This is a genomic window from Micromonospora sp. NPDC049801 (assembly GCF_040656575.1).
Lineage (GTDB): Bacteria > Actinomycetota > Actinomycetes > Mycobacteriales > Micromonosporaceae > Micromonospora.
The window spans coordinates 679,158-733,742 of the sequence record NZ_JBFAMS010000001.1; the positions used below are offsets into that span (position 1 = coordinate 679,158).

Annotated in this window: 48 protein-coding genes and 1 pseudogene (1 of these 49 cut by a window edge); 21 read left to right on the top strand and 28 right to left on the bottom strand. The window is 70.9% G+C overall.

Annotated features, from left to right (window positions below):
• From prcA to arc, 7 genes are all read right to left on the bottom strand, one after another.
• On the bottom strand, positions 1 to 414 hold the start of the coding sequence (gene prcA, locus AB0I89_RS03240; protein WP_355053023.1) for a proteasome subunit alpha. Its footprint begins 417 nt before the window's first position; the window shows 414 of its 831 coding nt (coding positions 1–414); it begins with the start codon at positions 412 to 414; its stop codon lies off the left edge, out of view.
• Positions 415 to 474: 60 nt separating this feature from the next.
• Positions 475 to 1,314: a proteasome subunit beta gene (gene prcB, locus AB0I89_RS03245; RefSeq protein WP_357119261.1), complete on the bottom strand. Its 840-nt coding sequence runs from the start codon at positions 1,312 to 1,314 to the stop codon at positions 475 to 477.
• Positions 1,233 to 1,754 carry an endonuclease VII domain-containing protein gene (locus AB0I89_RS03250; protein WP_357119264.1) on the bottom strand — a complete coding sequence of 174 codons (522 nt, stop codon included), beginning with the start codon at positions 1,752 to 1,754 and terminating at the stop codon, positions 1,233 to 1,235. The genes prcB and AB0I89_RS03250 overlap by 82 nt, the downstream gene beginning before the upstream one ends.
• Before the next feature lie 181 nt (positions 1,755 to 1,935).
• Positions 1,936 to 2,151, bottom strand: a complete 216-nt coding sequence (locus tag AB0I89_RS03255; protein WP_088948111.1) for a ubiquitin-like protein Pup — start codon at positions 2,149 to 2,151, stop codon at positions 1,936 to 1,938.
• 105 nt (positions 2,152 to 2,256) lie between these two features.
• Positions 2,257 to 3,774 (bottom strand): depupylase/deamidase Dop, encoded by a 1,518-nt coding sequence (gene dop, locus AB0I89_RS03260; protein WP_357119267.1) that lies wholly within the window; start codon positions 3,772 to 3,774, stop codon positions 2,257 to 2,259.
• Positions 3,775 to 3,899: 125 nt separating this feature from the next.
• Entirely contained in the window at positions 3,900 to 5,867 is a 1,968-nt protein-coding gene (locus tag AB0I89_RS03265) for a hypothetical protein (RefSeq protein WP_357119270.1), read from the bottom strand.
• Positions 5,868 to 5,997: 130 nt separating this feature from the next.
• Entirely contained in the window at positions 5,998 to 7,782 is a 1,785-nt protein-coding gene (gene arc, locus AB0I89_RS03270) for a proteasome ATPase (RefSeq protein ID WP_357119273.1), read from the bottom strand.
• Between the two features lie 179 nt (positions 7,783 to 7,961).
• On the opposite strand from arc, the gene AB0I89_RS03275 reads away from it, so the two are divergent.
• Positions 7,962 to 8,255 (top strand): ferredoxin, encoded by a 294-nt coding sequence (locus AB0I89_RS03275; protein ID WP_357119276.1) that lies wholly within the window; start codon positions 7,962 to 7,964, stop codon positions 8,253 to 8,255.
• Between the two features lie 47 nt (positions 8,256 to 8,302).
• Here the strand turns inward: AB0I89_RS03275 and AB0I89_RS03280 are convergent, their stop codons facing one another.
• The 3 genes from AB0I89_RS03280 to AB0I89_RS03290 are packed head-to-tail and all read right to left on the bottom strand — an operon-like array spanning position 8,303 to position 11,056.
• The gene (locus AB0I89_RS03280; RefSeq protein WP_007459901.1) at positions 8,303 to 8,875 is read right to left on the bottom strand and encodes a hypothetical protein; all 573 of its coding nucleotides are present in this window, start codon (positions 8,873 to 8,875) and stop codon (positions 8,303 to 8,305) included.
• A 28-nt stretch (positions 8,876 to 8,903) separates the two neighbouring features.
• A complete protein-coding gene (locus AB0I89_RS03285) occupies positions 8,904 to 9,857 on the bottom strand; it encodes a tRNA (adenine-N1)-methyltransferase (RefSeq protein WP_357119489.1) in 954 nt (317 codons plus the stop codon).
• 44 nt (positions 9,858 to 9,901) lie between these two features.
• Positions 9,902 to 11,056 carry a site-2 protease family protein gene (locus AB0I89_RS03290; RefSeq protein WP_357119280.1) on the bottom strand — a complete coding sequence of 385 codons (1,155 nt, stop codon included), beginning with the start codon at positions 11,054 to 11,056 and terminating at the stop codon, positions 9,902 to 9,904.
• 77 nt (positions 11,057 to 11,133) lie between these two features.
• On the opposite strand from AB0I89_RS03290, the gene AB0I89_RS03295 reads away from it, so the two are divergent.
• The 4 genes from AB0I89_RS03295 (at position 11,134) to AB0I89_RS03310 (ending at position 16,638) form a co-directional block, all read left to right on the top strand.
• Positions 11,134 to 12,048 carry a RecB family exonuclease gene (locus tag AB0I89_RS03295; protein WP_357119283.1) on the top strand — a complete coding sequence of 305 codons (915 nt, stop codon included), beginning with the start codon at positions 11,134 to 11,136 and terminating at the stop codon, positions 12,046 to 12,048.
• Between the two features lie 250 nt (positions 12,049 to 12,298).
• Positions 12,299 to 12,985, top strand: a complete 687-nt coding sequence (locus AB0I89_RS03300) for a response regulator transcription factor (RefSeq protein ID WP_355053013.1) — start codon at positions 12,299 to 12,301, stop codon at positions 12,983 to 12,985.
• Positions 12,986 to 13,315: 330 nt separating this feature from the next.
• Positions 13,316 to 14,083 carry an ABC transporter ATP-binding protein gene (locus AB0I89_RS03305; RefSeq protein WP_357119286.1) on the top strand — a complete coding sequence of 256 codons (768 nt, stop codon included), beginning with the start codon at positions 13,316 to 13,318 and terminating at the stop codon, positions 14,081 to 14,083.
• On the top strand, positions 14,083 to 16,638 hold the full coding sequence (locus AB0I89_RS03310) for an FtsX-like permease family protein (RefSeq protein ID WP_357119289.1): 2,556 nt from the start codon (positions 14,083 to 14,085) through the stop codon (positions 16,636 to 16,638). Before AB0I89_RS03305 ends, AB0I89_RS03310 begins: the two co-directional genes overlap by 1 nt.
• Positions 16,639 to 16,707: 69 nt before the next feature.
• On the opposite strand, the gene AB0I89_RS03315 is transcribed toward AB0I89_RS03310, so the two are convergent.
• Together AB0I89_RS03315 and AB0I89_RS03320 are read right to left on the bottom strand one after the other, a co-directional pair.
• Positions 16,708 to 17,358, bottom strand: a complete 651-nt coding sequence (locus tag AB0I89_RS03315; protein ID WP_357119492.1) for an HAD family phosphatase — start codon at positions 17,356 to 17,358, stop codon at positions 16,708 to 16,710.
• A 122-nt stretch (positions 17,359 to 17,480) separates the two neighbouring features.
• The gene (locus AB0I89_RS03320) at positions 17,481 to 18,224 is read right to left on the bottom strand and encodes a neutral zinc metallopeptidase (protein ID WP_357119291.1); all 744 of its coding nucleotides are present in this window, start codon (positions 18,222 to 18,224) and stop codon (positions 17,481 to 17,483) included.
• 340 nt (positions 18,225 to 18,564) lie between these two features.
• Here AB0I89_RS03320 and AB0I89_RS03325 point away from each other — a divergent pair, with 340 nt between their 5' ends.
• From AB0I89_RS03325 to AB0I89_RS03335, 3 genes are all read left to right on the top strand, one after another.
• Positions 18,565 to 18,930 (top strand): hypothetical protein, encoded by a 366-nt coding sequence (locus tag AB0I89_RS03325; RefSeq protein WP_357119293.1) that lies wholly within the window; start codon positions 18,565 to 18,567, stop codon positions 18,928 to 18,930.
• A gap of 200 nt (positions 18,931 to 19,130) precedes the next feature.
• On the top strand, positions 19,131 to 19,523 hold the full coding sequence (locus AB0I89_RS03330; RefSeq protein WP_357119296.1) for a YciI family protein: 393 nt from the start codon (positions 19,131 to 19,133) through the stop codon (positions 19,521 to 19,523).
• A 4-nt stretch (positions 19,524 to 19,527) separates the two neighbouring features.
• Positions 19,528 to 20,781, top strand: a complete 1,254-nt coding sequence (locus AB0I89_RS03335) for a sigma-70 family RNA polymerase sigma factor (RefSeq protein WP_357119299.1) — start codon at positions 19,528 to 19,530, stop codon at positions 20,779 to 20,781.
• Positions 20,782 to 20,852: 71 nt separating this feature from the next.
• Here the strand turns inward: AB0I89_RS03335 and AB0I89_RS03340 are convergent, their stop codons facing one another.
• Positions 20,853 to 21,953: an ionic transporter y4hA gene (locus AB0I89_RS03340; RefSeq protein WP_355053005.1), complete on the bottom strand. Its 1,101-nt coding sequence runs from the start codon at positions 21,951 to 21,953 to the stop codon at positions 20,853 to 20,855.
• Positions 21,954 to 22,041: 88 nt separating this feature from the next.
• On the opposite strand from AB0I89_RS03340, the gene AB0I89_RS03345 reads away from it, so the two are divergent.
• Positions 22,042 to 22,404 carry a metalloregulator ArsR/SmtB family transcription factor gene (locus AB0I89_RS03345; protein ID WP_357119302.1) on the top strand — a complete coding sequence of 121 codons (363 nt, stop codon included), beginning with the start codon at positions 22,042 to 22,044 and terminating at the stop codon, positions 22,402 to 22,404.
• Positions 22,401 to 22,901 carry an SRPBCC family protein gene (locus AB0I89_RS03350; RefSeq protein ID WP_357119305.1) on the top strand — a complete coding sequence of 167 codons (501 nt, stop codon included), beginning with the start codon at positions 22,401 to 22,403 and terminating at the stop codon, positions 22,899 to 22,901. The genes AB0I89_RS03345 and AB0I89_RS03350 overlap by 4 nt, the downstream gene beginning before the upstream one ends.
• Here AB0I89_RS03350 and mug read toward each other — a convergent pair.
• Entirely contained in the window at positions 22,874 to 23,467 is a 594-nt protein-coding gene (gene mug / locus AB0I89_RS03355) for a G/U mismatch-specific DNA glycosylase (RefSeq protein WP_357119308.1), read from the bottom strand. The genes AB0I89_RS03350 and mug overlap by 28 nt on opposite strands.
• Before the next feature lie 104 nt (positions 23,468 to 23,571).
• Here mug and AB0I89_RS03360 point away from each other — a divergent pair, with 104 nt between their 5' ends.
• The 3 genes and pseudogenes from AB0I89_RS03360 to AB0I89_RS03370 all read left to right on the top strand — a co-directional run bounded on the left by AB0I89_RS03360 (position 23,572) and on the right by AB0I89_RS03370 (position 28,863).
• The gene (locus AB0I89_RS03360; RefSeq protein ID WP_357119311.1) at positions 23,572 to 24,315 is read left to right on the top strand and encodes a methyltransferase domain-containing protein; all 744 of its coding nucleotides are present in this window, start codon (positions 23,572 to 23,574) and stop codon (positions 24,313 to 24,315) included.
• Between the two features lie 393 nt (positions 24,316 to 24,708).
• Positions 24,709 to 25,425, top strand: a pseudogene (locus tag AB0I89_RS03365) (ThuA domain-containing protein); the annotation flags it as partial.
• Between the two features lie 606 nt (positions 25,426 to 26,031).
• Positions 26,032 to 28,863 carry a PQQ-dependent sugar dehydrogenase gene (locus AB0I89_RS03370; RefSeq protein WP_357119314.1) on the top strand — a complete coding sequence of 944 codons (2,832 nt, stop codon included), beginning with the start codon at positions 26,032 to 26,034 and terminating at the stop codon, positions 28,861 to 28,863.
• A gap of 255 nt (positions 28,864 to 29,118) precedes the next feature.
• Here AB0I89_RS03370 and AB0I89_RS03375 read toward each other — a convergent pair whose 3' ends face one another.
• A complete protein-coding gene (locus AB0I89_RS03375; protein ID WP_357119317.1) occupies positions 29,119 to 29,703 on the bottom strand; it encodes a hypothetical protein in 585 nt (194 codons plus the stop codon).
• A 69-nt stretch (positions 29,704 to 29,772) separates the two neighbouring features.
• Positions 29,773 to 30,201, bottom strand: coding sequence for a VOC family protein (locus AB0I89_RS03380; RefSeq protein WP_357119320.1), 429 nt, complete (start codon positions 30,199 to 30,201; stop codon positions 29,773 to 29,775).
• A gap of 104 nt (positions 30,202 to 30,305) precedes the next feature.
• Here AB0I89_RS03380 and AB0I89_RS03385 point away from each other — a divergent pair, with 104 nt between their 5' ends.
• On the top strand, positions 30,306 to 31,214 hold the full coding sequence (locus AB0I89_RS03385) for an NAD-dependent epimerase/dehydratase family protein (RefSeq protein ID WP_357119323.1): 909 nt from the start codon (positions 30,306 to 30,308) through the stop codon (positions 31,212 to 31,214).
• On the opposite strand, the gene AB0I89_RS03390 is transcribed toward AB0I89_RS03385, so the two are convergent.
• Positions 31,211 to 31,651: a GNAT family N-acetyltransferase gene (locus AB0I89_RS03390; RefSeq protein ID WP_357119326.1), complete on the bottom strand. Its 441-nt coding sequence runs from the start codon at positions 31,649 to 31,651 to the stop codon at positions 31,211 to 31,213. The genes AB0I89_RS03385 and AB0I89_RS03390 overlap by 4 nt on opposite strands.
• A 226-nt stretch (positions 31,652 to 31,877) precedes the next feature.
• On the opposite strand from AB0I89_RS03390, the gene AB0I89_RS03395 reads away from it, so the two are divergent.
• Positions 31,878 to 35,225: a GH92 family glycosyl hydrolase gene (locus AB0I89_RS03395; RefSeq protein ID WP_357119329.1), complete on the top strand. Its 3,348-nt coding sequence runs from the start codon at positions 31,878 to 31,880 to the stop codon at positions 35,223 to 35,225.
• 82 nt (positions 35,226 to 35,307) lie between these two features.
• On the opposite strand, the gene AB0I89_RS03400 is transcribed toward AB0I89_RS03395, so the two are convergent.
• Together AB0I89_RS03400 and AB0I89_RS03405 are read right to left on the bottom strand one after the other, a co-directional pair.
• Positions 35,308 to 35,748: a VOC family protein gene (locus AB0I89_RS03400; RefSeq protein ID WP_357119332.1), complete on the bottom strand. Its 441-nt coding sequence runs from the start codon at positions 35,746 to 35,748 to the stop codon at positions 35,308 to 35,310.
• A gap of 13 nt (positions 35,749 to 35,761) precedes the next feature.
• Complete coding sequence (locus tag AB0I89_RS03405) at positions 35,762 to 36,649, bottom strand: LysR substrate-binding domain-containing protein (RefSeq protein ID WP_357119335.1); 888 nt, start codon at positions 36,647 to 36,649, stop codon at positions 35,762 to 35,764.
• Between the two features lie 126 nt (positions 36,650 to 36,775).
• Here AB0I89_RS03405 and AB0I89_RS03410 point away from each other — a divergent pair, with 126 nt between their 5' ends.
• The 3 genes from AB0I89_RS03410 to AB0I89_RS03420 all read left to right on the top strand — a co-directional run bounded on the left by AB0I89_RS03410 (position 36,776) and on the right by AB0I89_RS03420 (position 39,091).
• On the top strand, positions 36,776 to 37,495 hold the full coding sequence (locus AB0I89_RS03410) for an SDR family oxidoreductase (protein ID WP_357119338.1): 720 nt from the start codon (positions 36,776 to 36,778) through the stop codon (positions 37,493 to 37,495).
• A gap of 47 nt (positions 37,496 to 37,542) precedes the next feature.
• Positions 37,543 to 38,151, top strand: coding sequence for a peptidoglycan-binding domain-containing protein (locus AB0I89_RS03415; protein ID WP_357119341.1), 609 nt, complete (start codon positions 37,543 to 37,545; stop codon positions 38,149 to 38,151).
• 403 nt (positions 38,152 to 38,554) lie between these two features.
• A complete protein-coding gene (locus tag AB0I89_RS03420; RefSeq protein ID WP_357119344.1) occupies positions 38,555 to 39,091 on the top strand; it encodes a GNAT family N-acetyltransferase in 537 nt (178 codons plus the stop codon).
• A 16-nt stretch (positions 39,092 to 39,107) separates the two neighbouring features.
• Here AB0I89_RS03420 and AB0I89_RS03425 read toward each other — a convergent pair whose 3' ends face one another.
• The 5 genes from AB0I89_RS03425 to metH form a co-directional block, all read right to left on the bottom strand.
• Positions 39,108 to 39,569 carry a hypothetical protein gene (locus AB0I89_RS03425; RefSeq protein ID WP_357119347.1) on the bottom strand — a complete coding sequence of 154 codons (462 nt, stop codon included), beginning with the start codon at positions 39,567 to 39,569 and terminating at the stop codon, positions 39,108 to 39,110.
• 72 nt (positions 39,570 to 39,641) lie between these two features.
• Entirely contained in the window at positions 39,642 to 42,137 is a 2,496-nt protein-coding gene (fxsT, locus tag AB0I89_RS03430) for an FxSxx-COOH system tetratricopeptide repeat protein (protein WP_357119350.1), read from the bottom strand.
• Positions 42,134 to 42,544 carry a hypothetical protein gene (locus AB0I89_RS03435; RefSeq protein ID WP_357119353.1) on the bottom strand — a complete coding sequence of 137 codons (411 nt, stop codon included), beginning with the start codon at positions 42,542 to 42,544 and terminating at the stop codon, positions 42,134 to 42,136. Before AB0I89_RS03435 ends, fxsT begins: the two co-directional genes overlap by 4 nt.
• 127 nt (positions 42,545 to 42,671) lie before the next feature.
• Entirely contained in the window at positions 42,672 to 43,100 is a 429-nt protein-coding gene (locus AB0I89_RS03440) for a hypothetical protein (RefSeq protein ID WP_357119356.1), read from the bottom strand.
• Between the two features lie 63 nt (positions 43,101 to 43,163).
• Positions 43,164 to 46,679 carry a methionine synthase gene (gene metH / locus AB0I89_RS03445; protein WP_357119359.1) on the bottom strand — a complete coding sequence of 1,172 codons (3,516 nt, stop codon included), beginning with the start codon at positions 46,677 to 46,679 and terminating at the stop codon, positions 43,164 to 43,166.
• 262 nt (positions 46,680 to 46,941) lie between these two features.
• On the opposite strand from metH, the gene AB0I89_RS03450 reads away from it, so the two are divergent.
• The 3 genes from AB0I89_RS03450 to AB0I89_RS03460 all read left to right on the top strand — a co-directional run bounded on the left by AB0I89_RS03450 (position 46,942) and on the right by AB0I89_RS03460 (position 50,264).
• Positions 46,942 to 47,811: a PAC2 family protein gene (locus AB0I89_RS03450; RefSeq protein WP_269678735.1), complete on the top strand. Its 870-nt coding sequence runs from the start codon at positions 46,942 to 46,944 to the stop codon at positions 47,809 to 47,811.
• A gap of 161 nt (positions 47,812 to 47,972) precedes the next feature.
• The gene (locus AB0I89_RS03455) at positions 47,973 to 48,764 is read left to right on the top strand and encodes a GntR family transcriptional regulator (protein WP_357119362.1); all 792 of its coding nucleotides are present in this window, start codon (positions 47,973 to 47,975) and stop codon (positions 48,762 to 48,764) included.
• 381 nt (positions 48,765 to 49,145) lie between these two features.
• Complete coding sequence (locus AB0I89_RS03460) at positions 49,146 to 50,264, top strand: acetylhydrolase (RefSeq protein WP_357119365.1); 1,119 nt, start codon at positions 49,146 to 49,148, stop codon at positions 50,262 to 50,264.
• 117 nt (positions 50,265 to 50,381) lie between these two features.
• On the opposite strand, the gene mshC is transcribed toward AB0I89_RS03460, so the two are convergent.
• The 4 genes from mshC to AB0I89_RS03480 form a co-directional block, all read right to left on the bottom strand.
• On the bottom strand, positions 50,382 to 51,620 hold the full coding sequence (gene mshC, locus AB0I89_RS03465) for a cysteine--1-D-myo-inosityl 2-amino-2-deoxy-alpha-D-glucopyranoside ligase (protein ID WP_357119368.1): 1,239 nt from the start codon (positions 51,618 to 51,620) through the stop codon (positions 50,382 to 50,384).
• 67 nt (positions 51,621 to 51,687) lie between these two features.
• Entirely contained in the window at positions 51,688 to 52,506 is an 819-nt protein-coding gene (locus tag AB0I89_RS03470) for an SCO1664 family protein (protein WP_357119371.1), read from the bottom strand.
• Complete coding sequence (locus AB0I89_RS03475; protein ID WP_355052975.1) at positions 52,503 to 53,081, bottom strand: DUF3090 domain-containing protein; 579 nt, start codon at positions 53,079 to 53,081, stop codon at positions 52,503 to 52,505. Before AB0I89_RS03475 ends, AB0I89_RS03470 begins: the two co-directional genes overlap by 4 nt.
• 112 nt (positions 53,082 to 53,193) lie before the next feature.
• Positions 53,194 to 53,898, bottom strand: a complete 705-nt coding sequence (locus tag AB0I89_RS03480; protein WP_357119374.1) for an MSMEG_4193 family putative phosphomutase — start codon at positions 53,896 to 53,898, stop codon at positions 53,194 to 53,196.
• Positions 53,899 to 54,585 lie beyond the last annotated feature (687 nt).

Consider the following 54,585-nt stretch of genomic DNA (forward strand, 5'->3'; position numbering starts at 1 on the left):
CCGGTACAGCTCGTCGTCGTCCGGGGTCGCCCCGACCTCCGCCACACAGATCTCCACCTCGAAGGGCTTCGACTGCTCGGTGAAGATCGCGCCGAGCGTCTGCGCGAACGCGTTGGCGAGGGCGCGTCCGGTCACGTCACGCCGGTCGTAGCTGAGGCCGTTCAGGTCGGCCATCCGCACACCCGCGCGGCGCAGGTTCTCGAACTCGTTGTACCGGCCGACCGCGGCGAAGCCGATCCGGTCATAGATCTCACTGACCTTGTGCAGGGCGCTGGAGAGGTTCTCCGCGACGAAGAGCACCCCGCCGGAGTAGCTCAGGACCACCGCGCTGCGACCCCGGGCGATGCCCTTGCGGGCCAGCTCGGAGCGGTCGCGCATGATCTGTTCGGGCGAGGCGTAGAACTGCATGGCCACGGCGGCGGTTCTCCTTACGGCGCTTGCTGACGACTGCTGACTGGTGGGGGTGGACGGCGCTCAGCCGCCCGGATTCTCCATCCGACCGGCGACCACACCCTCGGCGATCGCCGCCGTCTCGGTGTCGGTCAACCGGCGGGTGCCCTCGGCGGTAGCGGTCATCACCACCGGATAGATCCGGCGGGTCAGGTCCGGACCGCCGGTCGCGGTGTCGTCGTCGGCCGCGTCGTAGAGCGCCTCGACCGCGAGCCGGGTCGCGTCCTCGAGAGACACGCCGGTCCGGAAACGCTTCTTGAGCGCCGACTTGGCGAAGAGCGAGCCGGAGCCGATGGCGTCGTACCCGGTCTCCTCGTACGGGCCACCGGTCACGTCGAAGCTGAAGATCCGCCCGGCGCGCGCCGGGTCACTGGCGGCCAGGTCGAAGCCCGCGAACAGCGGGACCACGGCGAGGCCCTGCATGGCCGCGCCCAGGTTGCCCCGGATCATCGACGCCAACCGGTTGGCCTTGCCGTCGAGCGAGAGCATCGCGCCCTCGATCTTCTCGTAGTGCTCCAGTTCCACCTGGAACAGTCGCATCAGCTCGATGCCGATGCCCGCCGTGCCCGCGATCCCGACCAGCGAGTACGCGTCGGCGGGGTGCACCTTCTCGATGTCGCGCTGGGCGATCAGGTTGCCCATGGTGGCCCGTCGGTCGCCGGCCATCACCACGCCACCGGCGGCCGAGATGGCCACGATGGTGGTCGCGTGCGGCGCCAGGTCGGCGGCCATGCCCGGTGGGAGCGGCCGACGACCGGGCAGCATCTCGGGGGCCACCCGGCTCAGAAACGTGGTGAAGGAGGACGTCCCCGCGTTGGTGAACACATCTGGTAGACGCCCGGATGGATCAAAGCCCGCTGCCACGTGGTTCCTCTCAGGTACGTGATCGCCCTGGCCAGCCTCGTAGGACTGTCACGGAACTGGCCAAGACCACCGTTGCAGTTGAAGCAGAGTATCCCGCGCACCCATCCGGTGCGATGATCGTGGTCCAGATGTTGCGGGTCCGCGCCGCCACAGATCGCGCAGACCCCGTCCTGCTCGGCCAGGAGCTCCTGAAACTCCTTCTCCCCGATGCCGTAGCGCCGCTGGAGGTGGTACTCGCGACTGCCGCCATGCAGTCGGAGCCTGCTCTCCTTGCCCTTCTCGTTGTGGCAGGGCTTGCAGTATCGGCCGTAGCCGCTGCGGGCGGAGCGGTTACGCGGAAAGTCATCCAGGGGCTTTGTGACATCGCAGTCAGGGCACCTTCGATGCCCTTCCGGCACCGCGGGCAACTGCCGCACATCCCTGCCCTGCTGCTCCTTCACGCGCTTGGCATAGCTCGCCTTGGATCGAGCGTTGAAGCAGGGCTTGCAGTAGCTACCCCGACCCTCCGGCCGCTTGCTGTTCGCGCAGAATTGATCAAGGGGGAGCCACTCACCGCAGTCGCGGCAGCGGCGGTGGCCATCTTGGTCATTCAGAGGCATGTCCGTTTTGCCCGGCTATGCCCTATTCGCCCCCTTTCTGTACATAGCCCCTCACAAATTCTTCTGCGTTTTCCTCCAGGACGGAGTCGATCTCGTCGAGCAGGTCGTCGACGTCCTCGGTGATCTCGGCGTGCCGCTCGGCCACCTCGGGGTTGGCCTCGGTGGTGACGTCCTCGATTTCCTCGCCCTGGCGGGACTTGCCGGACTGCGACTGGCCGCCGCTGTCATGAGTGGCCATTGCTGCCTCCTCCACGATCGTCTGCGATGAACTTACCTCGCCAGGACGACGAAAAGCCCGCCGCGCGCCGGCTTGCGGCACACGGCGGGCATTCGGTTGGCGCGTTCAGCCGCCGGTCAGCGTCTCCAGCAGGTCCTTGGCGCTGGCGCAGCGGTCGAACAGGGCTCCGACGTGGGCGCGGGTGCCCCGCTCCGGCTCCATCATCGGTACCCGGACCAGCGACTCCCGGCCCACGTCGAAGATCACCGAGTCCCAGCTCGCGGCGACCACCTCGGAGGCGTACTGCGCGAGGCAGCGGCCCCGGAAGTAGGCCCGGGTGTCCTCCGGTGGCTCGGTCATCGCGCTGCGGATTTCCTCGTCGGTGAGCAGCGTCTTCATCGCCCCACGGGAGACGAGCCGGTTGTAGAGGCCCTTCTCCGGGCGTACGTCGGAGTACTGCAGGTCGACGAGCTGGAGCTTGTGGGAGCCCCAGCCGAGCTTCTCCCGCTCCCGGTAGCCCTCCAGCAGCCGCAGCTTGGCCACCCAGTCCAACTCGTCCACGCAGAGCATCGGGTCGCGACCGAGCCGGTCCAGGACGCCCTCCCACCGGTCCAGCACGTCGGCGGTCTGCTCGTCGACGTCGGCGCCGTAGCGGTCGTCGACAAAGGACCGGACCCGTTCGAGGTACGCCCACTGCACGTCCAGGGCAGTCAGCCGGCGGCCGTCGCGCAACCGCATGAGGTGCGTGAGGGACGGGTCGTGGCTGACCGCGCGCAGTTCGCTGACCGGGTCGGCGATGCCGAGGTCGGCGCCGAGCGCCTTCTCCTCGATCATGGTGAGGATCAGCGCGGTGGTGCCCACCTTGAGGTAGGTGGAGATCTCGGAGAGGTTGGCGTCGCCGATGATGACGTGCAGCCGGCGGTACTTGTCGGCGTCGGCGTGCGGCTCGTCGCGGGTGTTGATGATCGGGCGTTTGAGGGTGGTCTCGAGGCCGACCTCGACCTCGAAGAAGTCGGCGCGCTGGGAGATCTGGAAGCCGCTCTGCCCGCCGTCCTGTCCGATGCCGACGCGGCCGGCGCCGCAGACGATCTGGCGGGTCACGAAGAAGGGCGTCAGGTACGCCACGATGTCGGCGAACGGGGTCTGCCGGCGCATCAGGTAGTTCTCGTGGGCGCCGTAGCTCGCGCCCTTGTTGTCGGTGTTGTTCTTGTAGAGGTGGATGGGCTGGCTGCCGGGGATGGTGGCGGCGCGGCGGGACGCCTCGGCCATCACCCGCTCGCCGGCCTTGTCCCAGCGCACGATGTCGCGGGGGGTGGTGACCTCGGGGGTGGAGTATTCGGGGTGCGCGTGGTCCACGTAGAGGCGTGCGCCATTGGTGAGTATCACGTTGGCCAGGCCCAGGTCCTCGTCGGCGAGGGCCTCGGCGGGGTCGTAGGCGGCGCCGGAGTAGGTGAAGCCGCGGGCGTCGCGCAGCGGCGACTCCTCTTCGTAGTCCCAGCGGGCGCGACCGCCCCGGTTGAGTTCGGGCCGGGCCCCGTAGGCGTTGACCACCTGGGACGAGGTGACCATCGGGTTGGCTCCGGCCTGGCCGGGCACGGAGATGCCGTACTCGACCTCGGTGCCCATGATCCGTCTTACGCTCATCGACCTACCCGCTTCGCTCGCCCGACCCGGTCCCCGTCATGTCGAGCGTAGTCCGACTGTTCGGGGTCGGGGGCGCGCCGGTGCGGGCGGGTCACGGGTGTCGCCCCGCGTCCCGCCCGCCGCGTTCAGTACTTGATGGTCATTGGAACGGTGGTGACCCGGCCGCGAAGATCCGGGTACTTGGTCAGCAGCTTGTCGACGCGTCGTTGCGCGACCGGGTCGCTGATCAGCAGACGGAGTGGGCCTCGGGTCGTACGCAGCATCATCCGGGTGCGCTCGGGCTCCTCGAACAACGTCGGCACATAGATCGCCTTTTCGGTCCGCCCGCTGGTGCCCTGCAGGGCGGAGAGACAGATCGACTCGACGTAACCGCGGTAGCCGGTCCGGTCGAGCACCACGGTGACGGTGCCCGGCTGCTCGGGGTAGCGGCGGTAGGCCGCGGCGCACACCTGGGCGAACCGCACCGGGTTGTCGACGTCGTGGTCGATCCAGCTCTGCGCCCAGTTCTGCTTGTCGACCACGAGCAGGCTGTGCCGCCAGCCGGTGAGCCCGCAGAGGACCACCACGGTGAGCACGGCCAGGGCGGCGGCAAGGGCGGAGACGGCGGCGCCGCGGGCACGGCGGCGGACCGCGCCGCCGGACGGGACGGGCAGCAGCACGACGAGGGCGGCGACGCCGACGAACAGGCCGACGGTGGCGAGGTGCACGCCCTTCATGAAGTAGTAGGCGGGCTGGACGCCGGTGAGGACGTTGGCCAGGGCGATGGCGAGGGCGAAGGCGACGGCTACCGCGATGGCGGCGAGGTGTCGGCGCCAGGCCCGGTCGGCGCGGCGGGCCTGGATCACGAGGCCGATCAGGACGATCGGGGTGAGGCCGAGCAGCGCCCGCCACGCCTCGGCGATTTCCGGGCCGGCCTTGGCGTCGAGGGCCTCGGTCTGGCCTGCGGCGAAGATTCCCAGCAGCATGGGCAGCGGCGCGAGCAGGGCGGTGACCAGGCCGACGGCGAGCACGGTCCGGCGGATGCGGAGCAACTCCCGGCGGTGCGCGATCAGCCAACCGAGCACCAGCAGCCCGGCCGGGGGGAGGAACAGGTAGTAGGTGAAGCCGATACCGATGAGCAGGGCGCCGAGCAGAACGAGTTGTTCCCGGTTGCCGGCGAGCGGGCGTACGACGAGTGCGGTCACCGCGACGGCGAGCGCGAGCCCCAGCGCCTCGCTGGGGTAGCCGGCGATCAGCAGCCGGGGCAGCTGGCTGCCGAGGACGAGGGCGCCCACGACGACGGTCAGGACGACCCGGTGCAGCGGGTGCAGGGGGCCGGGAAGCCGTTGGGCGGCCCAGAAGAGGGTGAGCGCGAGCAGGCCGAAGGTGGCGAGACACCACCACCCGTAGTGGCTGAGGCTGCTCGCGCCGCTCGGGGTGCCGGTGGCGGAGCGCAGGTGCGCGTCGAGCACGGCGGCGTTGAGGTGCCAGCCCTGCGGGTAGCGGACGAGCAGGGAGACGATGTCCTCGCGGGCGGCGGCGGGGTCGAGGAAGACGTACCCGCCGAGCCGTCCGATGGCGTCGACGAGGGCGACGTGGCGGAAGTTGTCCTCGCCCAGGGCGAGCAGGCTGAGGCGGCCGGCGAGGCGGCCGGCCCGCAGCCAGGGCGACGCGAAATAGCCCACGATGGCGACGGTGGCGACGACGGGCAGCAGGTCGGTCCAGCCGGGCCGGGGCAGGGTGGGGCGTCGGCCGGTCGCCGCGGCGATGAGGGCGAGGACGGTGAGCGCGGTACCGCTGACCGCGACGGGGTGCAGCCCCCAGGGCCAGAGGGTGAAGAGCAGCCCGGCGGCGGTGGTGACGCCGACGAGCAGCAGCATGGCGAGCACGAGCCGGTCGAGCAGGGTGCGGCCGCCGCGGAGCAGGCTGGCCGTGGCCAGCAGCACCAGCGGGGGCAGCAGCCAGGCCAGGTGCAGGGGGTACGCCACCGCGGGTACCAGCCAGGCGACCGCCAGCGCGACGAGCAGCGCGCGGTACGGGCGGGCGGGGGGCGGGGTCCGCTGGTCGACCGCAGGGCGTGCCGGCGGGTCGGTGACGGTGAGTTCGGACGGCACGCGGATCCTCGACGTTTCGCAGGGTTGGAAGCGCCACAGCGTACCGGTTCGGGTGGGCGGGCGTGGGCCGGTGTGACGAGCGGGGCCCGGGACGCGTCGCGTCTCGGGCCCCGCTGGTGTCAGCGCCTGCCTACAGGTACTGGCCGGTGTTGCTGGCGGTCTCGATGGACCGGCCGGCCTCGGTGCCCTTGCCGCCGGAGACGAGCGTACGGATGTAGACGATCCGTTCGCCCTTCTTGCCGGAGATGCGGGCCCAGTCGTCGGGGTTGGTGGTGTTGGGCAGGTCCTCGTTCTCGCGGAACTCGTCGACGCAGGCGTCGAGGAGGTGCTGCAGGCGTAGGCCCTTGCGACCGGAGGTGAGGAATTCCTTGATGGCCATCTTCTTGCTCCGGTCGACGATGTTCTGGATCATCGCGCCGGAGTTGAAGTCCTTGAAGTAGAGGACTTCCTTGTCACCGTTGGCGTAGGTGACCTCGAGGAAGCGGTTCTCCTCGGTCTCCGAGTACATCCGCAGAACGACGGCGTCGATCATCGCGGCCACCGTGGCCTGCGCGTCGGTGCCGTGTTCGGCGAGGTCGTCCGGGTGCAGTGGCAGCCCGGAGAGGATGTACTTGGAGAAGATGTCCTTGGCCGCCTCGGCGTCCGGCCGCTCGATCTTGATCTTCACGTCGAGCCGGCCCGGGCGCAGGATCGCCGGGTCGATCATGTCTTCCCGGTTGGAGGCGCCGATGACGATGACGTTCTCCAGCCCCTCCACGCCGTCGATCTCGCTGAGCAGCTGCGGGACGATGGTGTTCTCCACGTCGGACGAGACGCCGGAGCCACGGGTCCGGAAGATCGAGTCCATCTCGTCGAAGAACACGATCACCGGCGTGCCCTCACCGGCCTTCTCCCGAGCCCGCTGGAAGATCAGCCGGATGTGCCGCTCGGTCTCGCCGACGTACTTGTTGAGCAGCTCCGGGCCCTTGATGTTCAGGAAGAAGCTGGTGTGCTTCTCCTTGCCCTGCCGCTCGGCGATCTTCTTGGCCAGGGAGTTGGCCACCGCCTTGGCGATCAGCGTCTTGCCGCAGCCGGGCGGTCCATAGAGCAGGATGCCCTTGGGCGGGCGGAGCTGGTGCTCACGGAACAGGTCCGCGTGCAGGAACGGCAGCTCCACCGCGTCGCGGATCTGCTCGATCTGGGACTGGAGGCCACCGATGTCGGAGTAGTCGACGTCCGGCACCTCCTCCAGGACCAGCTCCTCGACCTCGCTCTTCGGAATCCGCTCGTACGCGTACGCCGAGCGGGGCTCGATCATGAGCGAGTCGCCGGCCCGGATCGCCGAGCCGATGAGCGTCTCGGCGAGGTGCACGATGCGCTCATCGTCGGAGTGGGAGACCACCAGCGCCCGGTCGCCCGGACCGCCGTTCGGCCCCTCCAGGATCTCCTTGAGCATCACCACCTCGCCGACCCGCTCGTACCCGAACGCGTCGACGATGTTGAGCGCGTCGTTGAGCAGGACCTCCTGGCCGCGCCGCAGCTCGGCCACGTCCAGCGAGGGCGAGACGGCGACCCGCAGTTTGCGGCCGCCGGTGAACACGTCCACGGTGCCGTCGTCGTGCTTGGCCAGGAAGACTCCGTAGCCACTTGGCGGCTGTGCGAGCCGGTCGATCTCCTCCTTGAGCGTGACGATCTGCGTGCGAGCTTCCTTGAGGGTGCTCACCAGCCGGTCGTTGTTCTCGGTCAGCCGCGCCAACTGTGCCTGGGTGGCCGCCAGCCGCTCTTCGAGCTGCCGGACGTGTCGGGGGCTTTCGGTCAACTTGCGCCGCACCAGGGCGAGTTCCTCCTGAAGGAACGCGACCTGCGTGGAGAGATCGTGGGCTTCCTTCTCCCACCGTGCGGCGCGCGAGTCCGCGTCGTCGCTGCGTGCTGCCACGTCCCACCTCCCCGGGGGGCTTGAACGTTCTGAGCTAACACTAGCCGCTATGAGCCCGATTCGGTCCCACGCAACACCCTCGTCACTGAACCTTGATCGCCAAGGGGTGGTCTGCGGGGTCGTTAACGGCGTTCGGGTACCGTCGGAGGCTGGTACGGGAGAACATGGGGGGTGCACCGGTGGCCGAGGTCGCGACCGACCAGTTGCAGGTCTGGGTGGACCAGGATCTCTGCACGGGCGATGGGCTCTGCGTGCAGTACGCGCCAGAGGTGTTCGAGTTCGACATCGACGGCCTGGCGTACGTCAAGGGCGCCGACGGTGAGCTGAGGTTGGCCCCGGGCAGCCGGGTCGACGTGCCCGAGCACCTGCGACTCGAAGTGATCGACTCCGCGAAGGAGTGCCCGGGCGACTGCATCCACGTGGTGCGCGGCGACGGCGTCGAGGTCGCCGGCCCGGACGCCGAGGACGACTGAACCGACGCCGCGCGGTCCGCGCGACGCCGGCCCCAACGGGGTACGCCTCAGAGCATCGGGCGGCCGACCACCGAGGCGACCAGCCGTGCGAACTCCTCCAGTCGGGCGATCTGCCCGGCCCCACCGTCGTCGAGGGTCTTGCCGAACCGCAGCGCGTCGTGCCGGGGCGTACCGGCCATCTCCTCGCTCGGCGGCGCCTCGTCCAGCGAGGTGAGCAGCAGGTAGACGTCGATGCTGTCGACCCGGATCTCGCCGCTGTCGGAGCGGTTCAGTCGCCGCCGGCAGCCCACCTCGGTGACCGTGGAGACGGGCACCACCCGCAGCGACGACGTCATCGAACCGGGCGGCCCCTCCCCCGGCGGCACGTCCTCGCCGTGCCAGAGGATCAGCCGGCTGCCGTCGCAGACGACGACCTCCTGCCACACCCCGTTGACCTCGTTGACGAAGCGTTCCAGGGTGAAGCCGAGCACCGAGGCGCCGCGCAGCACCCCGCCGAGCGCTTCCAGCGCGACGTCCGGGTCCCGCAGATAGGCGCGCGCCGCCGACTCCAGGTCCTGGTAGGGCGACCAGTCCGGAAACACGGCGGGCAGGTCGCCGCCGCCGTAACCCGGTCGGCTCATCGGGCCGCCTCCCCCCGCTCACCGATGGTCACGGCCTGTCCATCTCCCCCGTCGCGTCGGGCTGCCCGTCGGCGGCCTGGGCGGCGGCTGCCTGGCGGGCCGCCTCGGCCGCGCGCAGGTCCTCGCGGCGCTGCACGTACGCCTCGGTGCCCTTGCTGGGTTTGCGGCGACGCGGCGGCGCGGTGACGCCCGGGGCGAGCTTGCGCGCCGAGACCAGGAACGCCGTGTGCGCGATCATCCGGTGGTCGGGGCGGACGGCGAGGCCCTCGGCGTGCCAGTCGCGCACCATCGACTCCCAGGCGCGCGGCTCGGTCCAGCCGCCGCGCTCACGCAGCGCCTCGACCAGCTCGGAGAGCTGCGGGGTGGTGGCCACGTAGCCGATGAACACGCCGCCTGGCACCAACGCCCGCTCGACCATGTCGAGGGTCTCCCAGGGGGTGAGCATGTCCAGGATGATCCGGTCGAAGCCGGTCTCCTGGCACTGCGCGACGTCGCCGACGTGCAGGTGCCACGACGGGTGCGGCCCGTTGAAGAACGCCTCGACGTTGCGCTTGGCGATCTGGGCGAAGTCGTCGCGTACCTCGAACGAGTGCAGCTCGCCCTCGGTGCCGACGGCGCGCAACAGGGAGCAACTCAGCGCGCCGGAGCCGGCGCCGGCCTCGAGGACCTTGGCGCCGGGGAAGATGTCGCCCATCGCGACGATCTGCGCCGAGTCCTTCGGGTAGATCACCTGGGCGCCGCGCGGCATCGAGAGCACGTAGTCAGACAGCAGCGGACGCAGCGCCAGGAACGCGGTGCCGCCGCCGGAGGTGGTCACCACGCTGCCGTCGGGCAGCCCGATCAGCGCGTCGTGCGCCAGAATGCCGCGGTGGGTGTGGAACTCCTTGCCGTGCTCCAGCGTGACGGTGTGCATCCGCCCCTTGGGGTCGGTCAGCTGCACCCGGTCGCCGGGCCGGAACGGGCCTCGGTGCACGGGTGTCAGCGTCCGGGGGGCGTCGTCGGCTGCGACGGTGGAGGGAGTTGCGGTCACGGTGTCATCTTCCGGTTGGGTTCGAGGAGCTGTGCCAGGTCCCCGATGTGCAGAATGCCGACGACATCTTCGCCTGACGTCACCACGTACTGCGCGCCCGGGTGGGTCTGCACGGCCTCCATCACCCGTTCGCCGTCGAGTCCCAGCGTCAGGGTGGGGAGCGCGGTGAGCGGCCGGGCGACGGAGTCCACCGCCAGCCAGGCGCGACGCTCGACGGGTACGGCCGCGGCGGCGGCCGGGTCGACCAACGCCACCGGGCGGCCGGTGGAGTCGGTGACCAGCAGCGCGGCGGCGGGCTGCCCGCCCTCGGCGCGGCGGCGCTGGGCCTCGGCCAGCGGCGTGCCGGTGGTCACCGGCCAGATCGGCCGAGCCAGTTGGGCCAGGTCGATCAGCGGGAACCGACGACTGACCCGCGCGGCGCGGATCGACTGCCCGGCGCCGCGCCAGAGGGTGACGGCGACCAGCAGCATCAGCGGCAGCGCCACCGGGGCCAGGTGGTCGGTGGCGGTCAGTATCCCGACCAGCGCGGCGGTGCCGACGGCGACGACCCGGCCGGCCCAGCCGGCGACCTCGGTGCCACGGTGCCGGTCGCGGGTGAGACCCCACACGGCGGCGCGTAGCGCCCGGCCGCCGTCCAGCGGCAGCCCGGGCAGGATGTTGAACACCGCGACGATGACGTTGCTCAGCGCGAGCTGGAAGGCGAGCTGGTGGCCGACGGTGCCCGCCGGCAGGGCGAGGGTGGCGGCGACCGCGAGGGCGCCGAGCACCGCGGAGACCGCCGGGCCGGCCAGCGAGACCAGCAGGTCGATCCGGGGCGTCGGGGCGTCCCGCTCCATCTCGGTGTACCCGCCGAGCAGTTCGAGGGTGATTCCCCGCACACCGATGCCGTAGCGGCGGGCGGTGAGCGCGTGGCCCAGCTCGTGCAGCAGCACCGAGCCGAGCAGGGAGACCACGAATCCGAAGCCGATGAGGTAGCCGCTGATCTGCGGCAGGTCCAGTTGTCGGCGGGCGAACTCGGCGTAGAGCACGGCGACCAGCACGGCGAGCAGGAGCATCGACGCGTTGAGGTGCAGGGGCACCCCGAACACCCGGCCCACGCTCAGACCGGGTCGCCGGTCGGACCGGCGCGGCGGCCGGGAGGTCTGCTCCATCGCACCGATGCTACGGACCGGTCACCTGCGGGGCGGGCGGCGGGCGGTGTCACACCGGTGCCCTAACCTTTGCGCACATGACGGCGGAACCGGTCACCACCCCCCAGTCCTCTCCCCCGGCGCAGACGCCGCCGACGGTGCGGGCCTCGCTGTCGCCGTCGCGGGCGGCGGATTTCAAGACCTGCCCGCTGCTCTACCGGTTCCGCAGCATCGACCGGTTGCCCGAGCGGACGACCCTAGAGCAGGCCCGGGGCACGCTGGTGCACGCGGTGCTGGAGCGGCTGTTCGACCTGCCCGCGTCGAGCCGCACACCGGCCGCGGCCGGTGACCTGGTGGCCCCCCAGTGGGACCGACTGGTCACCGAGCAGCCGGAGCTGGCCGCGATCTTCGACGATGCCGAGCCGGCCGGTCCGGTGGAGTTCCTGCGCTCCGCGGCGGGGCTGCTCGAGGGCTACTTCGCGGTGGAGGATCCGACCCGCCTGGAACCGGCCGAGCGCGAGAGCCTGATCTCGGCGGTCGTCGACGAGGAGCTGCTGATCCGGGGCTACCTCGACCGGCTCGACGTGGCCCCGGACGGCGCGCTGCGGGTGGTCGACTACAAGACCGGCGGCGCGCCCCGGGAGGCGTTCGAGGCGCGGGCGCTGTTCCAACTGAAGTTCTACGCGTTGGTGCTGTGGCGCACCCGTGGGGTGGTGCCCCGGGTGCTGCGCCTGCTCTACCTGCGCGACGCCGAGGTTTTGGACTACACGCCCGACGCCGACGAGCTGCTCCGCTTCGAGCGCACCGTGGTGGCGCTGTGGCGGGCGATCGAGCAGGCCACCGCCCGGCAGGACTTCCGACCCCGGCCGAGCAAGCTGTGCGACTGGTGCAGTCACCAGGCGCTGTGCCCGACGTTCGGCGGCACCCCACCCCCGTTCCCCGTAACGGCGACAACCGCCGACCCCCTCCGCGACGCCCGCACCACCCCCACACCCCCCGGCGCCGACGAGTAACCCCACCGCCCACCCGCACCCCGCCCCGCCCCGCCCCGCCCCGCCCCGCCGATCTTGCACTTTCGGATGGCGACTTCATCGGATTCGCACCGTTTATCCCCCCAGAAAGTGCAAGATCGACGGCGTCAGGAGGGCCCAGCCCCGGCACCGCCCGACCGGAGCGGTGCGGTCCGGGTCGGGACAGGGCGCCCGGCCGACCTCTACCGTGGTCCGCGACGCACAGGCCGGTGGAGCGGGGACGGGAGACGAGATGAGCGATCGGGTGGCCCCGGCGCGGCCGGTACGGATCCTGCTCGCCGACGACCAGCCGCTGCTGCGCACGGGCTTCCGGATGGTGCTGGGCGCCGAGGGCGACCTGGACGTGGTGGCGGAGGCCGGTGACGGCGTGGAGGCCGTGGAGCTGTCCCGACGGCTCCTGCCCGACGTCGTGCTGATGGACATCCGGATGCCCCGGATGGACGGGGTGGCGGCGACCCGGGCCATCGTCGACTCCCGCCTGCCGGTGCGGGTGCTGGTGCTGACGACGTTCGACCTCGACGAGTACGTGGTGGGGGCGCTGCGCGCGGGCGCGAGCGGATTCCTGGCCAAGGACGTACCCGCCGAGGAGCTGATCGCGGCGATCCGCACGGTGGCCGGCGGGGACGCGGTGGTCGCGCCACGGATCCTGCGGCGACTGCTCGACCGCTTCGCCGACCTGTTGCCCGACCCGGCGGCGACGCCGTCGGCGGCCCTCAACGCGCTCACCGACCGGGAACGTGAGGTGCTGGTGCAGGTGGCCCGAGGACTGTCCAACGCCGAGATCGCGGCGGTGTTGTCGGTCAGCGAGACGACCGTCAAGACCCACGTCGGGCACCTGCTGACCAAGCTGCGGCTGCGCGACCGCGTGCAGGCCGTCGTGCTGGCGTACGAGTCGGGTCTGGTCCGCCCACGGGCGTAGTCGCCACGCGGCGACTACCTCACCCGGCGTACCCGAAGATCCCCCCGGGGAGGGACGGCCCGGCTTGCCGTCGTCACCTACCGTGACCGGAGGCGGCGTCGCGCGGTTGACCCTCCTGTGACGTGCGGGGGAAGTGTGCAAAACCGGTCGATCGGCCGTCGGGTCAGGGGCAACCCTGATGCGGCATGGGGGTGCACCCGCAGCGGGAAATCCGCTGCGCGTCCCCCCAGGGGCGGACGGGACGGGCGCTCGCAGCGCCGATGATTGAACGGTCGCGCCGGACCATCGGGGGGCGGCGTGGGATTCGGACAGACGGAAGAGGTAGATGACGTGACCGCGACGGTAGGCCGGCAGGCGCAGGCCGCGGCCCGGGCGAACGACGTGTGGAAGGTGTACGGCAGCGGCGAGGCCCAGGTCATCGCGCTGCGGGGGGTAAGCGCGGAGTTCGAACGTGGCCGCTTTACCGCGATCATGGGGCCGTCGGGTTCCGGCAAGTCCACGCTGATGCACTGCCTCGCCGGTCTGGACTCGGTCACCCGGGGGACGGTGTCGATCGGTGAGACGACGGTCACCGGGCTGGGCGACTCGGGGCTGACGAAGCTGCGCCGGGAGAAGGTGGGCTTCATCTTCCAGCAGTTCAACCTGCTGCCGACGCTCACCGCCAAGGAGAACATCCTGCTGCCGATGTCGATCGCCGGGCGCAAGCCCGACCAGGCCTGGTACGACACGGTGATCAAGACGGTGGGCCTGCAGGACCGGCTGGACCACCGGCCGGCGCAGCTCTCCGGCGGTCAGCAGCAGCGGGTGGCGTGCGCGCGGGCGCTGGTCGCCCGCCCCGAGGTGATCTTCGCGGACGAGCCGACCGGCAACCTGGACTCGCGCTCCGGCGCGGAGGTGCTCGGCTTCCTGCGCGACTCGGTGCGCGAGCACGGTCAGACCATCGTGATGGTCACCCACGACCCGACCGCCGCCGCGTACGCCGACCGGGTGGTCTTCCTGGCCGACGGTCAGATCGTGTCGGAACTGATCGAGCCGACCGCCGACACCGTGCTGGACACCATGAAGAAGCTGGACACTCCGGCCGAGGTGGGCAACTGATGTTCCGGGCGACACTCAAGAGTCTGCTGGCCCGCAAGGTCCGGCTGATCCTGTCCGCGCTGGCGGTGGTGCTCGGGGTCATGTTCGTCTCGGGCGCGTTCGTGCTGACCGACACGCTGGGTCGCTCCTTCGACTCGGTGTTCGCCGACGGCTTCTCCGAGATCGACGTGAACGTCGCGGCGAAGCCGAAGATCGAGGTCAGCGAGTTGGAGGGCGAGCAGACCTCCGCTCCGCTGCCGGCCGCCGTGGTCGACCGGGTCAAGCAGGTGCCGGGGGTGGCCTCCGCGACCGGTGTCGTCAACGCCGACGGCGCGCGGGTGATCGGCAGCAACGGCAAGGTCGTCACGTCGTTCGGTCCGCCGCAGCTCGGTGAGAACTGGGTCGGCGAGAGCGACCTGCTGCAACTGCGCGAGGGCCGCGCTCCGCAGGCCGACGACGAGATCGTGATCAACAAGTCGCTGGCCACGACCGCGAAGGTGCGCGTCGGCGAGAAGGTCGGCGTGCTGACCGCGTTCGAGTCGAAGAAGCGGGACTTCACCCTCGTCGGCATCGCCGGTTACAGCGGTGACCGGGACTCGATCGGCGGCGTCAACGAGGTCTTCTTCACCACCCCGGTGGCGCAGCGGCTGATGCTGGGCGAGCCGGACACCTTCAGCAGCGTCACCGTCCGCACCGCCGGCGGGGTCTCCGACGAGGCGCTGCGCGACGACATGGCCCGCACCCTGGGTGCGGACTTCGACGTGAAGACCGGCGAGCAACTGGCCGAAGACGCCGCGGCGAGCCTGAAGGAGGGCCTGTCGTTCTTCAACAAGATCCTGCTGGGCTTCGCCGCGGTGGCGCTGCTGGTCGCCACGTTCCTGATCCTCAACACCTTCTCGATCATCGTGGCGCAGCGCACCCGGGAGTTGGCGCTGATGCGCGCCATCGGGGCGAGCAGCCGCCAGATCATCGGCTCGGTGGTGCTGGAGGCCATCGCGGTCGGTCTGCTCGCGTCGGTGCTCGGTCTCGCCGCCGGCATCGGGGTGGGCGCGCTGCTGGCGTTCCTGTTCGGCAAGCTGGCCGGTGGGCTGACCCTGGCCGGGATCGGCGTGCCGGCGGCGGCCGTGATCGGGTCGTTCGGCGTCGGCCTGGTGATCACCGTGGTGGCGGCGCTGCTGCCGGCGCTGCGGGCCTCCCGGATCCCGCCGATCGCCGCCATGCAGGACGTGGCCACGCCGGACCGGTCGTTGACCAAGATCACCGTGGCCGGGTCGGTGGTCACCGGCATCGGCGCGGTGCTGCTGTTCCTGGGGCTCAGCGGCAACGCGGGCGGCCAGACGCTCGCCACCATCCTCGGCGGCGTGCTGTTCGCCTTCATCGGTGTGGCGCTGCTGACTCCACTGATCAGCCGGCCGGTGGTGAACCTGCTCGGCGCGATCTTCTCCTGGTCGGTGCCGGGCAAGCTGGGCCGGCTCAACTCCGGGCGCAACCCGCGCCGCACGGCCATCACGGCCGCCGCGCTGATGGTCGGCATCGCGCTGGTCACCGGCATCACGGTGATCCTGGACTCGGCCAAGAGCAGCATCAGCGCGCTCGCCCAGGACACCATCAAGGCCGAGCTGGTGATCGCCGGTCAGCAGGGCGGCCCGCGTCCGCCGAGCTTCGACCCGAGCGTGCTGGACCAGGCGAAGGCGCTGCCCGGCGTGCGGATGGTCGACGGCGAGTACGGCGACATGGGGCGCATCGACGGCGAGAGCACGTGGGTGGCGGCGAGCAGCGACATCGCGTCACTGCGGCAGATCTTCGGCGCGAAGGCCGCCGCGGGTGACATCGACCGGCTCTCGCCGACGCAGATGCTCGCCAGCTCCGACACCGCCAAGTCGCGGGGATGGTCGGTCGGCTCGACCGTCAGCGTGCAGCTGACCCGGGGCGAGGCCCGCACGTACACGATCAGCGGCATCTACGAGTCGTCGCAGCTGACCAACCCGGTGACGTTGCCGGCGACGGCGGCGAAGGACTTCGCGATCCCGCAGCCCATCCAGGGCTTCATCCAGCTCGCGCCGGGGGCCCGGGTGGCTGACGTGCAACCGCGGGTGGAGACGCTGCTCGCGGATAGCCCCGAGGTGTCGGTGGCCGACCGGGACGCGTTCATCAAGCAGCAGACGAGTTCGCTCGACGGGCTGCTCACGATGATCAAGATCCTGTTGGCGCTGGCCATCATCATCGCCGGGCTCGGCATCATCAACACCCTGGCGCTGTCGGTGCTGGAACGGACCCGGGAGCTGGGTCTGCTGCGGGCGATCGGCCTGCGGCGCGGCCAGACGATGGGCATGATCACCGTGGAGGCGGTGGTGATCTCCGTGTTCGGTGCGCTGCTGGGCGTGGCGGTCGGCACCGGCCTCGGCGCCGCGGTGGTCGAGGCGCTCAAGGACGAGGGCATCACCGACCTGAACCTCCCCTGGGGGCAGATGGTCGTCTTCCTCGGTCTCGCCGCGATCATCGGGGTGGTGGCCGCGGTGCTCCCCGCCGTGCGGGCGGCCCGGATCAACGTCCTGGGCGCGATCGCCCACGACTGACGCCAGGTACGACAACGAGGGGGTCCCGCACCGCGGGGCCCCCTCGTTCTTTCCGGCCGCGGCTTTCCTTCAGGCCGCGGCGCGGTCGGTCAGCAGCGCCGCCAGCGCCGCCAGGTCCACGCCGACCAGGCTTCGCACCTGGTGTACGGCGGGGATGGGGGGCAACGCCACCTCGGCGGGTACGGCCAGCACGGCCGCCCCGGAGGCGAGCGCGCTGGCCACCCCGGTCGGTGAGTCCTCGATCGCCACGCACCGCTCGATCGGCGCGCCCAACAGCCGGGCGGCGGTCAGGTACGGCTCGGGGTGCGGCTTGGCCGCCACCACCTCGTCACCCGCGACCACCACGTCGAAGGTGTCCCGCCCGAGGGTGTCCAGGGCGACCTCGACCAGCGCCCGGGGGCTGGAGGTGACCAGGGCGGTGGGGACTCCCGCCGCGCGGACCGCGTGCAGCAGCTCGAACGCGCCCGGCCGCCAGGGCAGACCGGTACGGAACAGCTCCAGGATCCGGGCGTTGATCCACGCCGCGCTGATCTCCGGATCGCGCTCGGGTTGGCCCAGGTCGTCGTGCAGGATGCGCATCGACTCGGCCATGGCCGTGCCGATGATCGACCGGCGGGCATCGACGGACAGCTCCCCGCCGTACTCGCGGGCCAGCTCCTGCAACGCGACGTCCCACAGCTTCTCGCTGTCGACCAGCGTGCCGTCCATGTCGAAGAGCACGGCGGCGGGGTGTTGGCTGCTCAGCGGATCCTCCAGGGGTCGTGACCGACACCGGCGATCCTGCCAGCCGGGTCCGCCGCCGGTGGCGGCAACGGCTCCGAGGGTGACCGGGGCAACCCCGCTCAGCTCAGGTCGCACTCCTTCAGCGAGCGTTCGTAGCCACGGAAGAACCTGTCGGTACGCTGTTCGGCGGTGCCGTGCGCGCCCTCGGCGAACCACGGCTGGTCCGGGTCGTCGCCGACCGCCGCCACGCCCTCGCGGAACTCGTCCAGGTCGCCCTTGGCGAGTTTCAGGTCGCCGGCGCGCACCGAGTCGCCGAGGTACGCCCCGGCCATGCAGTCGGCCTGCAACTCCTGCTGGATGGTGAAGCTGTAGTTGATGCCCAGGCGCACCTGGATGCCGTGGGCGTACTCGTGACCGAGCAGGTAGAACACGAACGCGTCACCGACCTCGCGGAACGCCGCCACCGACCAGGCCACGTCGTACGCGATGAAGTCGCCCTGCGAGCAGTAGACCGCGTTGTTGCGCGGCAGTGGCTGACCGCCGCAGGAGACCTCACCGGCCCGCTGGTACGGGGTGACCCGCCGGATCGGCGTGAAGCGCTGCCCGGACGCCTTGAACTGGGCCGCCCAGTAGCGCTCCGCGATCGCCTGCGCGTCGGCGACGTCCTGTTTGAACTCGGCCACGGTGGTGGTGCTGTCGGCGCGGGTGGTGTTCGGCTCCGGCGAGGCGGCCGGCGGGTTCGCCCCTGGACGTTCACCCTCCGGCTCGGCCAGGCCACCTCCCGCGCAGGCGAGCGACACCAGCGCGACGACCACCAGGCCCACGAGAGGTCCCCGCGCGACGCGTCCCGACCATGCCCCCACTGTGCCTCCCCAGACCTCGGCGCCCGCACCACGCCATACCCCGACGGTACGACCACCACGCCCGTCACCGGATTCACGCACAACCACCCCGGACGGTTCACACCCCGCACAGACCCCCTCCCCCTCCCACCCCGGACCCCCTCCCCCTCCCCCGGACCCCCGCCCCTCCCCCCGGTGATCAAGAAGTTTGCGTCAGCCCGTGCGGCGTGTCGTGACGCGAACCTCTTGATCACCGGGCCCATCGGGTGGGGGTGGGTGGGGACGGTTCACCTGGTGGGGGTCGGGGTCGGGGGGCCAGAATGGGCCGGGGCGGAGGTGGCCGTCCGGTCGGGAGGGCGACGTGCACGTGCTCGGCAGCCGTCGACGAAGCCAACCGGCCCCGGCGCATGTCGTGTGGCGGTCGCTGCGGGACCCGTACGAGGCCGGCAGTCGGCCCTGGCTGGAGTTGCGCGACGACGAGGTGCCGCCACGGGTGGTGGCGGGGTACGCGCCGGTGCTGCTGGTGTGGTCGTCGCTGTGGCCGCACCGGCCACTGGACGAGATCCGTTTCGACATCTCACCCGGGCATCCCGGCGGTGACTGCGCGGTGCGCTGGACCCTGACCACCCCCGACCCGGACCTGCCCAGCGAGAGCACCCTCGGCTACCTCCGCCACCGCCTCAACTACCTGATCAACAACCGCCTCCGCCTCTCCTACGGTCAATAACCCCCCACCCACCTACCGCCGTTGATCATGAAGTTATCGCGCCGACACGCCGACATCGATGGCAATAACTTCATGATCAACGGGGCGAAAGCGGGGGCGGGCGGGAGGGGCGGGGATGTCCGGGGGGTGGGGTTGGGTTCGACGTTTCTGGTGAGCGGTGCCGGGGCGGCACCGGGAACAGGAAGGCCACCATGAAATACATGATCATGCTTTACGGGTCGCAGCGGGACTACGACGCGTTGTCGGGCCGGCCCTCCGACCGGCCGGCCATGTCGGCTGAGCAGGTGGCGGCCATGCACCAGCACATGGAGACGTTCCACCAGGCGCTCGCCGAATCCGGGGAACTCGTCGACGCGCGGGGCCTGAGCGAGCCCGTGCACGCCCGTCGCGTACGGGCGCAGGGCGGGACGCCCGTGGTCACCGACGGCCCGTACGCGGAGACGCAGGAGGTCCTGGCGGGTTACACGGTCGTGGAGTGCGTCAGCTTCGACCGGGCCACCGAGATCGCCGCCGGCCTGGTCGACCCGGACACCCCGGGGGCGTACGTGGACGTGCGGCCGGTGCTCGAGGGCGTCGAGGACCTGGCCGGCTGAGCACGTGCCCGAGACACCCGCCGAGGACCTGCTGCGCGAGTTGGCGCCGCAGGTCCTCGGCGCGCTCGTCCGGCGCTTCGGGCACTTCGACACGGCCGAGGACGCGGTGCAGGAGTCGTTGATCGCGGCGGCGGACACCTGGCCGCGCGACGGCGTACCGGACAGTCCCCGGGCGTGGTTGATCACCGTCGCGTCCCGGCGGCTCACCGACCTGCTCCGGCGCGACCAGGCGCGGGCGCGGCGGGAGGAGAGGGCGGCCCGGTGGATGCTGCCGGAGCAGTGGCTCGCGCCGGCCGCCGACCGACTCCAGGACGCCGACGACACGCTCATCCTGTTGTTCCTGTGCTGCCATCCGGCGCTCACCCCGGCGTCGCAGATCGCGCTGACGCTGCGCGCGGTCGGCGGATTGAGCACCGCGGAGGTGGCCCGCGCGTTCCTGGTGCCGGAGGCGACCATGACCCGGCGGATCAGCCGGGGAAAGCAGCGAATCCGCGACAGCGGCCTCCGGTTCGCCCCACCGACGGCAACCGAGCGCGCCGATCGGGTCGCCGCGGTACTGCACGTGCTCTACCTGGTGTTCACCGAGGGGTACGCGCGTACCGCCGGGCCGGGGCTGCTGCGCGCCGACCTGACCGCCGAGGCGATCCGACTGACGCGGTTGGTGCGAAGGCTGCTGCCCGACGACCCCGAGGTCACGGGACTGCTCGCGTTGATGCTGCTCACCGACGCCCGCGCGCCGGCGCGGATCGGTCCACACGGCGAGTTGGTGCCGATGGCCGAACAGGACCGCGCCCGGTGGCGGGCCGACCAGATCGCCGAGGGCGTCGCGTTGGTCGGCGAGGCGCTGCCGCGCGGGCCCGTCGGGCCGTACCAGCTCCAGGCGGCCATCGCGGCCGTGCACGACGAGGCGCCGAGCGCGGCGGCCACCGACTGGGCACAGATCACCGCCCTCTACGAGGTGCTGCTGGGCCTGTCCGACAACCCGGTGGTGGCGCTCAACCACGCCGTCGCGGTGGCGATGAGCCGCGGGGCGCGGGCCGGCCTGGCGCTGCTCGCCCACCTGGACGGCGACGGCCGGTTGGCCGACGATCCGCGGCTGCCGGCCGCCCGCGCCCACCTGTGGGAACTGACCGGTGAGCGGGCCGCGGCGCGCGAGGCGTACCGGATGGCGGCCGCACGCTCGACGAACCTGGCGCAGCAGCGCTACCTCAACGCCCGCGCGGACCGGCTGGTCGACGACCCGCCGGCCGCCGGCTGAGGTAGCGACCCGGCCGGGCGTCGACCCCAGCCGAACGCCCACAGCCGAGGCGGGCCGGGCGGACGGTGGCGTCAGGGGCTGGCGGCGAGGAAGACGAACGCGGCCAGCAACACGAGGTGGACGCCGCCCTGCAACACGTTGGCCCGCCCCGGTACGACGGTCAGCACCGCCGTCACCGCGGTGAGGGCCAGCAGCGCGAGCTGGGTGCCGCCGAGGCCGAGCAGCAGCGGGCCGTCCAGCCAGATCGAGGCGATGGCGATGACCGGAATGGTCAGACCGATGCTGGCCATCGCGGAGCCGAGGGCGAGGTTGAGACTGATCTGTACGCGGTCGCGGCGGGCGGCGCGGGCGGCGGCGAGGGTCTCCGGCAGCAGCACCAGCAGGGCGATGATCACACCGACGAACGCGTGCGGCAGGTTGGCGGCCGCCACGCCGGCCTCGATGGTCGGTGAGACGGTCTTGGCGTCGCCGACCACCGCGACCAGCGCGACCAGCAGCAGGGCGAGGCTGACCAGCGCCGCGCGGGTGGTGGGCGGCTTGGCGTGCTCCTCCGCGTCGATGACCCGACCCTCGGTGTCGACCGGCAGGAAGTAGTCGCGGTGCCGGCCGGTCTGCACCAGCACGAACAGCCCGTACAGCGCGAGCGAGGCGACGGCGGCGAAGGTGAGCTGGGCCGGGCTGAACTCCGGGCCGGGCCGGGCGGTGGTGAAGGTCGGGATGACCAGGCTCAGCGTGGCCAGGGTGATCACCGTCGCCAGGGCGCCGCCGGTGCCCTCGGGGTTGAACACGGCCACCCGCCGGCGCAGCGCCCCGAGCAGCAGGGACAGGCCCAGGATGCCGTTACACGTGATCATGACGGCGGCGAAGACGGTGTCGCGGGCGAGCGACTGGGTCTTCTCCGGGCCGCTGATCATCAGGGTGACGATGAGGGCCACCTCGATGACGGTGACCGCGACGGCGAGCACCAGCGAGCCGTACGGCTCCCCCACCCGGTGTGCCACCACCTCGGCGTGGTGCACGGCCGCGAGCACCGCGCCGCCCAGTAGCGCGGCGACCACCACGACGACCGGGCCGGGGAGATCTCGCCCCCACGTCACGAGCAACACCAGCACCGCGAGCACGGGTACGGCGACGGTCCAATCGAGCAGGCGGGATCGAAGCTGGGCTGGCATGCGTCAAGAGTGCCAGGTCACATGATCATGTGCCCACCATCGATGCGCCTCGTGGCGTAATCCGTAACCCATAGGTTACGCTTCCGGCGTGGACGAGGTGGCCGCGGCGATCGCGGACCCGGTACGGCGGCGCATCCTGAGCATGCTGCGTGACGCGCCGCTGACCGCTGGCGAGATCGCCCAACGGTTCGCCATCAGCCGCCCGGCGGTCAGCCGCCATCTGCGGGTGCTCCGCGAGAGCGGGCTGGTCCGCGACGAGCTGGTCGGCCGCACCAGGATCTACCGCCTCGATCCCGCCCCGCTCGCCCCGCTCGTCGACTGGCTCGGCGGGCTCGCCGCGCCGGAGGAGTGGGAGCAGCGCCTCGACGCCCTCGAGACCGAGGTCTATCGGACCCGCCGGGAACGCCGCACCCGCGGCCCGGCCGCCCATCGAACGGAGCACACCGCATGACCCGGACCCCCGCTGGCCGCCTGTTCCGCACCGCCACCGGCCACGACCTCGTCCTCACCCGCACCTTCCGCGCCCCGGCGGCGGACGTGTGGGCGAGCCTGACGGACCCGGAGCGCACCGCCCGCTGGTTCGGCCCGTGGGAGGGCGACGCCCGGCCCGGCAACACCATCCGCGTCCAGATGGCGTACGAGGAGCAGCAGCCCTGGTGCGACGTACGCGTCGAGGAGTGCGAACCGCCTCGTCGCCTGGCCGTGTCGATGGTCGACGATCACGGCGACTGGCTGCTGGGATTCGCGCTGACCGAGACCGACGGCACGACCGAGCTGCGCTTCACCCAGCACCTGCGCAGCCTCGACGGCGTCGCCGAGGTGGGCGCCGGCTGGGAGTACTACCTCGACATGCTGGTCGCCTCGCGGGACGGCACGCCCCGACCGGAGTTCGACGAGTACCACCCGGCGATGCGGTCCTACTACGAGGCGCTGGCCGACGGGGTCTGAGGGTCGACCTCCCGCCGCAGTCGGGCGAACTCGGCCGTCAGCGCCGGCAGCGGGAAGTGGGCGTTCAGGCCGCTGGGGTTGGGCAGCACCCAGACCCGGGCCGGGCCCATCCGATCCGGCTGCGGGCCCAGCGCGGCCTTCGGCCGGACGAACGCGATCCGGTACGCGGTCACGCCGAGCACCGCCACCCACCGCGGCCGGTGCCGCTCGACCTTGACCGCCAGCCCGGTCACCCCGGCGACCAGCTCGGCGGCGGTCAGCTCGTCGGCCCGGGCCGTGGCCCGGTTGCTGAGGCTGGTGAGGCCCAGCCCCTGCCGGAGCAGTTCGGCGCGCTCCCACGGGCGCAGTTCCCGGTCGGTGAAGCCCGCGCCGTGCAGGGCCGGCCAGAAGCGGCTGCCCCGCCGGGCGAAGTGCTCCCCCACCGCCGCCGAGTAGAGCCCCGGGTTGAACCCACAGAACAGCACCCGCAGGCCAGGGCCGATGACATCCACCAGGCCGCGACCGGCCGCCGCCGCGACCTCGTGGCGGGTCGGCGGCCGCCACGGCGGTGACACGTCCGCGTCCATGACACCGATCCTGCCGTACGCGCCGACGCCCGTCCCCGCTTGCCGACGACGGCGACGCACGGACCCGGTGCGCGCCGATGGTCATGCTTTGACACCCTGAGCCGATGCAATCCACCGACCACCTGACCGCCAGCCGTTACGCGCGGATGCGCTGGAACACGCCCCTGTCGGAGGAGCACGCGGCCCTGCTGCTGCGCCGCCTCGACGTCCGCCCCGGCGCGCGTGTGCTGGACCTGGGCTGTGGGTGGGGCGAACTGCTGCTGCGCGCTGTCGCCGCCGGCGGTGTGGCCGCTCCGGTCGCGACGAGGGGCGTGGGCGTCGACACCGACGAGGCGGTCCTCGCCCGGGGCCGCAGGCTCGCCACCGAGAGATCGCTGAACCGGCACGTCGCCTTCGTGGAGGGCGAGGCCGCCGCCTGGCAGGAGCCGGCCGACCGGGTTCTGTGCGTCGGCTCGGCGCACGCCTTCGGGGGCACCGGAGCGGCCCTCGACGCCCTCGCCACCGTGGTCCGCCCCGGTGGGCGGCTGCTGCTCGGCGAGGGGTACTGGCAGCGTGATCCCAGCGCGGAGGTCGCGGAGATCTTCGGTGCGGACGTCACCGACCTCGCGGGCCTCGTCGAGGCCGCCCGTGAGCGAGGCTGGCGGCTGCTGCATCTGAGTACCGCCGACCAGCGGGAGTGGGACGACTTCGAGTCCAGCTGGCTCGCGGGCCGACAGGAGTGGCTGTTGACCTATCCCGAGGACCCCCGCGCGGCCCAGGTCCGCACCGAGCTCGACGACCGGCTGCGCGAGTACGTGGGCGGCTACCGCGGCGTACTCGGCCTCGCGTACCTGGTCCTCGGTCGCTGACACCTCTGCCCAAGGTCACCGCCCTGGCGTACGTCGCCTCCGGCGAATGCCGGGCTCGTGCGCGCGTCCCAGGCCGCAGCACGTGGGGTTGACGGGCGCAGACATCGGAGGTTTACTGCCTCAACGACACCAGTCGATACTATCCGTCCGTCCACACTGGCCGGTTGGAGTCGTCGGCTGGCTCGTGTACCGCAACACGGCACCATCACCACCGCTCCACATCACCACCGCTCCACATCACCTCAGCCGAGCATCGGCGGCCCGGCTTCCGCATCACCGCCACCATGGCCCCTGACGCGCCCACGCGCGCCGTGCGGGGTCGACGCTCAGCTAAGGAGCATCACCATGCGTTCCCGTCCCCGCCTGTTGGCCCTCGTCACCGGCCTGGCCGTGATGATGGCCGGTCTGGTCGCGCTGCCGACCACCGCCTCGGCGGCACCACTGACCAAGGTCCTGGTGTTCAGCAAGACCGCCGGCTTCCGGCACTCGGCCATCCCCAACGGCATCGCGGCCATCCAGCAGCTCGGCGCTGCCAACGGCTTCAGCGTGACCGCCACCGAGGACGCCAACCAGTTCACCACCTCCAACCTGGCCCAGTACCAGGCGGTGGTCTTCATGTCGACGACCGGCGATGTGCTCAACTCCAGCCAGCAGACCGCCTTCGAGCAGTACATCGCCGCTGGCGGCGGATACGTCGGCGTGCACGCGGCCGCGGACACCGAGTACAGCTGGCCGTGGTACGGGCAGTTGGTCGGGGCGTGGTTCGACTCGCACCCGGCGATCCAGACCGCGACCGTGAAGATCGAGGACCGGAGCAACCCCTCGACCGCGCACCTCGGCGCCACCTGGGTCCGCTCCGACGAGTGGTACAACTACCGCACCAACCCCCGGTCCACCGCACGGATCCTCGCCAGCCTCGACGAGTCGTCCTACAGCGGCGGCAACATGAACGGCGACCACCCGATCACCTGGTGCAAGGCGTACGGCGGCGGACGGGCCTGGTACACGGGTCTCGGGCACACCGAGGCGTCGTACACCGACCCGAACTTCACCCGGATGCTGCTCGGTGGCCTGCAGGTCGCCGCTGGTTCGGTGAGCGCCAACTGCTCGCCGGGGACGAACCCGACCACCCCGCCGCCGACCACGGCCCCGCCGACCACCGCGCCGCCGACCACCCCGCCGCCGACCACCCCGCCGCCCACGACGGCTCCGCCGACCACCCCGCCGCCCGCCGTCGCCGGTTCGACCCTGCGGGCCCGCGCCAACAACCAGTACGTCAGCGCGGCCAACGCCAGCACCCCGCTGATCGCCAACAAGACGTCCGTCGGCACCAGTGAGCGGTTCGAACTGGTCAACCTCGCCAACGGCAACGTCGCGCTGAAGGCCAAGAGCAACGGGCAGTTCGTCGCGGCGGAGAACGCCGGGGCCTCCGCGCTGATCGCCAACCGGGCCACCGCCGGCGCGTGGGAGACGTTCCAGCTGATCCGCAACTCCGACGGCACGGTGAGCCTGCGGGCCACGGTGAACAGCCGGTACGTGGCCGCCGACAACGGAGGCTCCTCCCCGCTGATCGCCAACCGGACCTCCATCGGTCAGTGGGAGAAGTTCGACCTCGTCACCACCAACTGACCGCACCACGACCCACACCCCGCCACCCACACCTGGTCGTGGTGCGCCCCAGCACGCCCCGGCCCTGGTCGTCGAGGAAGGACGATCATGCTTTCGAAATCCCGGCGCTGGTCCCGGGCACTCGTCGCGGCGGTCACCACCGTCGCGAGTGTGACCCTGGCCGTGGCCGCCAACTCCCCCGCCGCGCAGGCGGTGGTGATTCCCGCCAGTGACTACCAACAGATCAAACTCGCCACCGGCTCCGCCGAGCTGGGCGAGGCCATGTCGCTGGCCGTCCTGCCCAACCGCTCGGTGCTGCACACCGCCCGCAACGGCGTCCTGCGGGTGACCGACGTGGCCGGCAACACCAAGACCTCCGGCACCCTGTCGGTCTACACCCACGACGAGGAGGGGTTGCAGGGCGTCGCCGTCGACCCCGGCTTCGCCACCAACCGGTGGATCTACCTGTACTACTCGCCCACGCTGAGCACCCCGTCCGGGGACGCGCCCACCACCGGCTCGCAGTCCGACTGGGACCGGTGGAAGGGACACCTGCGGCTGTCCCGGTTCACCCTCAACAGCGACGACACGCTCAACCTGAGCAGCGAGAAGATCGTGCTCCAGGTCGCCAACGACCGTGGGCAGTGCTGCCACGTCGGCGGTGACCTGGACTTCGACGCCGCCGGCAACCTGTACCTGACCACCGGTGACGACACCAACCCGTTCGAGTCGTCGGGCTACGCGCCGCTGGACGAGCGGACCAACCGCAACCCGCAGTTCGACGCCCAGCGCTCCGCCGGCAACACGAACGACCTGCGGGGCAAGGTGCTGCGGATCACGCCGCAGGCGGACGGGACGTACACCATCCCGTCGGGCAACCTGTTCGCGCCCGGCACGGCCAACACCCGTCCCGAGATCTACGCGATGGGTATGCGCAACCCGTTCCGGATGAGCGTGGACAAGGCGACCGGCGTCGTCTACGTCGGCGACTACGGCCCGGACGCGGGAAGCACCAACTCGAGCCGGGGCCCGCAGGGTCAGGTCGAGTTCAACCGGATCACCGCCCCCGGCAACTACGGCTGGCCGTACTGCACCGGCAGCAACACCAGCAACGAAACATACAACGAATACACCTTCCCGTCCGGGCCGTCGCAGTCGAAGTACAACTGCACGGGTGGGCCCACCAACAACTCGTTCCGCAACACCGGCCTGCAGACCCTGCCCGCGGCGAAGCCGGCCTGGATCAAGTACGCCGGCGACTCCGGCTCCCCGTCGGAGTTCGGCAGCGGCTCCGAGTCGCCGATGGCCGGACCGGTGTACCGGTACGACGCCTCGCTCAACTCCAGCGTCAAGTTCCCGCAGTCGCTGAACGGCCTGTTCTTCGCCGGTGAGTACGGTCGCCGCTGGATCAAGCCCATCGCCATCAACGCCGACGGCTCGCGGGGAGAGATCTCCAGCTTCCCGTGGTCCGGCACGCAGGTCATGGACATGGCCTTCGGCCCGGACGGCGCGCTGTACGTGCTGGACTACGGCACCGGCTCGAACAACCAGGCGCTCTTCCGGATCGAGTACATCGGCGGCGGCAACCGCAACCCCATCGCGGTCGCCTCGGCGAACCCGACGTCCGGGGCCAACCCGTTGACGGTGAACTTCTCCTCGGCGGGCAGCTCCGACCCCGAGGGTGGGGCGCTGAGCTACCTGTGGACGTTCGGTGACGGCACCACGTCGACGGCGGCGAACCCCACGAAGACGTACACCACCAACGGCACGTACTCCCCCACGTTGAAGGTCACCGACCCGACCGGGCTGACCGGTACGGCGAGCCTGGTCGTCACCGTGGGCAACACCGCGCCGACGGTGACGCTCACCTCGCCCGCCGACGGGCAGCTGTTCAACTTCGGTGACACCATCTCGTACCAGATCAGCGTGAGCGACCCGCAGGACGGCACCATCGACTGTTCCAAGGTGAGCCTGACGTACGCGCTGGGCCACGACAGTCACGCCCACCAGATCACCTCGAAGAACGGGTGCAGCGGCTCGATCACCGTCCCGACGGACGGCGAGCACGACTCCGCGGCGAACATCTACGGGGTCTTCGACGCCGCCTACACCGACAACGGCGGGCTGACCACGCACAGCATCCGGACGCTGCAACCGAAGCACCGCCAGGGTGAGCACTTCGGCGGCCAGTCGGGCGTCCAGGCCACCGACCACACCAGCGCCGAGGGTGGCCGCACGGCCGGGTTCATCGAGAACAACGACTGGATCTCGTACACGCCGTACAACCTGACCGGCGCGAACCGCATCACCGTGCGGGCGTCGTCGGCCGGGGCCGGCGGCACGATCGAGGTGCGGACCGGGTCGGCAACCGGCACCCTGCTGGGCACCGTCACGGTGCCGGTGACCGGCAACTGGGAGACCTTCACCGAGGTGTCCGGCACGATCAGCAACCCGCCCAGCGCGTCGACCACCCTGTACCTGGTGTTCAAGGGCGGGTCGGGCTACCTGTTCGACGTGGACGCGTTCACCTTCACCACCGGCACCGGTGGCAGCACGCCGGTGACCACGCTACGGGCGCAGATCAACAACCAGTACGTGTCGGCGGTCGGCACCACCGCGCTGATCGCCAACAAGGCCAGCGTCGGCAGCACCGAGCAGTTCGACCGGGTGGACGCCGGCAACGGCAACATCGCCCTGAAGTCGCGCTCCAACGGGCTCTACGTCTCGGCCACGAGCACTACCGCACCGTTGGTCGCCACCGGCACGTCGATCGGGGCGGCGCAGACCTTCCAGATCGTCAACAACTCGGACGGGACGGTCAGTCTGCGCGCCACGATCAACAACCAGTTCGTGTGCGCGGAGAACTCCGGGGCCGGGTCTCTGATCGCCAACCGGACGTCCGCCGGAGCCTGGGAGAAGTTCTACCTGACCACCGGCTGACACGTGGTGGGCCCGGCCCGTTCGGTGACCGGGCCGGGCCCACCGCACCATCGACTGCCGACGCGCCGCGTCGACAAGGGCCTGTTTCATAAGGGCGGTCGAGCCGAGGCGGAGTCCGGGCGGCGATCCGGCAAGGCGCGGTTTCGTCCGGATACAACACCGGTATCCGGACGAAACCGCAACGCTGCCGGTCGTCGTCCGGGCCCGCCGCAGGCCGGCCAGTCCTCATGAAGCAGGCCCTAGGGGTCCCCGCCGTCACGAGTCGGCGGGGACTCCGCTGTCGAGTTGCCCGATCACCGGCGCCAGCAGATCGTTGAGTTCCCTGGCCAGCACCACGACCGCCCGCCGCGCCGCGGCGGGCACATTGTCGTGGGGACCGTCGGGTGTCGGCGGCAGGCCGTCGAGCGGCAGCGGGGCCTCCACCTGGAGCAGCGCCCGCAGGTACGGGCGGCGCGTCCGGTCCTGCTCGGTGGGCGTGGTGAACTGGCCGAACAACTGCGGCCAGTTCTCCCACCCACGGTCGCGTTGCCACTGCTTGCTCCAGGTCAGCTCCGCGGGCCAGCGGGAGGCCACGGTGACCGCGCAGACCATGCTGCCGTCCCACGGGCTGCGTTCGCAGGTCGCCGAGATGATCCGCCGGTGCCACCGGACGAAGCCGGGCGACAGCTCGCTGGCCACCCGCCAGGCCGTCGCGGCGAACGCGACCGGCGCGAAGTCCCCCCAGGTCTCGGCGAAGTCACCGATCCGGCGGAGCACCTCGGCCTCGTACCGGCCGTGGCCGTCGGCGCCGTGCTCGCGGTCGAACTGCTCGTCCAGCCAGAAGGCGCGCGGTTCCGGCATCCTCGACCCCGTTCTTAACGATCGCGCCCGCCACGGTCACGCGTCGGTCACGCACGGATACGGACGCCTCTATCCCACCATGATGCAGAACGGGTGGCCGGCCGGGTCGGCGTACACGCGCAACGGCTCTTCGGGGTCCTCGATCCGGTCGTAGCGCAGCCGGCCGCCGAGGCGCAGCACGCGCTCGTGTTGGACCAGCAGTTCGTCGACGGAATCCACGGTCAGGTCCAGGTGTAGCTGTTGTGGCACATCGTTCTTCGGCCACGTCGTCTCGGGCAGGCTGTCGACCTGCTGGACCGCGATCTGCGGGCCACCATCCGGGGACCGCAACACCAACCAGTCACGACCGCGCTCGTCGGGTCGGCCGTCCGCCGGTGGCTCGTCGCCGGGCCGGTAGACGAAGCCCATGAGCTGCCGGTAGAACTCCGCCAACTCCCGCGCGTCGGTGCCGTCGAGCACCACCGACGTCAGCCGGGGAACGCTCTCCTGGTCGACCATCCTCGATCACCTCCGGACGCCATTCTGGCCGGGCCACGCTGCCGTCGCATCCGCAGGCGGCACCGTACTTGACACACACCCCGCTGGACAGTGGACGATTCAGCGTGCGAATTCTCGTGGTGGGTGGCAGTGGCTTGATCGGCGCGCACGTCGTGGAGGTGCTGCGCGAGCGCGGTCACGACACGACCTCGGTGGCGCGTTCCGCCCAGCCGGGGGTCGACCACCTGCTCGATGTGGGGTCCGCCTCGATCGACGAGCTGCGGTCGTTGCTCGCCGGTCACGACGGCGTCGTGTACGCCACCCGGACCGACGAGCAGCGGCCGTTGCCGAAGCCGATCTACCCGCAGTTCCGGCGGGAGAACGTCGATCCGGTGGTACGCCTGTTCACCGCCGCCCGCGACGAGGGCCTCACCCGTGGGGTGGTCATGGGCTCGTACTACACGTACTTCGACCGGCTCCATCCGCAGTGGCGGCTCGGTGAGCGGCACACGTACATCCGCTGCCGGCTGGAGCAGGCCCGCGAGGGGCGTGCCGCCGCCGGCCCGGGCCTGCCGGTCGCCGTACTCGAGCTGCCCTTCGTCTTCGGTCGGGCTGGTGACCGGCTGCCGAACTGGGCCGGGCCGCTGGACCGGTGGGCGCGCTCTCGTACCCCTTTGCTGGCGCCGACCGGCGGAAGCGCCGCGGCCTCGGCGCGCAGCGTGGCCGAGGTCGCGGCCGACGCCCTCGAGAGCGCCAGCGGCGCGGACATCCCGGTCGCCGACGAGAACCTCACCTGGCACGACATGCTCGGGCGCATCGCCGAGGCGGTCGGCCGACGCCGCCGGGTCGGCCGGCTGCCGGCCGGCGCGGCGCGGACGGCGCTGCGGCTGGGCGGCGCGGCGCAGGCGCTCGGTCGCAAGGAGTCCGGGATCAACCCGACCTTCCTCGCCGACCTTCTGCTCGCCGAGCTGTTCATCGAGCCGACGACCGGCCGTTCGCTGGACGCCGCGCTGCGCGAGACCTTCCCCGGTTAGCCGGGTGGACGCGCGAGGTACGCCGTCTTGACGTCGGCCGAGAACCCGCAGGCACGGTAGAAGGCGTGGGTGGCCGGGTTCCGCGAGCCGGTCATCAGCATCGCCTTGTAGCAGCCCGCGTCCCAGGCGGCCTGGAGCGTGCCGGCCATGATCTGCCGACCCAGACCGGTACCTCGCCGCGATTCCTCGACGACGACGTTCTCGATCACCGCGTACGGCGACGCCGACCGGCTGAGGTTGGGGATCACGTTGAGGTACGTGGTGGCGACGACGATCCCGTCCAGTTCCAGGACGAACAGCCGCAGGCCTGGTGAGCGGAGGATCTGCGCGAGGGCCGCCCGGTCGGTGCCGTCGTCCAACACCGGATCGTCCGGGTTCAGCTGTCGGTAGAGGCGGATGATCTGCGCGAAGTCGTCGGGCCGGGCCGCACGGAACATGCCGGCAGCGTAGCGGCGACGATGGGCGAGCGCTGTCCGCGCGGGCACGTCCCCCGCGTGACCGATCGCGATCAGGATCTTGACAGCCCTGGGTGGGAGGGGAAGCATCATCGCCGATTAGACAACGTTGTCAAACCCGTGCGTGGCTCCGATGTGGAGTGCGAACGCGTGACGGGTCGCCGCCGCCGAGCTTCGTGCAGACGGTGCCAACCGAAGGGCCAACACTGTGTCAGACACATCGGCGCGCCTGGCGTACACCGCCAAACGCCGAACCCTCGCCGCCGCCACCGCCGTGGCCGTGGCGGCGCTGGCGGCGGTCTCCGCGGGCACACCCGCCGCGGCCGCCGCGCCTGTCCGCCTGGTCACCGACCCCGCCGGGTACGTCAACCCGCTGATCGGTTCCACGAACCTCGGCAACACCTACCCCGGAGCGGTCCGCCCCTTCGGGATGCTGGCCTGGAGCCCGCAGACCAGCGCCGGCAAGCAGACCTCGACCCCCGCGCCCGGTGGCTACGAGTACGGCGCGACCCGGATCCGCGGCTTCAGCCTCACCCACCTCAACGGGGTCGGCTGCAACGGCGGCGCGGGCGACATCCCGATCATGCCGGTCGTGGGCGACGTCAACTCCTCGCCGTCCGTCGACACCTCCGACGCGACGTACGCGAGCAGCTTCTCCCACCAGAACGAGACCGCGCGGGCCGGCTACTACCGGGTGGGCCTCGACAGTGGCGCGTCGGCGGAGCTGACCACCACCCCGCGCACCGGCTCGGGCCGGTTCGGCTTCCCGGCCGACCAGCCCGCCAGCATGCTGTTCCGCACCTCCAACTCGGAGACCGGCAGCACCGACGCCACCGTACGGGTGGACGCCGCGGCCCGGACCGTCACCGGCTCGGTCACCGCCGGCAACTTCTGCGGCCCGCACAGCGAGAACAACCGCAAGTCCCTGTACACGCTGCACTTCACCGCCCACTTCGACCAGCCCTTCGCCAAGGTCGGCACGTGGCAGGACGGCACCCGGACGCCGGACGCCACGACGGCGACCGGCGGCACCGGCCTCGACGCGGGCAACCCCGTGCCGGGCAAGGGGTCCGGCGCGTACGTCACCTTCGCCCAGGGCACCACGACCGTCGGCGTGAAGGTCGCCATCTCGTACGTCAGCCTGGACAACGCCGAGGCCAACCTGCGGGCTGAGAACCCACGGCAGAAGAGCTTCGACGCGGTCCGGTCGGAGGCCACGGCGGCCTGGCAGCGCGAGCTGAGCAAGATCAAGGTCGGCGGCGGCACCAACGACCAGCTCAGCACCTTCTACACGGCGCTGTACCACTCCATGCTCGAACCCACCCTGACCAGTGACGTCGACGGCCGCTACCTCGGCGCCGACGGCACGCCGCACCGGCTCACCAAGGGCCAGGACGCGCAGTACGGCACCTTCTCCGGCTGGGACCAGTACCGCGCCCAGGTGCAGCTGATGACGCTGGTCAACCCGAAGGCGGGCAGCGACTATGCGCAGTCGTTGTTCAACTACGCCACCCAGCGGGGCGGCGAGTGGGACCGCTGGCTGCTCCAGCACGGCAAGACGAGCGTCATGTCCGGCGACCCGTCGGCCCCGGCGATCGCCGGCATCCACGCCTTCGGCGGCCGGGACTTCGACGTCAAGGGCGCTCTCCGGTCGCTGATCACCGCGGCGACGGTGCCGAACGCCAACGACTCCGACAGCGCCGGTTGCAACGTGGCGTGCGTCGGTCAGCGTCCCGCCCTCGACAAGTACCTGGAGTTGGGCTACGTCCCCGCTGACGGCTGCTCCTGCTGGGGCGGCGCGGCCGAGACGATGGAGGACGCGGTTGCCGACTCCGCGCTCGCCGAGCTCGCCGGGCAGGTCGGCGACCAGGCGAACGAGCGGATTTTCCGCAAGCGGTCGGGCACCTGGAGCAACGTCTTCGACCTGACCGCCACCGCGCAGGGCGGCTACCCCCGCTCCCGCAAGGCCGACGGCACCTGGGCGGAGCGCGACTTCCAGCCCGCGACCGAGAGCGGGTTCGTCGAGGGCAGCAGTGCCCGCTACACCTGGATGGTCTACTCCGACGTCGCCGGCCTGGCCCGCGCCATGGGCGGCAACAAGGTGGCCGAGCAGCGCCTCGACGCCTTCTTCCGTACGCCGGACGGCGCCTTCGACTTCTCGGCCCGCGACCTCACCCGGTACGACCCCACGAACGAACCGGACATGAACGCGCCCTACCTCTACAACTACTTCGGCGCTGCCGACAAGACCCAGCAGACGGTCCGCGCGGTGATGGACCAGCTCTGGGGCAACACCCCCGGCGGCATCCCGGGCAACGACGACGCCGGCACCATGTCGTCGTGGTACGTCTTCTCCGCGCTGGGCATGTACCCGCAGAACCCGAGCCGGGCCGACCTGGTGCTCACCGCGCCGCTCTTTCGGCGCGCGGTGATCGACGCCGGACCCGGCCGCCGGATCACCGTCGACGCCCCGGCCGCGTCGGCCCAGAACACGTACATCCAGTCGGTCAAGGTCAACGGTAGGACGTCGACCCGGAGCTGGGTCCCCGACACCCTCGTCAACAAGGGCGGCACCGTCTCCTTCGTACTCGGCGACAAGCCGAACACCAAGTGGGGCAGCTCCCCCGCCGACGCCCCGCCCTCGTACGGCGACGGCCGGCGGCCGTACCTGACGGGCGCGAGCCCGCAGACGCTGAAGGTGGAGCCGGGCAGCACCTCGGCGACGACGTACAAGATCCAGGCATTGACCGAGGCTGCCACCACCGCGCGCTGGAAGGTCAGCGCGCCCGCCGGCCTGACCGTCACGCCCAGGCAGGGCGAGTTCAGACTGGCCGGCGACGGGTTGGGCAGCAGGGAGCTCACCGTCTCCGCGCCGGCCGACCTCAAGCCCGGCGCCTACGCCCTGACGGTGACCGCCACCACCACCTCCGGTACGGCACTGCCCACCGTCACCATCCCCGTGACGGTCGCCGTGCGGGACAGCGTGCTGTGGAACCTCAACAACAACGGCATCTCGGCCGACGACACCAATCCGCAGGCCAACTTCGACACCGGCGGCTGGAGCTACTCCGCAACGGCGCTCGAAGCCGTCGGGGTGAAGCCGGGATCCACCGTGTCGGCCAACGGGTTCGACTTCACCTGGCCGAACGTGGCCCCCGGCGACCCGGACAACATCCTGGTCGGCGGCGGCGGTCAGGTGCTCAGCGTCCAGGCGGCGGAGGGTGACACGAAGCTGAGCCTGCTGGGCAGCGCCGCGTTCGGTGCCACCAGCGGCACGGTGACGCTGACGTACACCGACGGTACGACGCAGCAGGCGACGGTCGGCTTCAGCGACTGGACGCTGGGCGGCGGGTCCGACCAGCCGTCGTTCGGCAACGTGACGGCGGTGCACACCACGTACCGCGACAAGATGGGCTCGGGGGTCGAGCCGGTGGCGACGTACGTCTTCGCGACGACCCCGATCGACCTGCAGCCGGGCAAGCGGCTCGCGAGCCTGACGCTGCCCACCACCGCCGAGGGCGGCGTCATCCACCTCTTCGGGGTGGCGACGGACTGACGCGAGACACGAGGGCCTGCTCCGCCACTCGGCGGAGCAGGCCCTCATTGGTACGCGCCAGCTGCACGCCGCGCGGTGGCGCTCAGCGCAGCTCCTCGGCCAACCCGACGACGATGCCCTCGGGGCCGCGGACGTAGCAGAGCAGGAAGATGTCCTCGTACCGCTGCACCTCCCCGACCAGTTCCGCCCCGTGGCGGCGCAGCCGGGCAATCGTGTCCTCGACGTCGTCCACGGCGAACATGATCCGGCGAATGCCGACGGTGTTCGCCGGCGCGTCCTCCGGCTCGTGCCGAACGGCCTTCGGCGCGTGGAACATCGCCAGCTCGACCTTGCCGTGACCGTCCGGGGTACGCAGCATCGCGACCTCCTGCCGCACGTCGTCGATGCCGATGACACGCTCCACCCAGCGCCCCTCGACCGGTCCCCGGCCCTCCACCTCCAAGCCGAGTTCGACGAAGAACGCGATGACCGCGTCGAGGTCCTCGACCACGATGAGGACGTTGTCCATCCGCCGGATCGCCATGCTGGTTCCTCCTCTACGTGTGGTCGCCGGGACCGACGTCGCCGGCCTGCCGCGCGGCGATGTCGACGAACTCCCGCACCAGCGGTGACCGGTTGTTCTCGGCCCAGGCCAGGCACACCTGGTTGTCAGCGAGGTCGCCGACGGGCACGTGGACGACGTCCGGCCTGGTATAGAACCTCGCGATCGACAGCGGCAGGATCACCACCCCGGCCCCTGCGGCGACGTGCTCCAGCTTCTCCTCGACGGAGGTCAGCACCGGCCGGGGGCGGGGCTCCGGGTCCGTCGGACGATTCGGCAGGTCCCGCCACTCCGGCACCGCGTCCGGGTCCTGAAGCAGGCGCTCCTGGGCCAACTCGGCGAGGTCGACCGACTCCTTGCCGGCCAGATGATGTTCGCCGGGCAGGACCACGACGCGGGGTTCGGTGAACAGCGGGCGGAGGCGCAGGCCCCGCTGGTCGACCGGAAGCCGCACGTAGCCGACGTCGGCGCGCCCCTCGCGGAGCACCTCGGCCTGGTCGTCCCGGGAGGTGCGGACGACACCGACAGCCAGTTCGGGGTGCAGCTGAGCGATGGCACGGGCCTCGGCCGTGACGATGATGCCCGGCATGAACGCGATGGTGAACGTCGGCCGGCCGTGCGCCGCCCGCTGCACCCGCCGACCCAGGGCCTCGGCCGAGGCCAGAAGCGGACCGGCGTCGGCCAACAGTTGACGACCGGCCTCGGTCAGCACGGTGGAGCGGCGATCCCGAACGAAAAGCTCGGCGCGGAGTTCGCGCTCGAACGCCCGGATCTGCCGCGACAGGACCGGCTGGGCGATGTGCAGCCGCGCGGCCGCCCGGCCGAAGTGCAGCTCCTCGGCCACGGCCACGAAGTAGCGGAGCTTACGCAGATCGACGTCCATCCGACCCTCCCGTCCAGCACTCACGATACCCGTCGGGCATCACAGCAGCTCAAAGAGGTCTTGGACGTGAGCATCAGTGCCGACGCACCGTAGTGAGCGTCAGCCGAACGATCCGGAAGGACCATCATGACCCTCACCGACCAGCGCGTCGTCGTCCTGGGCGGCACCTCGGGAATCGGGCTCGCGACCGCCGCCCGGGCCGCCCAGGAGGGCGCCCAGGTCGTGGTCGCCTCGCGCAACCGGCACAGCGTGGACCGCGCCCTCGCCGCCCTGCCGGCCGGCACCCAGGGGTACGTCGCCGACCTCGCCGACCCGGCCGACGTGACGCGCCTGTTCCAGGGGCTCGGCCCGTTCGACCACCTCGTCTACACCGCCGGCGAACCGCTCGCGCTGATGTCCGTCGACGCCCTCGACCTCGCCGCCGCCCGTACCGCCTTCAACCTGCGCTACTTCGGTTCGCTGACGGCGGTCCACGCGGCGCTCCCGTACCTGCGGCCCGGCGGGTCGATCACCCTCACCACCGGCACCGCCAATCACCGGCCGAAGGCGGGCTGGTCGGTGGTCGCCGGCATCACCGGAGCGATCGACGCGCTGGTCCGCTCGCTCGCCGTCGAACTGGCGCCGATCCGGGTCAACGCCGTCTCCGCCGGCGTCATCCGCTCACCGCTGTGGGACTCGCTGCCCGACGACACCCGAGAGCAGATGTACGCCCATCTCAGCGCGTCACTGCCCCTCGGCCGCGTGGGCGAGCCCGAGGAGGTCGCCGAAGCGTTCGTCTACCTCCTGCGGTCGACGTACGCCACCGGCACGCTGGTCACCGTGGACGGCGGCACCCTGCTCGCCTGAGAACGGCGCGCTTCGCCTCCCTCTCGCCATGCCAGGACAGGCACCCGATGACCCCCACTGACGTGCTTGATTATTCCGCGCATGTCGGAGCAGGAAAGCATTTACCCCAATCCAGCATTCACCGGGAATGCCCAACACCAACGGAGGCAACTCGCATGAAGTTGAGATCGTTCGCAAGCGCTGCGGCCACGATTGTTGCTCTGACTGGCGGCATGACTGCCTTCGTATCGCCCGCCAACGCATCTGTTTCACAAGGTTACATCAAGGGGATTGACTCGATCAATGACGACTGGGGGGACGAGGGAATACTCAGCACCACCTCTCACTCATACAGTCTGGCCACGGGCCTCTGGCAGCAGGTCCTCAAGGGAGAGGGGCTCTATTCGGGCTCTGTCGACTGCGCCTTCGGACCTATGACAAAGTCGGCAACCGAAGCCTTCCAGTCGCGTTATCATCTACCGATAGATGGCGCCGCCGGCCCTCAAACCATGGGGCGAGCTGACGACTTTCTCAAGTTGGGCACAACCGACACGTATATCGACTATGATCGCGGCATTAACGGTGGGGCGTGGTTCCGTCGCATCGACAGCACCTATCACCTATATCTCAACGGAGCTTGGCGGCCAGCCTCCTATTCGTCAACGGCTGGCTGTTAACCGGCACTTGCTCCAGGTTCTCTTTCCTGGACAATCCGTTGGTTGAGAGCAGCGCGCTACGGTAGCTGTTGTCATCCCGTATGCCGTCGACCCGCCTTTCCGGGGAGCGGGCCTCCGCCCGGTCCGCCACGTCAGGATGGCTTTGACGCACGTTCGGACGCTGGCGGGTCGGGCGGTGGTCTGCTCGGCTTGCCCGGGTCGATGGCAGGCGGGATGGCCCGCGCAACCACCCACGGACCGCAACCCGTCAACGGGGTTGCGCCCCTCGGGCAGACGGCAGGTCGCCGGCCGGGGCGTGACCCTATCCAACGCGTACGCACGATCACGCCCGTGACAGTGGACGCTGCGCCCACCGGGCGCTGCCCCGGCCTCTCGCCTCGATCCCGTATGGGAAGCTGCGGCGGTGACGACGTTCAACATCCGTACCGCCACGCCGGCAGACGACGGTTTCCTGGTCGACATGCTCGTGCAGGCCGTCAACTGGCTGCCCGAGCGCAACTGGTCACGCGAGGAGATCCTGACGAAACCCGAGCTGGCCCACTACATCGCCGGATGGATGCGACCGGGAGACTTCGGGGTCGTCGCCGTGGATCCGGCTGATCGGCCGATCGGCGCGGCCTGGTGCCGACACCTGACCGCCGGCGACCCGGGCTACGGGTACGTCAGTGACGACGTGCCCGAGCTGACCCTCGGGGTGGTGGACTCCTGGCGCAATCGCGGCGTGGGCCGGGCGCTCGTACGCGCGGTGCTGTCCGTCGGAGCCGAGCGCGGCCTACGGGCGGTGTCGTTGAGCGTGGAGCGGGCCAACTTCGCCGCGAAGCTCTACGCGAGCGAAGGCTTCCACACGGTCGAGTCGCTCGACGACGCCGACACCATGGTCGCCCAGCTCGCCGACGGCGCCTCGGCTGACGCCGACCCGTCGGTCAACGAGAACCCCTGACCGTCGACGTCGCGGGCTACTGCCCGGGCCGCGCACCGTCCGGCGCGACCGGCCCGTACACGTGGCGACGCACGAGGTCGTCCCGTTCCAGGATCACGTCAACGACCTGCCAGAACTCAGCGATCCTCGGATGACTCAGCCCCTCTTCCCGGCTGAGCTTGCGCCCGAAGATCGGACTGTCGCCGCCCACCTCGCCACCGTTCACGAGCGTCGCGGCAGGGTCCGGGGAACCGACCACGGGACCGACCCGGCAGCCGAACGTGATGTGGTCGTCCACGCGATCCTGGCCCCACGTCCCTAAGATGGCATCGATCCAGGCCTCGTGAACCCCGTTGTGGTGATAGCAGCTCGCGAAGTAGACAGCGAAGGCGGTGTCGCCCTCGTAGATGTTGGCCCAGGTCCGGTCCGCCTGCGTGTCGCAGCACTGGCACACGAACTCGCGTACCTGGCGGCTGCTCTCATCGATCACGAGATTCACGGCGCGAACTCTAGCGGCACCGAGCGCAGTCCCTCGACGGCGGCAATTCTCGATCAGAGTGCGACGTGACCGTCATCCAGCGACGTCGTCCGCACTGGATCTCCTACGCTGAATCTCCACGTTGATCTCGGCCGCTCGCCGCTGCAACGGCAGCGCCTCCTCCACCAGCCCCAGAGCACTCAACGTGTACGCCAGGTTGTGCAACCGGAGCGCGATCGTGGGATGCCCCGCCGGCAACGCCGCCTCACTGATCTCCAACGCCCGCCGCTGCAACGGCAACGCCTCCCCCGCCCGCCCCAGAGTCCCCAACGTGTACGCCAAGGTGTCCAATCGGACCGCGATCGTGGGATGCCCCGCCGGCAACGCCGCCTCACTAATTTCCAACGCCCGGCACCGCAGCGGCAGCGCCTCCTCCGCCTGCCCCAGATCCACCAACGTGCCCGCCAGGTTGTTCAACCGGGTCGCTATGTCGGGGTGTTCGGCCGGCAAGGCCGCCTCACTGATCTCCAACGCCCGCCGCTGCAACGGCAACGCCTCCTCCGCTTGGCCCAGATCCCCCAAGGTTCCCGCCAGGTTGTTCAGTCGGAGGGCGATGTCCGGGTGCCCTGCCGGCAACGCCGCCTCACTGATCTCCAACGCCCGCCGCTGCAACGGCAACGCCTCCCCGGCCCGCCCCAGAGCCCCCAACGTGTACGCCAGGTTGTCCAATCTGGTGGCAATGATGGGGTGCCCCGCCGGCAACGCCGCCTCACTGATCTCCAACGCCCGCCGCCGCAGCGACAGCGCCTCCTCCACCTGCCCCAGCGCCCGCAAGGTGCCCGCCAAGTTGTCCAACCTGAGCGCGATGTCCGGATGCCCCGCCGGCAACGCCGCCTCACTGATCTCCAACGCCCGCCGCTGCAACGGCAACGCCTCCCCCGCCCGCCCCAGAGCCCCCAACGTGTACGCCAGGTTGTCGAGTCGGAGCGCGACTGTGGGGTGGCCCGCCCGCAACGCCGCCTCACTGATCTCCAACGCGCGCAGTCGCAACGGCAGCGACTCGCCCGCCCGTCCCAGAGCCACCAACGTGGACGCGAGATTGTCCAGCCTCAGCGCGATGTCCGGATGCCCCGCCGGCAACGCCGCCTCACTGATCCTCAGCACCCGCTCCTCAGCCTGTAGAGCCTGGCCGTACCTCGCCTGCGTGTAGTGATAGAACGCGACCTGGCCCAGCAGGTACGCGAGGGTCAAATTGACGCTGTCCTCGGGCATGTGGTGATCGAGCGCGTCGACGTGTGGAACAAATGCCCTCCACTGCGGCCAGATGTCGACGTCTTGTGCGGGGTTGCCTGGTGGGCGGGCTCGGTCGAGCAGAGCCAATGCGCGGTCGAGGACTTGCTGCCACAACGACTCGTCAGGATTGGTGGGCTCGTCGTGGTGGTCAACCTGCGTCTGCGCCTGGCTGCGGACCACCGTCTGCACGAGTCGGTGCATGCTGACGGTCGTCTGCGTGAGTGTGACCAGGTTGTACGACGCCAACGCCGCCAACGCCTGGTCGACAGCACCGGCCTGCTCGGCATAACCAGCCAAGATCGATCGTGGGACGTCGTCGGGCGCGTAGCACGACAGTATCCGCAGCAGGTCGATCGCTGCCGGCCGGACTTCGCGTAGCTGGTCGAGGGTGAGGAGCCACACCTGGGCCACCGCGCGCTCCGCCTGGTCCCCCTCGGCGATGGTGTTCAACACCTCGGACGGCTGCGCCCGTAGCCGATCCAGGTATACCGACACCGGCAGGCGCGTCTGCCTCAGGTAGCCCGCCGCCTGCTGCAACGCCAATGGCAGGTACCCCAACTCGTCGGCCAACACCGCCGCCGCCAACACATCCCGCTGCTCCCCCGGCTCCAGCAACAGCCGCACCGCGGACTCGCGATCCAGCATGTCCAGGCGTAGACACCCGTCGACAAGCGCCTCCCAGTTCACGTTGCGCCGCGTGGTGATCAACAGGTGCCCGGTGTCGAGCTGCGCCAACAACGGCTCGACATGTGAGCGCTGCTCCACGTTGTCCAGCACGAGCAACCAGCCCGACTGGTTCTGCAACCAACCGACGGCCCATCTCGCGGCCTCCGCGACGGTCGCCGTCAGCATCAGTTCCGGGTTCATCCGGGCCGTCAACGCCGCCAAGCCATTCTCGATCGCCGCCGGGCTGTCAGCGGTCACCCACCACCGCACCGGGTACCGATCACGCCGCTGGTGGGCGTACTGCAACGCCAACTCGGTCTTGCCCACCCCACCCAGGCCATGCACCGCCTGGCAGATCACCCCGCTACCGGCGGACATCACCGCCTCCAATGCGGTCAACTCGTCCTGCCGGCCCACGAACAGCCGCGTCGACGGCTTGGGCAGGTTGTGCAACCGCTTCCCAGTGTCGGGCGCCGTCGACGCCCGGTGCAGCTCGATGCGCCGCGCGTCGACCTTCGCGTCGTCCCCCGTGATGGCGAGCCCGCTGATCTCCCCCGCCGCGATCGACCGACGGCCCTCGGCGCTCACCTCACCAGGCTCCCCCGGGCCGGGGGCATCCCGGTCGCTCATCGAGTCACCTGGCCACCGTCCCCGGTGATCACCACCCCGCTGATCGTCTGGCCGGCGACAGACCGCTCACCCGACGCCGTGATCGTCACCCCCGCCGACGCCAGCAGCTGCGACAACTCGGCGGCCAACCGCGCATCGGCAGCAACCGCCTTGCGGATCTGCCACCGCAACGCCGCCAATCGATCCTCGTCATCCGGATCTTCGGCCACATCGAGTACCGCTGCCTCCACCAACGGGGCTGACTCCTCCCGTCCCAGCAACCGGCGCAGCAGCCGTCCACCCAGACCGACCGTCGCGTCCGCTGCCACCTCCTGCACCCGCGCCACCACACCCGCTCCGTACGCTCCGGCCGCCGCCGCCACGTACGGCACCACCGCACCAGCCAGCGAAATCACATCCGGATCCATCAGCCCTCGCCCTCCGAGCCAGCAACCAGCGACCTCGATCAGTACCACACCGATGCACGCACCGTAAGGGCGCGGCCTCAACCACCGCGAGTCACCGCAGGAGCTACCTCCGGCGCATCAGGGCTCACTAGGGTGACCAGTGCGGGTCGAGGCTCTTGCCGTGCCCCTGGGGGCATCGTCCGTAGCCGGTGCTGGACACGTTCCAGTGGTGGGAGCAGTACGGGACGTCGCACCGCGCGCACAATCCGGCGTCGTCGTAGAAGCCGGCCGTCGTGACGGCGGCGTACCGGTACGGCGGGGTGAAGGCGTCGACGATGCGCTGCGCCTCTGCCGGGTCCGCCGGTCGTCCAAGCCCGTTACCCGCCGCAACCCCGGAATACAGCAGCCACCACCGCTGGCCGGTGTGGCGCTCCCGCGCGGCGGCGTAGGCGTCGCGCTGCGCCGATGACCAGCGCTGCCATTCAACCGGCTGTCCATCCGGTGCGACAAGTTCCACGCGGGTCGCCGGACGCTCACACACCGCGCACGGCGGCTCGGCGACGAAGGCTTCAGACATGGCCCCCATCCTCCTACGACCGCCGGGCGGACTGGACCGTCGATGCCGCCAAGGCCGGGGGCGCTACTTGGCGTTGAAGTAGCTCGCCTCCGGGTGGTGGACCACGATGGCGTCGGTGGCCTGCTCCGGCATGAGCTGGAACTCCTCCGACAACTCGACGCCGATCCGCTCCGCGCCCAACAGGTCCACGATCTTCGCCCGGTCCTCCAGATCGGGGCAGGCCGGGTAGCCGAACGCGTACCGGCAGCCCCGATAGTCGTTGCGCAGAATGCCCGCCAGGTCCTGCGGGTCGTCGTGGCCCAGCGGACGCCCGTCGGGCAGGGTCAACTCGGACCGCACGCGCCGGTGCCAGTACTCGGCGAGCGCCTCGGTGAGCTGCACGGACAGCCCGTGCACCTCCAGGTAGTCGCGGTACTCGTTGCGGGCGAACAGCTTCGCCGCGTACTCGCTGACGGGTTGCCCGACCGTGACCAGTTGCAGCGCGACCACATCGAGCTGGTCGCCCTTGGGCCGGAAGAAGTCCGCGAGGCAGAGCCGTCGCTCCTGCCGCTGGCGGGGGAACGAGAACCGGGCGCGCTCCGCGTGCCCGTTCTCGTCGAGCACCACCAGGTCATTTCCTTCGGAGTACGCCGGGAAGTAGCCGTACACCACGGCTGCCTCAAGGACCTGGTCGGCGATCAGCCGGTCCAGCCAGTACCGCAGACGCGGCCGACCCTCGGTCTCGACCAGTTCGTCGTAGGAGGGCCCGTTGCCGCCGCGGGCGCCGTTGAGCCCCCACTGCCCACGGAACGTGGCCCGCTCGTCGAGCAGCGCCGCGTAGTCGGCCATCGGAACGCCCTTGACGACGCGCGTGCCGAAGAACGGCGGGGTGGGTACCTCCACGTCGACGGCCACGTCGGAGCGGACCGAGGAGTCGTGCAGCTCCGGCAGCGAGTCGGTGACCAGCGTGCGCTGCCGCTCGCGGCGGGCCCGGCGGGTGGCCAGCGCCGCCTCGCGCTCCGGGTCGACGACCGGGGCGCCGCCGCGCTTGGCGGTCATCACCCGGTCCATCAGGGACAGACCCTCGAACGCGTCGCGCGCGTAGTGCACCTGCCCGGGGTACGTCGAGCGCAGGTCGTCCTCGACGTACGACCGGGTCAGCGCCGCCCCACCCAGCAGGACAGGCCAGCGCTCGGCAACACCGCGGGTGGCCATCTCGGCCAGGTTCTCCTTCATGATGACCGTGCTCTTGACCAGCAGCCCGGACATGCCGATCGCGTCGGCGCGGTGCTGCTCGGCGGCGTCGAGGATCGCGCTGATCGGCTGCTTGATGCCGATGTTGACGACCTCGTAGCCGTTGTTGGACAGGATGATGTCGACCAGGTTCTTGCCGATGTCGTGCACGTCGCCGCGCACGGTGGCCAGCACGATGCGGCCCTTGCCGCCGTCCTCGGTGGCCTCCATGTGCGGTTCCAGGTACGCCACGGCGGTCTTCATCACCTCGGCGGACTGGAGCACGAACGGCAGCTGCATCTGCCCGGAGCCGAACAGCTCGCCGACGACCTTCATGCCGTCCAGCAGGATGTCGTTGATGATCGACAACGGGGACCGGCCGCCGGCCATCGCCTCGTCCAGGTCGGCCTCCAGGCCGTTGCGCTCGCCGTCGATGATGCGCCGCTTGAGCCGCTCGTCCAGCGGCAGCGCCGCCAACTCCTGCGCGCGGGTGGCCCGCGCGCTGGTCACGTCGACGCCCTCGAACAGCTCCAGGAAACGCTGCACCGGGTCGTACCCGTCGCGCCGCCGGTCGTAGACCAGGTCGAGCGCGACCTCGCGCTGCTCGTCGGGGATCTTCGTCATCGGCAGGATCTTGCTGGCGTGCACGATCGCCGAGCTCAGACCGGCCTGCACGCACTCGTGCAGGAACACCGAGTTGAGCACCTGCCGGGCGGCCGGGTTGAGGCCGAAGGAGATGTTCGAGATGCCCAGGGTGAAGTTGACCCCCGGGTACCGCTGGGCGATCTCCCGGATCGCCTCGATCGTCTCAAGGCCGTCGCGGCGGGTCTCCTCCTGCCCGGTGGCGATCGGGAAGGTCAGCGCGTCGATCAGGATGTCCGCGCGGTCCATCCCCCACCGGCCGGTCAGGTCGTCGATCAGCCGCGCGGCGACCCGGACCTTCCACTCCTTCGTGCGCGCCTGCCCCTCCTCGTCGATGAGCAGCGCCACCACCGACGCGCCGTGCTCGCGCACGATGGGCATCACCCGCGCGTACCGGGAGTCGGGGCCGTCGCCGTCCTCGAAGTTCACCGAGTTGACCACGCAGCGGCCACCGAGCATCTCCAGCCCGGCCTCGACGACGGCCGGCTCGGTGGAGTCCAGCATGATCGGCAGCGTCGACGCGGTGGCGAACCGGCCGGCCAGCTCGCGCATGTCCCGCGTACCGTCGCGGCCGACGTAGTCGACGCACAGGTCGAGCAGGTGCGAGCCGTCGCGGGCCTGGCTACGGGCGATCTCGACGCAGGCCCGCCAGTCGGCGGCGAGCATGGCCTCCCGGAACGCCTTGGAGCCGTTGGCGTTGGTCCGCTCTCCGACCATCAGCACCGAGGCGTCCTGGGCGAACGGCACCGGGTGGTAGATCGACGACACACCCGGCTCGTGGCGGGGCTCGCGCGGCGACGCGGTGACGCCGTGCAGCCGCTCGGCCAGCACCCGGATGTGCTCCGGGGTGGTGCCGCAGCAGCCGCCGACGAGCCCCACGCCGTACTCGGAGATGAACCGTTCCAGGGCCTCGGCCAGCTCCACGGGAGTCAGCGGGAAGTACGCGCCGTCGGCCGTCAACACCGGCAGACCGGCGTTCGGCATCACCGACAGCGGGATCCGGGAGTGCTGCGACAGGTAGCGCAGGTGCTCGCTCATCTCGGCCGGGCCGGTCGAGCAGTTCAACCCGATCAGGTCCACCCCGAGCGGCTCGATCGCCGCCAGGGCCGCGCCGATCTCGCTGCCCACCAGCATCGTGCCGGTGGTCTCCACCGCCACGTGGCAGATGATCGGTACCCGCTGGCCCAGCTCGGCCATCGCCCGCTTCGACCCGACGATCGCCGCCTTGACCTGCAACAGGTCCTGGCAGGTCTCGATGATCAGCGCGTCCGCGCCGCCGGCGATCAGGCCGGCGGCGTTCTCCTGGTACGCGTCGCGCAGGGTCGCGTAGCCGGCGTGACCGAGGGTGGGCAGCTTGGTGCCCGGGCCGATCGAGCCGAGCACGAAGCGGGGCCGCTCCGGCGTGCTGGCCGCGTCGGCGGCCTCCCGGGCGATCCGCGCGCCCGCCTCGGACAGTTCGCGGATGCGCTGCGGGATGTCGTACTCGCCGAGGTTTGCCAGGTTGGCGCCGAACGTGTTGGTCTCCACGCAGTCCGCGCCGGCGGCCAGGTACGCGTCGTGCACCCCCCGCACCACGTCGGGGCGGGTGACGTTGAGGATCTCGTTGCATCCCTCGAGGCCGTCGAAGTCGTCGAGAGTGAGGTCGGCGGCCTGCAGCATCGTGCCCATCGCCCCGTCGGCGATGAGGATCCGATCGGCCAGCACATCCAGCAACGAAGTCCGCACCCGTTCAGGTTAGTGCGGCCCCACGCGAACCCGAGCCCCGTCCACGCCCGATCCCATATTGTGTCGGGCGGATCACCCTGTCCGGTTCGCCGCCGTATGCCCGGTGGCGCAGTGGGTGGACCGGCGCGGCCGACGGGCCGCATCCCTGCCCGGCACGTAGGCTGACGGACGTGAAGGAGAACAGGGACGCCATCGTGCACCACGGTCCGACAACCGGGCGCGGTCCCGGTGCCGGCCGCCACGAGCAGGGTGAGGTGACGGCGTGACCGAGTTCGACGGACTGCCGGTCCTGCGGTCCCCCGTGGCCATCGCCGCGTTCGAGGGCTGGAACGACGCCGCCGACGCCTCCACCGCGGCCGTCGAGCACCTGGAACAGGTCTGGAACGCCCGGCAGATCACCGAGCTGGACCCGGAGGACTTCTACGACTTCCAGGTCAGCCGGCCCACCATCACCATGGCCGACGGGGAGACCCGCCGGGTGGAGTGGCCGACGACCCGGTTCATGGTGGCCAGCCCCGAAGGCACCGACCGCGACGTGGTGCTGATCCGGGGCATCGAGCCGAGCATGCGCTGGCGGACGTTCTGCGAGCAGGTGCTGGAGATCTGCCACAGCCTGGAGGTGGAGCGGGTGGTGCTGCTCGGCGCGTTGCTGGCCGACGTGCCGTACACCCGGCCGTTGCCCATCAGCGGCAGCGCCTCCGACGCCCAGGCCGCGGAGCGCTACCAGCTCACCCCCACCCGGTACGACGGGCCGACCGGCATCGTCGGCGTACTGCACGACGCGTGCGCCCGCGCCGAGGTCGACGCCGTGTCGTTCTGGGTGCACGTGCCGCACTACGCCAACAACCCGCCCTGCCCCAAGGCCACCCTCGCCCTGCTGCACCGGGTCGAGGAGGTCGTCGACCTGCCGGTGCCGATGGCCGACCTGGCCGAGGAGTCCGCCGAGTGGGAGCAGCGGGTACGCAGCGCCGCCGAGCAGGACGCCGAGCTGGGCGAGTACGTCCGCGAGCTGGAGGAACGCGTCGGCGACGAGGGCATCACCCCGTTGACCGGTGACGAGATCGCCCAGGAGTTCGAGAAGTACCTGCGGCGTCGAGGCGGTTCGGCCGGCCCCACCGCCGGCTCCTGGTAGCACTGTCCGTCGCGGGCCCTCGGACCTCCTCTGGTCCGGGGGCCCGTCTCCGCGCTCGGGGGTCCGTTTCCGTTTTCGGGGCCCGTTTCCGCGTGTCCAGAGTGGCGCCGTCACACCCTCTAAGGCATCCTAGGAACCTAGATGTGATCAAGGAGGCGGATGTGCAGATCAATCCCGGCGCCGCCGAGTTCCCCCACCGGCAGATCGCCGCGCAGCTCAAGGCCCAGGTCCGCCGCGGCGACTGGGGCCCCGGCGAGCGGCTGCCGTCCATCCCGGCCATCGCCGAGATGTTCGGCGTCGCCAAGCAGACCGTGCAACGCGCCGTCGACCAGCTACGGGTCGAGGGCATCCTGATCACCAAACCCGGCTCGGGCACGTACGTCCGGGGCACCCGGCGTCGACTGAACCGCCTCTCCCGGGGCCGGTACGGCGGGTTCCGCGGCTACCACACCGACCTGGCCGCCCGATACCGCCAACAGCTCGTCTCCGTCGGCCTCTCTCCCGCGCCCGCCGAGGTCGCCGACGCGTTCGGCGTCTCCGACGGCACCAACCTGCTCTGCCGTCGCCACCTCGTACGCACCGACGACTCCCCCGTCGAGGTCGGCGCCTCCTGGTTCCTCCCCCGCGACACCGACGGCACGTCGCTGGAGCGGGCCGAGGCGTTCGGCCGGCCGCTCTACCAGGAGGCCGAGGAGGCCACCGGCCGCCGGTACGTGTCGGCCACCGACACGATCAGCGCCCGCCAGCCCAGCCGCGAGGAGGCCGAGACCCTCCAGATCCGGCCCGACACACCGGTGCTGCACCTGCTGCACATCGCGTACGACAGTCACCGCAAGCCCATCGAGGTCGCCCAGGCCACCTGGCCCGGCCCGATGACCACCCTCACCGAGGAGTACCAGATCCCCGGCCCCAGCGCAGCGCCCGACCCGGACCCCGGCCTGGTCCTGGGCTAGCCGGCACTTTGGGCCTGGCCTGCCCGCCTTAGCCCGTTCGTTCCGCGCCCCGGCCCGACCGCCTCCCTCGCCTCCGTCCGGCCCTGACCACCTCGACCGGCCCGATCCTGCCCTGCCCCGCTCGGGACACCCACCACCGGGACGGGAGCTGCGAAATCGCGGGGTGCCGGAGCGCTCCCGGTGAGTTTCCTGTCGAACGCACCGCCCTATACATCTATACACTCGGTATCTATACTGCGAGTATATAGCTGGCCGGGGATTGGTTCCGGCGGCTCACAACCCAGGGGAGGGTCAATGCCAACCGTCAAATCTGTTGGTGCACGGGGGATCACACGCCGTGGCCTTGTCGGAGCCGCACTGGCGGTCGGGGCCGGCGCATCGATGGGCATTGCCGGCCGCGCCTCGGCGGCAACCGCCGGTTCAGGCCCGGTCCGACTCCGCCTCCCCAGGCCGACCGGGCCGTACCGCGTGGGGGTGGTACCGCTGCACCTGGTCGACCGGTCGCAGCCGGAACCACTGGCCGGGCCGGGGCGGTACCGGGAACTGATGGTCAGCGTCTGGTATCCCGCCCGAGACGAGAGGCGCTACCCGCGCTACCCGTGGATGACCCCCGCCTCGATGCGCGTGCTGCTGGCCTCCGCCGGGTTCGACTCCGATGCCGCGCTGGCACCGTTGACGGCCGGGCACGAGGGTGCCCCGGTGCGGCACCCGGGCCGGCGGTTGCCGGTTGTGCTGTATTCGCATGGCGCCGGCAGCCACCGTTCGGACACCACGATCGTGGTGCAGGAGCTCGCCAGCCACGGGTACGTGGTGGTCACCGTGGACCACACGTACGACGGGTTCAGCGAATTCCCCGACGGCCGAGTCACCATCCCGGAGGACGACTTCGATTCCACTCCGTGGACCTACACGCGGGACGTCCGGTTCGTCCTCGACCAGATCGCCGACCTCGCTGCCGGGGGGAACCCCGACGTCGACCACGCGCCACTACCGAGCGGGCTGGGCGCCACCCTCGACCTGAGTCGGATCGGCATGTTCGGCTGGTCGAAGGGCGGCACCGCGACAGCCCTGACCCTGGGCACCGACCGACGGGTCCGGGCGGGGCTGAGCCTGGACGCCCCGATGCTGTCCCAGCCGCTGCCCACCACCGACCTGTACCGGCCGTTCATGCTCATGACCGCGGAGAACACCCGGGCCGCGATGCCCGCCGTCGCCGAGTTCTTCACGCACCTACGCGGATGGCGACTCGACGTCCAGGCCGCCGGCGCCATCCACTCGTCCTACGGCGACAACCAGTGGCTCGTGCCGCAACTGGCAAAGCTCATCGGCATGAGCGACGAGGAACTCGCCACCTGGGTCGGCACGCTCGACCCTGCCCGCGCGGTCCGCATCGGGCAGGCGTACCCGCTGGCGTTCTTCGACAGGCACCTGCGGCACCGGAGCGGCCACCTACTGAACGGGCCGAGCCGGTCGTTCCCCGAGGTGGCGTACCTTCCGTGACCGTCTGATCGACTCGGCTTCCTGGAAGTCGGGGCATCCCAGGCATCCGGACAGCGCGGTTTCAAGGAACCCGAGTCGATCAAGGACGGGCAGCCCCGATGGGGAACGGCCGAACTGTTAGAGGCGGATGCCGAGGAGGGCGTCTACGGTTTTCGCGAAGAGGGCCGGGGCTTCCGGGTCATCCGTGGCGCCCGCCAGGGTCGCGTCGGCCCAGCGGTCGGCGACGGCCAGAGCGCCGGGGGTGTCGAGGTCGTCGGCCAGTCTGGCGCGTACCCCGGACAGCAGCTCGGCCCCGGACGGCCCGGCGGGCGCGGCGGCGGCCCGCCGCCAGCGGTCCAGCCGCTCCTGCGCGGCCGTGAGCAGGTCGTCGGTCCAGGTGCGGTCGCTGCGGTAGTGGCCGGAGATCAACGCGAGCCGGATCGCCATCGGGTCGACCTTGTCGGCGCGCAGCCGGGACACGAAGACCAGGTTGCCGCGGGACTTGGACATCTTCTCGCCGTCCAGGCCGATCATGCCGGCGTGCACGTAGTGCTCGGCGAACGGGGCCTGGCCGGTGAGCCGTTCGGCGTGCGCGGCGGACGCCTCGTGATGCGGGAAGAGCAGGTCGTTGCCGCCGCCCTGCACGTCGATGCGGTCGCCGAGCAGGTTCAGCGCGATGACCGCGCACTCGATGTGCCAGCCGGGCCGGCCCGGGCCCAGCTCCCCGCCCGGCCAGGACGGCTCACCCTCGCGCGCCCCCCGCCACAGCAGCGGGTCGAGGGGATCGCGCTTGCCGGCCCGGTCGGGGTCGCCGCCGCGTTCGGGGAAGATCTCCAGCATCTGTTCACGGGTCAGGTTCGACTCGTAGCCGAACCGGCCGGTGGCGGAGATGTCGAAGTAGACGTCGCCGGTGCCGTCGTCGAGCCGGTACGCGGCACCGTCCTTGACCAGCACCTCGACCTTGTCGGCGATGTCCGGGATCGACTCGACCGCGCCCACGTAACGCTCCGGCGGGATGATCCGCAGCGCCTCCATGTCCTCGCGGAACAGGGCCGTCTCCCGCATCGCCAGGACCACCCAGTCCTCGCCGTCGCGGGCGGCCCGCTCCAGCAGGGGGTCGTCGATGTCGGTGACGTTCTGCACGTACCGCACGGGACGGCCGGCGTCGCGCCACATCCGCTGCACCAGATCGAACGTGATCATGGTGGCGGCGTGACCGAGGTGGGTGGCGTCGTACGGGGTGATGCCGCAGACGTACATGCTCGCCGCGTCGGCCGGGTCGCTCGGGTGGACACCCTGCCGCGCCGAGTCGTACAACGCCAACGGCTCGCCCCGACCCGGCAGCCGTGGCACCTCGTGTCCCGCCCAAGACTCCATGGCCTCAGCCTAACCAGCCCTCAGGCGACACCGGGACGCCCAGCGGGTGATCAAGATGACAGCGGGGTCACATGGGTGGCCAGGGTATCGCCGGCCAGTCCTCCGGCGGCTGCGGGAAGCGGCCGGTCTCGCGCAACTTCTCGACGCGGGCGGCCAACTCGGCGATCTCGCTGATCGTCAGGTGGTCGGCCAGCTCCTCGCCGAGCGGCCCGGCGACCTGCGCGGCGAGCCCGTCGAGCATCTCCATGGCGTCCGGCGGAACCTGCTTGCCGGCCCAACCCCAGAGCACCGTACGGAGCTTGTCCTCGACGTGGAAACTCACCCCGTGATCCACGCCGTAGATGCGGTCGTCGGCGCCGACGAGCACGTGCCCGCCCTTGCGGTCCGCGTTGTTGATGACCGCGTCGAGTACGGCGAGGCGGGCCAGGCGTGGATCGTCGGCGTGCGCGAGGGCGTACGCGGCACCGTCGTCGTCCCGGGCCGCCGCGATCGGAAACCAGCGCGGCGGCACCTCCTCGGCCGGCACGAACCCGACCAACGGCTCCGCGTCCTCCGGCTCGTCGATCCAGAGTTGGCAGGAACCGGGGCCGAACGGACCGTCCCGCAGCACGGTCGGCGGCACCAGGGCCCAGCCGGTGGCGTGGGACACCAGGTACGCGGACACCTCCCGGCCGGCGAGGGTGCCGTCCGGGAAGTCCCACAGCGGGCGCTCGCCGCGTACCGGCTTGTAGACGCAGCGGGCCGTGACGCCGTCGAGGGTCAGGATGCCCCGCAGGGTGGTGTTCGACGCGTCGACCAGCCGACCCTCCAGGTCGAGGGTGCCGTCGCGGAGCAGCCGCAGCGCGGCGTCACCGTCGCGCAGAGGTTGGAGGCCGGACAAGGTCACCGGTGGTAACCGTTGTGCCGCGGGCACAGGTGCCCGGCGGGGTCCAACGGCTGGCCGCACAGCGGGCACGGCGGCCGGCCCGCGTTGACCACACGCCGGGCCCGCTCGATGAACTGGCGGGTGGCCTGCGGTGTGAGCCGCACGCGCAGCCGGTCCAGGTCCTCGTCCGGCTCCTCGTCCTCGTCGTCCTCTTCGTCGTCCTCGTCGCCCAGCTCGACCTCGGGCTCGACCTCGCCGGCGGCGATCGCCTCGATCACCACGGTCGCGGTGTCGACGTCGAAGGCCAGCCCGAGCGTCCCGACCCGGAACTCCTCGTCGACCGGGGTGTCCAACGGCTCGTTGTCGCCGGTCACCGGCGCCAGCTCGGGCAACTCCACCCCGAAGCGGCGCTGCGCCTCGGTGAGCAGCTCCTCCAGCTTCTCGGCCAGCAGGGACACCTGGACCTTTTCCAGCGCGACGCTGACCAGCCTGCCGCCGCCGCGGGCCTGCAGGAAGAACGTGCGCTCCCCCGGCGGCCCGACGGTCCCGGCGACGAACCGCTCCGGCGGTTCGAAGGCGTGCACCTGGTGGGTCATACCCACGACCCTATCCGGCCCACCATGGCATCGCGCACCCCACCGACCCGAATCGCCGCAGGGGCAACGCGCCCGGTGTATCGGGTGCCACACCCGGGCGTGGCGGTGTTTCTCACCTGGCCGCGCCCGCTCCGCCGCCGACGGCGGCGTCCGAGTCGGCCGCCCGCGTGGTCCGCCGACGCCGCTTGCGCGGCGGCGGGACCAGCGCGGCGAGGTCACCGCCGGTGTCGTTGAGCCGAACCAGGAAGGGCCGCAGCGGCGTGAAGCGGATCGCGGTCACCGACGCCGGGTCGGCCACGATCCGCTGAAAGGCATCCAGGTGTACGCCGAGAGCATCCGCCACGATGGCCTTGATCACATCGCCGTGGCTGCACGCCAGCCAGATTGCCTCGGGCCCGTGCTCGGCGTTCACCCGAGCGTCCCAGTCGCGGACGGCGGCCACCGCGCGGGCCGCCATCGCCGCCATCGCCTCGCCCTGCGGGAAGACCGCCGCGCTGGGGTGCTGCTGGACCACCGGCCAGAGCGGCTCCTTGGCGAGCTTCTTCAGCGGCTGCCCCTCCCAGCTGCCGTAGTCGCACTCGATCAGGCCCTCCTCGACAACCGGAGTGGCCTGGGGCAACGCCAGTTCCAGGGTCTGCCGGCAGCGAATCAGCGGACTGGTGACGACCGCCGCCAACGGCACTGCCCGCAACCGTTCGCCGACCGCGGTGGCCTGGGCGCGCCCGGTGTCGTCCAGCTCGACCGGCTGCCGGCCGGCCAGGCCGCCGTCGGCGTTCGCGGTGGTACGGCCGTGTCGCAGAAGCAGAAGGGTCGCCACACGATCACCCTAGGCCTCCCCGGTACCTCCCGAGTGCCACGGGCTCCGGCCACGCCGCCCCGATCGCCGTGATCGACACGAGTTCGCCGATATGGGGGCATCGACCGGTCCGGGATGCCCCGAGTTCGCCGATCCGGAGTCGATCACCCGGTCGTATCGCCGCACGCGGGCGGTGTGTCCGGTTGTGGGGCCGGTGTGGTGACCGGTTGCACCCGTGGGCCGGAATCGTGGCGGGCCGGGGGTCGTTACACCCTCCGACGATCGCAGGACCACGGCCGAGCCCCCCGCCCCGGGGGAGCCAAGCCCCCGGGAATGGCCCCGGACCGCAGGTCGTTACACCCGGTCCCGGCACGACGAGCCCTCGCGGATCGTCGGCCCCCGGGAATGGCCCCGCCCCCCGGGTCGTTACACCCGGACCGGCCGCCACGAGCCCCCCGGCTCGCAGGCCGCCCCCCAGTCTTTGAGCGCCCGGACGAGGTGCTGACACCCCCGTCACCGATCCCCCGCACTGGTGACAGGTGGGTGTTTCCTACCCCCGAAGGAGCAACCCCTGATGAACACGATCTTCCGCAAGAGCATGCTGTCCATCGCCGGTCTCGCGTTCGCCGGTGGCGTCTTCGCCGGCCCCATCGCCGCCCACGCCAACCCGGTCGACGCCAAGCCCGCCGCCGCAGCGGTGCAGACCAC

Bases quoted from the DNA above. Each gene is read 5' to 3' on its own strand.
- mshC (WP_357119368.1), bottom strand. From the start codon at position 51,620: ATGGAGTCTTGGGCGGGACACGAGGTGCCACGGCTGCCGGGTCGGGGC.
- AB0I89_RS03300 (WP_355053013.1), top strand. From the start codon at position 12,299: ATGAGCGATCGGGTGGCCCCGGCGCGGCCGGTACGGATCCTGCTCGCC.
- AB0I89_RS03460 (WP_357119365.1), top strand. From the start codon at position 49,146: ATGGGCATTGCCGGCCGCGCCTCGGCGGCAACCGCCGGTTCAGGCCCG.
- dop (WP_357119267.1), bottom strand. From the start codon at position 3,774: ATGAGCGTAAGACGGATCATGGGCACCGAGGTCGAGTACGGCATCTCC.
- AB0I89_RS03475 (WP_355052975.1), bottom strand. From the start codon at position 53,081: ATGACCCACCAGGTGCACGCCTTCGAACCGCCGGAGCGGTTCGTCGCC.
- AB0I89_RS03380 (WP_357119320.1), bottom strand. From the start codon at position 30,201: ATGGTCGACCAGGAGAGCGTTCCCCGGCTGACGTCGGTGGTGCTCGAC.
- AB0I89_RS03310 (WP_357119289.1), top strand. From the start codon at position 14,083: ATGTTCCGGGCGACACTCAAGAGTCTGCTGGCCCGCAAGGTCCGGCTG.
- AB0I89_RS03340 (WP_355053005.1), bottom strand. From the start codon at position 21,953: ATGCCAGCCCAGCTTCGATCCCGCCTGCTCGATTGGACCGTCGCCGTA.
- AB0I89_RS03370 (WP_357119314.1), top strand. From the start codon at position 26,032: ATGCTTTCGAAATCCCGGCGCTGGTCCCGGGCACTCGTCGCGGCGGTC.
- AB0I89_RS03390 (WP_357119326.1), bottom strand. From the start codon at position 31,651: ATGTTCCGTGCGGCCCGGCCCGACGACTTCGCGCAGATCATCCGCCTC.
- mug (WP_357119308.1), bottom strand. From the start codon at position 23,467: ATGGACGCGGACGTGTCACCGCCGTGGCGGCCGCCGACCCGCCACGAG.
- AB0I89_RS03280 (WP_007459901.1), bottom strand. From the start codon at position 8,875: ATGAGCCGACCGGGTTACGGCGGCGGCGACCTGCCCGCCGTGTTTCCG.
- AB0I89_RS03330 (WP_357119296.1), top strand. From the start codon at position 19,131: ATGATCATGCTTTACGGGTCGCAGCGGGACTACGACGCGTTGTCGGGC.
- AB0I89_RS03255 (WP_088948111.1), bottom strand. From the start codon at position 2,151: ATGGCCACTCATGACAGCGGCGGCCAGTCGCAGTCCGGCAAGTCCCGC.
- AB0I89_RS03415 (WP_357119341.1), top strand. From the start codon at position 37,543: ATGACCCCCACTGACGTGCTTGATTATTCCGCGCATGTCGGAGCAGGA.
- AB0I89_RS03435 (WP_357119353.1), bottom strand. From the start codon at position 42,544: ATGGATCCGGATGTGATTTCGCTGGCTGGTGCGGTGGTGCCGTACGTG.
- AB0I89_RS03405 (WP_357119335.1), bottom strand. From the start codon at position 36,649: ATGGACGTCGATCTGCGTAAGCTCCGCTACTTCGTGGCCGTGGCCGAG.
- fxsT (WP_357119350.1), bottom strand. From the start codon at position 42,137: ATGAGCGACCGGGATGCCCCCGGCCCGGGGGAGCCTGGTGAGGTGAGC.
- AB0I89_RS03400 (WP_357119332.1), bottom strand. From the start codon at position 35,748: ATGGCGATCCGGCGGATGGACAACGTCCTCATCGTGGTCGAGGACCTC.
- AB0I89_RS03295 (WP_357119283.1), top strand. From the start codon at position 11,134: ATGACGGCGGAACCGGTCACCACCCCCCAGTCCTCTCCCCCGGCGCAG.
- AB0I89_RS03350 (WP_357119305.1), top strand. From the start codon at position 22,401: ATGACCCGGACCCCCGCTGGCCGCCTGTTCCGCACCGCCACCGGCCAC.
- AB0I89_RS03360 (WP_357119311.1), top strand. From the start codon at position 23,572: ATGCAATCCACCGACCACCTGACCGCCAGCCGTTACGCGCGGATGCGC.
- AB0I89_RS03440 (WP_357119356.1), bottom strand. From the start codon at position 43,100: ATGTCTGAAGCCTTCGTCGCCGAGCCGCCGTGCGCGGTGTGTGAGCGT.
- AB0I89_RS03290 (WP_357119280.1), bottom strand. From the start codon at position 11,056: ATGGAGCAGACCTCCCGGCCGCCGCGCCGGTCCGACCGGCGACCCGGT.
- AB0I89_RS03410 (WP_357119338.1), top strand. From the start codon at position 36,776: ATGACCCTCACCGACCAGCGCGTCGTCGTCCTGGGCGGCACCTCGGGA.
- AB0I89_RS03375 (WP_357119317.1), bottom strand. From the start codon at position 29,703: ATGCCGGAACCGCGCGCCTTCTGGCTGGACGAGCAGTTCGACCGCGAG.